The sequence below is a fragment of the Spiroplasma poulsonii genome, assembly GCF_009866525.1.
GTDB lineage: Bacteria > Bacillota_I > Bacilli_A > Mycoplasmatales > Mycoplasmataceae > Spiroplasma > Spiroplasma poulsonii.
The window spans coordinates 991453-1049123 of record NZ_CM020866.1 but is presented as its reverse complement, the minus strand read 5'-3'; the positions used below and the strand labels follow the sequence as shown (position 1 = coordinate 1049123).

Sequence of the window (57671 nt, the reverse complement as noted above, 5' to 3'; positions counted from 1 at the left end):
CACCAGAATTTGGTGATAATCGTAAAAACTTATTAGAAGACATTGCTATTTTAACTAAGGCAAAATTTGTTAATGATGAATTGGGAATGGATTTTAAAACATTAACTTTAGATGATTTGGGAACAGCAAAAAAAGTAATTGTTTCAAAAGATACAACAACAATTATTGAAGGCGGTTGCAAAAAAGCTGATTTAGAAGCACGAAAAGAGTTTATTCGTGGTCAAATTAAAAGTGCAACTTCATCATTTGAACAAGAAAAGTTACAAAAACGTTTAGCAAAATTAGCAGGCGGGGTTGGAATTATTAAAGTTGGGGCACCAACCGAAACGGAAATGAAAGAGAAAAAACTTCGAATTGAAGATGCATTAAATTCAACAAAAGCCGCAGTTGAAGAAGGAATTGTTGCTGGTGGGGGAACTGCTTTAGTTCAAGTTGGACATAAATTAACTAATTTGAAATTAAATGAAGAGGAAAAATTAGGATTAAATATTGTCTTACGAGCAATTGAAGAACCAGTTCGTCAAATTGCTGCTAATGCAGGGGTTGATGGTTCAATCATTATTAATAAATTAAAAGACCAACCTAATAATGTTGGTTATAATGCTGCAACAAATGTCTGAGAAGACATGATTACAGCTGGAATTGTTGATCCCGTTAAAGTAACAAGATATGCCTTACAACACGCTGGTAGTGTTAGTGCATTATTGTTAACAACAGAAGCAATTGTGGTAAATGACCCAGAAGAAAAACAACCAAAAATACCAAGTTATCCCGATTTAGGAATTTAATTAACAAGAATTTTATTTCAACAAAAGACAAGTTTTACTTGTTTTTTTTTTTTTTTTCATTAAAATAAAAAAGTATTTATTTTTATAATTTACAAAGGGAAGGTTTTATCTTATGAAAAAAATATTAAGTTTTTTTGCTATTACAACTGTTGTAGTTGGAAATAGCATGCCGTTATTAGCTTGTCGCCATAAAAATGACAGTAATAATGACAACAATGATATTTCTGAAAAACTTCGTAGTATGATTAATACAACAGGGTTGCTAACAAAAATTTCCTTATTAGCACGTCATGAAAATTTAAATTTTAACCCAAGTGAACTTGTGCGAAGTTTATATGCTCCAGCATCATATTGAAAATCAATTCCAAGTATTTATACTTACAATAATCAAAAAATTAATTTATCAAAATTAATTCAAGATTTTAACAACAATTACAATAAAATGATTGCCCACACAAAAAATGCTGATCCGAAGTCAACACGTGAACAATTATTACCACAATATTATATTGGAATGTATAATAATTATTATTATCGTGATTTTCTTGCGAATGGTTTTTTTGACCCTGCAAAACAAGAAATTGATCTTAATCGAAGTGAATTATTAGGTTATAACTATGACATGGGTGCATTGTCAACTTTAATGAACAATGTTGGTATTAAGTTTTGAATGCCAGCAACACGTGCTTTTTATGTTAGTTATCCTGCAGGAGGAATGGGACTGTCAACCAATCCTTTCTATAATTACCAACATGTTGGTGTTAAAGACAAAAATTTATTTATTGATACTGAACAAAGTACTGGTTTAAAACCACAATATGAATTTGGTGATAATGAATATACGATTGAAAAAACTTCAACTTTAACGGCCATCTATGGTAAAACAGCACAATTTTTATCAATGTTAAATCAAGTTGATGAAAATCCTTTAGGTGCTCAAATTAGTGCGTTGTTTTTAAATAATATTTTTAACTTTATTGGGAAAGATGCTCAAGTAGAAACAAATCCAATTTATGTTTTATTGCGAGTAATTATTAGTGAATTTTTAGAACAAATTAATTCTTTTGCAGGAATTAAGAGTAGTTGATTTTTTTCAAGTAATGAAGAAAGAATTAATGATGAATTAAAAGGATTAGTAGAACAAAGCACGGAAGCAAAAGAATTATTAACAAAGTTAAATGGCAAAGCAAGCAAGGGATATCATAATTTTGATTTAGTAGGGGCCATTATGAATAAAAAAATTCCTGATTTTAAAACTTATAATGATAATAATCTTGTTGGAAACTATCAAAATATTGGTCATGTTGGTGAATTATTACTAAATATTTGAAAAAAATTGTCATCAACAACCCAAAAAGAATTAAATCTTAAAATAACAAATAATATTATTGATAGTCTATCTGAAAAAATAAAAATTGCAATTTTGTTAACTTCAGAACAAGCACAAAAAACAAGTTTACAACAATTATTAGATATTCTCTTGGCTTTACAAGGTGATAAAGTTAATTTTAAATTTACTTTATCAAATATTTTCTTTGATTTAACAGATTTAATTAAAACTTTAACTAGTGATAATGATATTTTGACAACTTTAAGTGGTTATCAAAACTTAGCAAACTCTTTTGAAGAGTTAACAACAACAAATTTAAACAATGTTTTAAAAACAATGGGTTGAAATAATGGGACAAACAAATTTGAAGACAATTCATTATTACAACATTTATTAGTTGCTATTTCTGATACACATGCCATTGCGTATCAAGATTATAATTACTTATTCTTTAATAGTAATAGTCCTTTTTTTGCGGGTGTTAATAATGTGATGAAAACGCTTCATGAAAACGTATTACAATATGTTGTTGATGATAAATATTGAACAGTAAGTAATCCACAATATACGCAAAAAGTAGTTGGTGCGGAAGAACGCTTATCATATGATTTTGAATACAATGGTGTGGGTGATAGTTCAGTAACAAAGCTATATACTGAAAGTCGTACTAATCAAATTAATGTTAATGATCAATTTTATGATGATCATTACAATCCAAAACAGTTTTATAGTATTGATAATAAACAAGAAAACATCGCCTATAGCGGGTTAGGATTATCAGATAATTTAAAACCAGTTAGTCATAAATATCATATTGAATGAACTAATGTTGGTAATTTAGAACAACCAATGTGAATTATTACTAAAATTGATAGTTATGTTCGTTCAGGTGAAGTTACGAATGGAATCGGTTCGACGCAAAGTGGAGCTTGAAAACAAATTTATTTCTTATATTAATTGATCAAAAATATGAAAGGGTTTTATAAATGTTTAAAAAAATTTCAATGTCATTAATTTTAGTCTTAACGATTTTTACTGCTGTAGTGACAATTGTTTTATTTGCGAAAAAAGATAGTTTTATGCGAAGTGTATGATTGGATGGTTGTGAACCAACAACACAAATCCAAAGCAAAGATAAAACACCTTATGCTCATACCTTTTTTGGGAGCCAACATGATAATTATGCTTTGTACCAACCAAATGAGGTAAGCAATGATTTAAAAGATGCACAATTTTATGGTAATTTAGAAAACTATAATAATTGTATTAATCCGAATGTTAATTTACAATTATGAAAACAAGACTTTATTAATACACAATTAATTGTAAAAACAAATAACTATGATATTACTAATTTAACAGCAACTGTTACTAATGCTGCTGCATTAGAAAAAAATAATCTGACCGTCCAGATTGGTTTTAATCGTTTTATTTATGCATCATATTCGTTAACAAATCAAAAAATCCCAAATCCATACGGAATTAATGAAAAATTATTAGTTCCTGATGCAATTACTACAAATTCAGTTGAAAAAACTGCTTATAAAAATAAAGTCTATGTTTTATGAATTAAAATTATGAGTTTCAAAGATAAAATTGTGGCTAATCCAGGAAATTATCCGGTTAAGGTTCAGTTAACGGGGGATGTTCCCGGCACAAAACAAACTAATGTTATTTTAAATGAAAATGAAATTCAAGTTAAAGTTAATGATTTACTATTACCAGCAGAGCAAAAGAAATCTGATTTTAATATTTATTCCTTTTTTGGTTGAAGTGCTGCTTACTATAACAATTATCAAGTTCCAAATAGTATTAAAAACAAATATGATAATATTGAATACATTGATTATAATTGAGAACATTATTGAGAACCAGAGCACAAATATTTACATAATGTGTTGGGGATGGATTATTTTCAAAGTTCAATTTCACTAAATGAGCGAAAAAATACCGAATGACATAATAATTGATTAGATGGAAATAAAGTTCAGACCTTTTTGCCATTACGTTATAATCAGCAAAAGGGGTTGTACATCGCCGATGAAGATTGAAAAGCATGAGATCATTATATGAACAAAATGGCCGAAGTAGGTTATACAAAAGCACTTCTAAGTGGATGACAAGCAGCTTGAAATAAAACTTATAAAACTAATAATGTTTGAGATGAAGATAAACAAGACTATATGCAAATTAGTATGAACATGTATGTTGAAGATGGGGTTAGAAATAATGAATGGTTTTTACAACAATTGTTAAACCATATTAAAACAGGTAACCCGAAATGAACGCAAACTGTTACACCATATCTTTATATTGATGAATTACCTGGTTCAGCAATTGGAAAATATTTAGCATTAATTCAAAAATATGATCCTAACCGAAAATATATTAAGTTAGCGGCTTGTGATTGAGAACGTGACATTGATTATAAAGACCCAGCAACATATGAAGTTGATATTTTACATATTTATTTTTTAGATATTTATAATGAACAAAATAGTAAGTTTATTAACTTAGTAAAACAACGTAATGAAAAAGGATATATTACTGGCCAGTATTCATTAGATGTTGATAATACCTTTAATTTAATTCGTTCTGAACCAGGAGTAAGTTCTTACATTCAATTAGCTTTATTAAAAGAGAATGCCCCACATTATATGCGTTATCTTTTAAATGGATGAACAAAAACAGCATACTGATCAGCTGATTATGATGAACATACTGGTTTAATTTATATTGCTGGTGATACAATGTTTGCTTATCCTTCGATTGCTAATCCTGATCCAAACAATAATAATAAAGCTGCTTTTAATCCCTCAACACGATTAGATGCAATTGCTTATGGAATTAATATGAATAATAAAATTATGTACTTAAAAAAACTAAACTTATTATCAAATTATACAACAATGATGTCATATGTTAATAGTAATGTTAAATTAAGTAAACCAACGAGTCGTACTAAGTTTGATTTTAATTACAATGGGTTAACAGCAGAAAGTGATATTAAAATTTCAAATTCATTCTTATATCGTTTTTTAACACGGAATAATATTGATGAAGTAATGGTTGTTAAAACATTTGAAAACATTATTAATAAAGTTGTAACGACACATTTAGGAGGTTAAGATGGTTCCGTTTTATTTAGTTATTCTTGAAATTTTTATTTATTTATCGGTTGCAATTTGATTTATTGGAATGATATATTTAATTTATGGTTATTTTCAAAGTTTTCTTCGTAAAGAGCGAGTAATTTCATGAATCTTTTTTGGAGTTAATGTTGGAACAACATTAATATTATTGATTTTAGTAATTTTATCCCTCTTAGCAATTTTTCAGCCAATTATTTTTGGTAATGATGATATTTCTAATGAATCAACATTATTAAATATCGCTTATTTTGGAATAAGTACTTTGATTTTAGCAATATTATGAATTATTTATTTAAGTAGTTGTTCAATCTACTTTACAATCTTTTGAAAAAATGACCGTCTTTATTTTTTTGGTAGTTATTTTGATCAAACTAAAAATAAAAAAATTATTGTAAACAAACATGTTTTAATTTATCGGAATAAAATTTTTTTTACAATTATTTTTCGTTTTTCTAAAACTTATCAATATTTAACTACTAAGGAAAATTAAAAAGCATTATTATTTTTAACGAAAGAGGTCAGAAAAATGTGATTATTGTTAAAACAAGGAATTTTAAATACTTTTAAAAATAAGACACAAGTTTTTATTTTTGTGATTTTAATTGTTTTAACTGCACTTTTTTCCACTGTTTGTTGAACTTCTTTTGACCGCTTACAAAAAGCAAACAAAACAATGGGGTATGGAACATTAAATATTAATTATAATTATAATTATATTTCAACTAATTATGAAGCAAATAATCAACAAACAATTACGCCATGGTTTGCTTTTGATGTTGATTATGCTGGAATTGGAACTGGTTTTTTTGAAAAGAATTATGGAACCTTGACCATTGGTGGTTCAAATGATGTTTTAAAACCGTTTGATTTAGGAACTGGCTTAAAAGGAGAAAAATATCAGTTTAAAATTGAAGGAAACCGCTTACAAATTGCCAAGAGTGGGCGTTGAGTACCATTTGAAAATGTTTTATTAGATTATAATGCAATTAATATTACTGATAATAATGTTTTAACAGGAGAATTTTCACAGTTATATCGGTTTAATTTTAATGCCTATTCATTTCAAAAATCATTATTAGGGCAATTATATAATCGTTTTATTTTTAATAATGCTGTTGATCCAACTCTTAAAACACAGGCAATTAATTTAGTAAAACGTTATATCCATTTTATCTTAGAGTCGCGGTTAACTTATTTGGTATATAAAAACATTAAAATTTATGCCTTAAAAAATAACACAACAGATGTTAATCTGCTAAATCAATTTATTAATGGTGTGAACTTAGGTGAACATTGGCAAACAAAGAATTTAGGAATTGATAATCCTGGTAAAAATGTTGCTCGTGCCGATCGAATTTTTTTAACACCAACAGCAGCAACTGATAAATATTGGGGAATGCGGGGAACATTAGGTTTTCCAATTTATGATTCAAATAATACTTTGGGGTTAAAAGAACTTGATTGTCAAAATAGTACTGGTTGTACTGGTGTCGAAAATTATCGTTATTTTTTAACTGATGCTAAAAATGATAATATTATCCAACTTTTAAATGATAAAAATGATCATAGTAATGTTACTAAAAACTTTTTACTAAACGGTAGTTATAAAGTTCGTAATTTAAGTACATATGACTTTTTTGGCCAGTATGATTATAATAATAAATTTATTAATAATGATTTTTTAACAACTTATCAAGATATGTTGGGAATGGTTAGTAATTTTGAAATTGTTAATCGAAACCAGGCAATTGCTTGAACAACTGATGGTAAAAAGTATAAATTTATTGATTGAACACAACCCTATAATTTAGGGCAGTTAAAAATCTTACAGAAATCAAAATGATTTGATCGTGGTTTAAATGAAATGGTTGATACAGCAATTGTTTTACCACAGTATTTTAAAGCAAATCACTTACGTTTTGATGATACAATTTTAGTTAATCAATTAAAACTTTATATTGAAGCTGTTGGGGGTGATACTCAAAATATTTATCCAACAATTTATGATACTGATTTTTTACCTGATGCAAGTAATGAATCAATTATTTATGTCCACCCGCAAATGTTTAATCGTTTATTTGGTTACAATAACGAAGGATTTACTAGTCAACAGTATCAAGATGTCAGTACCGTTCAACTAACATATCATGGTGCTAATCAAAATAATATGGAACCTGATTTAAATTATTATCGGGTTTATTTAGCTGATAATATTAATCGTTTGGGAAAAACAGTTGGAGCAATCTTTCAAAATAAAACTGATGTTATTAATAATGTTAGTTTTAGTAAGTTTAATGCAAACCAATTAGTCAATAATCGTTATCAATTGTTAAATAATGCGATTAAAATTTATCATTTAGTCACAATTGGGATTGTAATCTTTTTTGCTGTTATTGTTATGATTATTTTGTTTATTCAATTAAAGAGTATGATTGAAAAACAACGTAGCCAAATTGGTATCTTAAAAGCAAATGGTTATAATAATTTTAAAATTGCATTGTCCTATTTGATGTATTTCTTAACTGCTTTAGCTATTGCAACACCAATTGGATGATTACTTGGTTTAGGACTCCAGGTGCCAATTATTAACTTATTTGGACAATATTTTGTGTTACCAAGTACTTTTATTGTTAATTGACAAATATTATTATTATTTTTCCTTTTGGCAGGAAGTATTATTTTTGTTCTTGTTGTTATTGAATGTAGTATTATATTGGGACGGGAGGTATTAGCACTAATAAATCCAAATCGTGATTTTAAACCAAACAAATTAATTAGTCGGTTATCATTATATTTTACTAATCGTTTATTTAAAACGCGCTTTCGGTTAGTGTTATTAGGGGCAAGTTGAAAAGCAGTTACTATGTTCCTAATAACAACTTTTATTGCTACTGGAACGATTACATTAGCAGCTTTGGTTCCAAATAGTATTAAAACCTTAAGTAAACAATATTATCAAAATTTAAATTATGCCAATGAATTGAACTATCAAAATGTTATTTATAATAATCCATTAAGTCGGTATGAACTTTATGATAGTCCTAGTGAAGATGTTCCTGATTATGGCGGGGTTAATGACCCAATTTATCAAAAGTTAGAAAATGTGCCAATTGCCCCATATGTTTATGCCCATGGTGCAGATAATACAACAAAATGAATTACTTTACAAGAATTAGCAACTAATCCTAATTACAGTACATCTTATCCTTCGTTTGTTGTTAATATGTTAGTACAAAACATGACGGTGTTTAAAGGAAGCAATATTTCAGTTGGGTTATTACGTTATTTATATGATTTACCAACTGATAGTAATATTAAGACGCGACTGGATAATCAATTATCATTAGTAACATGTACTTTTTTACCACAATTATTTGGTCAATCACCAGTTTCAAATTCAGAAGCAGCCGGGACAACATGACATAAATGATCATATTGTATTGAACAAGCAACTAATACGATTTTACCAACGGTTATTAAGGAAAAATGAGCAGCAAATGAAAAATATCAGTTACGTTTTAATTTTGGGTTCAACTCAATGGCTTATGATCAAAAAACAGATAGTTTATTCACTGGTTTTGATACAAAAATTGCTGCTGTTAACGGGATTATTCGTGATAGTGCAAAAAATCAAATTTCATCATATGGTCTTGATGTTAATGATAACCAAGTTGTTTTTACAAATAAATTAAAGACAAAACTACAAGAACCTCCTTCAAATCAAGGCAAAACAATTCCAATTGCAATTAATGATTCAGCAGCAACAAAATATAATTTAAGAACAAATGATATTATTAATTTTTATACGAATCAACCACGATTACAATATTTAGGCAAAGATCAACAATATTATGACATTAAACCAGAGTGGTGAACTTATCAAAATGGTAATGTTACAAATGACCATTGAACTTTGAATTTATCGCATTTAACAAACTCCTTATTAACAGGAACCAATAATGACCAGTGAGGAACAAATGTTAATCAACCATATGCTTCAATTAGTGGATTAAAATTAAATTTACCAGTTAATATGATTGATGCCCATGTTTGAAGTCAGGACAAAATTGATATTAATCCAGGAAGTGGTCCCACTAAAATTGATTTGTTGAATAATAAAGTTACTAAAATTAAACAAAATAACTATATTATTGGGGCATATGATTTAAACTTTGACCATCCTTTAAAATCATTAATTGATTTAGTAAATGGTGGCTTTGGTAAAAATTGGTATGGTCAATCCTTAAAATTAGGGTTATTGCGAGTAACTACATCTAACTTTAATGTTTTATCTGATTATCAATTTAAAGTTGTTGGAATTCAACATTCTTATGATCAAGCACGGATTTTTTTAGATCAAAAATGAGGAAATCAAGTCCTTGGTTATCAAAACAGTCCGCAATGATTTAATGGTAAATATACGAAAGCAATTCAACCAGCTGATCAATTTCAACGTTATGTCTTATCTTCTATTAGTGCCGATAACGCGTTGAGTGATGGTTTAACTTTTTTTAGTTCAGCCGTTGGGAAAGTTGATTATTTGCATAATAAAAAGCAAGTTGTTAATCAATTAAGCTATTTTACGACTGTATTAGCAGGAGCATTAGTATCAATTATTATTTTAACAGCAGTTATTATTATTTTCTTGGTGACAGATTTTTTTATGGAACGATATATTAAGTTTATTGCTTTAATGCGGGTTTTTGGTTACCGGCGCGGAGAAATTAATAGTATGACCTTGGCAATTTTTATTCCTTTTGCAATTTTAGGGTGATTATTAGGTTTTTTTCTCGTTTGAACAAGTGTTTATTTTGCGTTTAAAATCGGCTTACAAGCGATTAATTTACCATTAAGTTTACCAATGCCATGTCTATTATTTATTATTATTTTTGGAATAATTAGTTTTATTTTTACTTTAACTTTTGTTTTATCAACAAGAAAAATTAACCAGTTACCAATTCAAACAATCGTTACCTTAAGTGATGAATAGGAGATAGGATTAATGAAAAAAATATGAACAATTTTAACAGTTGGAACATTAATGTTGGGATTACCTTCAACATTAATAAGTTGTGCAACAAATGATAATTTATATCCGGTTCAAAAAGATACCTTAGCATTAGCGATTCAAAAGATTACAAATACAGTTGAGACATATCAAGAAATTGAAACTGATAATAACAAAGTAACCTTGTCGGAAGGTAAAACTTATGCTGTAAATACTATTTATCAAGCATTTGGTGGCGATAATAATATTTATGGTGTTACACCTAGTAATATTAAAATTACAAGTGTTTTAAATCGGGATGGACAAATTCTTGATGATCATAATTTTTCAGTTGGAATAATTTTTGAAGTAAAATATGATATTAATAATAGTTTTGAGTTTTTAACTAAGCAATCATTTTGACTATTTTTAAAACATTTAGCTCCTGATAAAATCATTAAACCTAATTTAGTTTTTACCACAAGTAGTGCTTTTCAAATTACTAATAATAGTGTATTAGGTCTTGGTAGTCAGGGGGCCGTTGCAATTGAAAAAACAACAACAGGTTATCAAACAACGGATCAGGAATTATTACAGTGAGATTGTGATACACTTAATCATCAAAACTTATTACAACTTGGTCGTATGATGTGACCAAAAAACATTAACAAAATTCCAAATGATACAATGCGAATTAATGTTGTGCAACATTTTCAAAATAAGAAGCAATTATATATGGCAATCCAAAATGTTAATAATGGTCAATTAACCTCACCAGAATATAAAGTAATTAAAGTGCAAGGGCATGATCAATGAAATTTATTAACCGTTGCGTTAATTCAAGTCATTGAAATTCGTAATAAACTATATGCTGATGTTATTAATCCAGCAACAGAAAATTTAGATCCAATTTTATTTCAGTTACAATATGATGGTTCTGATTGAATTTTAGATTTAACAACGCCAATTTTTCTTAATTTAAAACAAGGATTTAGTCCTGGCGAAGAATATTTAACAACAAATTCATTATTTACCGCAAAAGGTGTAACATATCTTATGACAACACTCGGGAATTTATACCAAATTGATTACTTAAACCAAACTTTTTTATTAAAAAAAATTATTAATGAAAAAGAAACAACAAATAATATTCGTAGTTATCTTATTGATGAACAAAATAATAAAATGCTTCGAATCAATCATGATCAGTTAGAAGAAGTTAATAATATTTATTAAAATTAGTTTAAAAATAAACTAATTTTTATTCTTTTCAATGATATTATTAATTGGAAGAGAATGGCTTGTGGAGAAGTTTTATGAGTAAAAATATTTATACGGTTAGTGAAGTTAATGCTTATTTAAAAACATCAATTGAACAAAATCCTAATTTTATTAATATTTCTTTACAAGGTGAAATTTCTAATATTGCAAACCATTCATCAGGACATATTTATTTTACGATTAAAGATGATAAAGCACAAATTCGAGCAATTATGTTTGCATTTAATGCTAAAAATTTACAGTTTAAATTAAAAGAAGGGTTAAAAATTGTTGCGACTGGTTCAATTAAAGTATATGAGCCACAGGGAACATATAGTTTACAAGTTGTTACTTTATCTTTGCATGGGGTATGGGACTTGTTCTTAAAATATGAAGCGTTAAAACAAGAATTAAGCAAAAAAGGATGATTTGATCAGTCATTAAAAAAACCAATTCCTCAGTTTCCAACTAATATTGGGGTTATTACCGCTCCAACTGGAGCTGCCATTCGTGATATTATTACTACGATTCATCGACGTTACCCTCAAGCTAACATTTATTTATTTCCAAGCTTAGTGCAAGGAGAAGATGCAAAACACGATATTCGCAAAAACATTAAAGCAGCTTTAGCTTTTAAACCTAAAATTGATACTTTGATTGTTGGCCGTGGTGGTGGTGGTATTGAAGATTTGTGAGCTTTTAATGAATTGGAAGTTGTTGAAGCAATTTTTCAAGCAACAATTCCTGTTATTTCAGCGGTTGGTCATGAAATTGACTTTACCTTAGCAGATTTTGTTAGTGATTTACGAGCACCAACACCAACCGCAGCGGCAGAACTAGCAACACCAGATCAAAAAGAATTAATGAATTTTTTAAAACAACAACAACGTATTCTAATAACAACGATTAAAACAAAAGTTGATAAATTAGCAGATAAAGTAGCAGAACTAAGGAATGGTTATGTTTTAACAAAACCGCAAGCATTGTATGCACAACAAGAACATTCTTATCAATTATTAGTAAAACAGTTTAATGTTTGTCAAGAAAATTTTTTCTTAGCAAACAAGAATGTTATTCAAACCTATTATCAAAGGTTAATTACATTAATGCAACAACAAATGGTAGCAATTGAATATAAAAAAAATAATTTATTAAGTAAATTAGATTTATTAAGTCCGTTAAAAACACTAACGCGAGGATATAGTATTACTTATAATAACAATAAAAATGTGTTAACATCAATTCAACAAGTAACGAATAATGATATAATTATGACACGTGTGCAAGATGGAATTATTCAGTCAGTTGTACAAACAATTAAGAAGGATAGTGAAGAAAATGGCAGATAATAAATCATTTGAACAAGTTTTAGAACAATTAAAACAAATTGTTAATGATTTAGAAAATAATCAGTTACCATTAGATCAAGCGATTGATGCTTTTGAAACAGGAATTAAATTAACTAAATTAGCAGAAACTAAATTACAAGATATTAAAGATAAAGTCACTAAAATTGTGAAAAATAATAATCCGACTGATTTTAAAGTTGATGAAGAATAATTTATTATGGCAGGACAAATTTTTGAACGAAGTGGCTGAGTTAAAAAAAATAATAATAAAATTAGAAAAAAATTATTTAAATTGAAATTAAGTTCAGTTGTTTTAAAAGACTTTAAAACATTTGATGAAAAAGATATTTTAATTAAGAATTTTGTTTATTTATTACGATTAAATAACTTTGATGAACAAGAATATTTTGATAGTATTATTTTAATTAGGTTAGTTTTAATTTATTATCATATGCAATATGTTCGACATCCGGGAGTAAAAGGAGAAGAAATTCAGATTTTAAAAGTTATTAAAGAATTGGAACAAAAAATTTTAGTTAATAAAATTGATACTAATCATGAAAAAGAAATTTTTGCGAATGTTAAAATTGATGATCCAAGTATTGCAAAATACTATCGTTTTGATTTGCTATATAATTTTATTGCCAATATTTTTTATCAACCTTTTATGAAAAAACGTAATGCTAAATTGTACTTTGATTATGGATATTATCTTGTTTTTTTAATTAATTTAACAGTAATGAAAAAACTATTTAAAGATAGTGCGAATGTTGAAATTTATAAAATTAAATTAGATGTAACAGCTAATTGTCATTATTTAATTGGTGAAATTACGCCATTATATTTCAACAATTTTGTACAGCAAATTAATTATTTTTTACAAAAATATTAAGTGAGGTTAGAAGATGAAGTTAAGAGATTATCAGAGTCATTATGATCTAAAGGATTTGAAAACAAAAGCATTAATTGAATTAGCTAATGATGTTCGCCAGCTGATTATTGAAACAGTAACTAAAAATGGGGGTCATTTAGCTAGTAATTTAGGAACAGTTGAATTAACAATTAGTTTATTAAAGACATTTGATATTGACAACAATGATATTATTATTTTTGATACTGGTCATCAAACTTATGCTTACAAAATTTTAACTGATCGAAAAACCCATTTTTCAACAATTCGGTTACCTGATGGTTTAGCAGCATTTCAGCACGTTAATGAAAGTAAATATGATTATATTTCAAATGGACATGCTGGAACGGGTTTATCAACGGCAATTGCTTATAGTTATAATCCAAAATATAATAATATTATTTGTATAATTGGTGATGCATCGTTTACAAATGGTTTAACGTTAGAAGCTTTGACTCATTTAGGATTAATTTCAAATAAAATTATTGTTGTTTTAAATGATAATGGAATGAGTATTTCAAAAAATGTTAATATTTTACATACAACAGTTAGTAAAGTTCGAACAGGATGGTTATATCGTAGTGCTAGTAAGATTTCAAAAGTATTACACTACATTCCACCATTAACATTACTATGGTTAGTGCATTTATTAGTGGAAAAAATTATTCGTAGTTTTGCAATCCCAGGATTATTTGCTGGATTTAACTTAGATTATATTGGCACTGTTGATGGCCATCACTTTCGGAAACTAAGAAAAAGTTTTCGCCAAGCAAAAAAAAGTTCAAGTAGTGTTATTGTTCATGTCAAAACGAAAAAAGGTTATGGTTATGGTTTAACCCAAGCAGAACAAGAAAAGTATCATTCATATAGTTTAAAAGATACCAAAAATAGTGAATGAAGTTATCATATTGCCCAAACAGTTGAAAAAGTTTTTCAAACTGTTCCGGAGAAATTTTATTTTATTTCAGCAGCAATGCAAGCTTCGATTTACTTAGAAGAGTTTATGATAAAAAATGCACCATATTGTATTGATGTTGGTTTAGCAGAAGAACATGCAATTACATTAGCATCTGGTTTTGCGTTAGATCATCACCAAGTTGTTGTTAGTATGTATGCTAGTTTTTTGCAGAGAACTTATGATCAAATTTTACATGATGTTGTTCGTAACCGGTTACCTGTTATTTTTTTAATTGATCGTGCTGGTTTATCCCCTGGTGATGGTGATAGTCATCATGGTATTTATGATGTTGGTTTTTTAAATAGTATGGGTGATATTCCAATTATTAGTCAACCAGCAACAACTGGTGAATTTGATCACTTGTTTAAATTAGCTCTTGCAAACAAACAAAACCCATTTTTTATTCGCTATCCAAAAAGTGGGATTGTTACACAACCTTTAATAAAAGAATTTAACCTTGGTGATTGAGAATATGTTATTAATAATAGCGATGCATCAATCTTATTAATAACTTATGGTAATAATGTCTTAAAAGCACAAAACATTATTACTAAATTAGCAACTAATAAAATTAACCTTGTTAATGCAAGATTTATTAATCCCGTCGATAAAACAATGTTAGGACAAATTAGTGCAGATAATTATCAACAAATTATTGTTTTTGAAGAAGTTATTAACCAGACAGGACTATATGCAAAAATTATTGATTTTTTACCACGGCATAAAACAACCATTACTCATTATGGTTATCAAAACGGCTTAGGTAAAAATAACAGTAATCTTCTGGAAGAAATTTTACAAAATTTAATTAATTAAATAAAAAAACCTTGTATTCTAGGACAATAAGGGTTAAATTTATATATATGAAAAAGGAGAGGGAATATGAAAGAATATGTTAAATTCAAATTAAATAAACAAGCACAACTAGAGCAATACTTAAAAAAACATCAAGTTGATGGGATCTTGTTTCATTCAACAGTTAATCGTTTTTGATTTTCTGAGTTTGAATCATCAGAAGGATATCTGTTATTTACAAAAAATGAATTAATTTTGTATTTAGATGGTAGATATATTACGGTCGGAAAAAAACAAGCCAAAAATGTAACTAATGTTCAGGAAATGACAACAAATAATGCTGGTGGTTTTTTTGGAATGTTACAAAATGATTTAACGAAAAACAAAGTCAAAGTATTAGCTTTTGAAAGCGATTATTTAACATATTTAACTTATCAAAATTTAGCAGTAAGTTTAGCAACGATTGAATTAAAACCAGTTGATTTTTCTGAGTTACGAACAATTAAATCAAACCAGGAAATTAATGTGTTAAAACAAGCCTGTGCAATCGGTGATATTGCTATTAATAATGTAATTAAAAATATTAAACCAGGAATGACGGAACGGCAAGTTGAACAAATTATTATTAATAGTTTTATTGAGGAAGGAGCCGATAAACCAAGTTTTGACACAATCGTTGCTTCGGGCTGACGGGGAGCATTACCACATGGTCGTGCAACAGATAAAGTGATTGAAAATAACGAATTAATTACAATTGATTTTGGTTGTATTTATAATGGTTATTGTTCTGATACTACTCGTACGATTGGGTTAGGAAAACCCTCACCACAAATGCTAGAAATCTTTGATGTTGTTTATCAAGCACAAAAACAAGGGATTGAAGCAATCAAACCAGGTGTTAGCACTGCAACAATTGATAAAATTTGTCGTGACTATATTACAAGTAAAGGCTATGGTCAATACTTTACCCATTCAACTGGGCATGGGGTTGGGATTGAAATTCATGAGTTTCCACGAGTATCACCATTTTGTAATGTTCCTTTAGAACCGGGGATGATCATTACTGTTGAACCCGGGATTTATATTCCTGATGTCGGTGGTGTTCGCATTGAAGATGATATTTTAGTAACAGAAAATGGTTATGAACTTTTAACAGAAGCAAAGCGTGATTTAATTTTAATTTAATGAAACTGACAAAAACACAAATTACTTTTCTTATCTTTTTTATTTTCATGCTTTTGTTTCTATTATTATCAATCATTTTAATTGTCATTGCTGGAAATCAAATCCATCGATTACTTGTTAATAACCAAACCCTTGTTTTATCAGGAACTAATGCCTATGGTAAAGCAACTATTGTTGTTGCAGATTTTCCATCAGCTTTTTGGTTAATCCAATATGGTATTAATTTTATTTTCTCAATGAAAATTATTAACCAAAATAATATGGAAATATTAACAACTAATTTTGTAACTTTATACCAAGTTGGTTATTCTTTCTTAATATTCCTTGTTCCTGTCTGTGGATTTAGTTTTTTAATTACAATTATAGTATGCTTATTAACTTGGCAAAAAGCAACAAAATCACTGCCATCAACACCGCCAATAGTTAAAAACGAAGATAATCAATTATTAAATGATTTAAAAACTAATATGAACCAAGTGCAAGATTATTTAATTAAATTAAATAATGATGTAAAGGCTTTAAAAAAATTTACGGGATTAATTACCCCAAAAGCAAAGGTTTCTTCAAACCAAGTTAGCGAAGAACAAATTGAACGGTTTGGTCATGATTTAAATGTAATTCAAGAAAAATTAGGACAGCAGCAGCAACACGTTGAAATGTTAAAAACAGTTGATCGTGATGAGTTTGAACGAACAAACAGTGGGATTGAACGACCAATTAGTTTGGTTAAACCAACCGAATATATTATGCCAAAACGTGATACAAATTTTGTTAATGATTTTCCAACGCAACAATTTCTATCAACAAAAATGTTAACAGAAACAAAAAGTGAGAAAAAACTCTCTTTAAGTTCAATTTTTGATCGAAAAAAAATTAAAGAAGAGTTAGAAGCAGAACCTGATTTAGAATTAGATGATAATCAAACCGAAAATGAAGAAGCTTTTAAAGCTTTTCCATTAGAATTTAATGACCCAACAGTTATTGAGGATAAAGCCTTTCGTGAAAAAGTTGGTTTTAATTTAAATGATTATGATTATACAACTGACAATGGGAAGAATCTGGTTGAGTTTCAAACGGTGTATCAAGTTGGTGATCGAATGATTGATAATGGTGTTGAATATGAGATTATGTTAGTTGTACCACGAAACGTTAATGATACGATAATGTATGAATTAACCTTAAAGTCAACTGTTGATGAAACAGTTAAATCAGTTATAAAAAAATAAGAAGGTTTTTTTCTTCTTATTTTTTTATTTTTTTGTAGTTTATTTAGAAAATAATAGATAGTTCCTATTCTTTATAAATAGTATTATCTTTATGTCAATATTTATATTTTTTAGATTTGTTAATGTTAGAAGTTCTAACTTTTGCTACAATTCATAAAACACCATCAATATTAATAAATAAAACTGTTCTTTTACCATTATTTCATTCAAACATGTTATATGTTTTATTTTGTTTGTTTCAAATGAATGATAAAATTTTATAAATGACATGATCAACGAGATAAGCTACCCCTTTAAAGCATATTAATAAAACAATTAAACTAAACATTAAATCTGTTAAATAATGTGTTCTTGAAATAATTTGCATAAATCCCATCATCGCAACATCGGCAATAAAGAAGCCAAATATTAATCATTTTCATCAAACAATATTTTGTTTACGTTTTTCATTCATGAAATATAGTAAGAATCCATAAACGGGCATTGATGATGAATTCATATGGCCAGATGGAAATGCCTTGTCACTTCAAAAATGATTTCCTTCGCCACTTTTACCCAATAAGAAATCTCAGTATTCAGCTTTAAATTCTTGAATTTGTCATCAATCTAAATATTGTGCATTAACTATATTAGTTGGTTTGTTTGTTCAATTGCTTGGTAAGTTATCAATAACATATTGATAATCAACATGAACTCAATAGGGTCTTCCAAAAAAAGTTTTTAAAATTGGGTCAAAAGTAACACCAAAAAGACCGAATACGACAAATATTTTTAGGGCATCAATTCAATAATTATTAGTTAACAAATCATATCTTTTTGAAAATTTAACTCTTAAGAATCAAGCAGTCCTACACATTAATATAACTTCAATACTAAGTTGAATCGTCATTACTATAATCGTATTTGTTCCATCAAGACCAAATCAATAGTCTCTTCCTTTACCACTAAAAGCATCAAAGGTTGCTTGTTGATAGATCATTCTACTAATAATTAATGTAAATAAAATTATAAATAGGGCATAAACTATTATGATAATAATATTTAAAAATTTAAATTTTGCTTTATATTTTATATTTAAACTTTCTAACAAGATTCCAGCTCCTGCAAACATAAATGGGGCTGTCATTGTATAAGCTAGTTTATCTCAAAATAAACTCAACCAACTGACAGGGCCATTATCATTTAAATCACCAATCGCTTTTGCAATTGGTCTATCGCAAATACTTCCTACGATAAAAAGGGTAATAACAACAGTTAATGCAATAATTTTTAATATTTTAAAAATAATTTTGTGTTTACTATTTTTATTAATAAATGCAGAACCGTTAGCATAAAACTCTTTCTTTGGTTTTCTCTTAAAATTTAATATATTCATAAAAGTATTATATCATAGTAAAAAAAGACCAATTTATGTTTCTTAATATTTTCGCTACTTTTTATAATAAATAAATCAAAAAAATGTGGAATATTAATGATATTTAATAGAGGCATATCTCCACCACGATGTGTTTGACAAAATGACATAGTATAAGGTTTTTAAACTTTTTTTAATTAGCTGATTAATTCAAGAGTTATTTGAAATAACTTTATAGTATTAACGAGGGTATTATGGGCAAGATTAACAATATATCAGCTGTTTGTAGTGGGTGCAAAGCAGGATTAGAGATATATCTTACAAAACTATTAGAAACATATGATATCAATAGTGAAGAAATTACCTTTTTTTCGTATCAACATCGACAACATAGGAAAATTCTTGAATTAAAACCAATTGATGTTTTTCGTTGTAATAATCAATTATTTGGTTTTAGTCTTGCTGGAAGATCAAATCCTAAATTTATTAATAATAAGAGAATTAGCTGAAAGGTATTTCAACTTCATCAAAAAACAATAACAAGAAATTAAAAACCACAAAATTTAACACCCGCAAAGATTAAAGAACAACCTGCTGGTGGCTATCATCGTCAAATTAATAAAAAATGAATTATTATTATTATTTTATTGTTAGTCATAGTTTTAGGAGCAATTATTAGTATGACAAGTTATTTAATTATTAATAGTTTTAAAAAGTTTTCACCAGATGTAATTCTGAATGCGGATGGACCAGCAAAACAAAATGCGCTGTTAGAAAATCGCCAATTTGCGCATTCTGAGCTTCTGTCCACAGGTTATTTTGCAAATGATTATGAACTTTTTACCATTACGTTAAAAAACGGATTTGATAATAAAAATGTTTATTTACAAGTTGGATAATACAACCGAAATTATTCCTAAAATTCAAGGGATGATTTATTTAACTAATTATAGTACAAATAAAGATGTTGAAGTTGAAAGCATTACTGGACCAGCAATTTATCAAGTTCCAACTTTTAAAATAGGGAAAACTGATCAAAAAACTTTTTTAAATAATGTTGCAACAACTAAAAGTCCTTTTGTTGAATTTATTAGTAACCATTTCTTTAACAATGCAAACATATCAAATTGTTAAAATATTTTTATGGGAAAACCAAAATAATGTTAATATTGAAAAAATTTTAGAAAATTAAGACAATATTTGAAAATATACAAGTGAAGCATATGGTTTGAATCCAAATTATTCAGGAATTGCAAAGAAGCATCAACAATATATTCATATTGTTAATCCAGATACGGGGGCAGGTTATGCTTCAGCAACCAATTATCATATTACCTTTCAAAATGATACAAGTGCCGGCGCTGATTTATTTACTAGTACAAGTAATAATCAATGAGGGTTATGACATGAAATTGGGCATACTTATCAAACTCCACAATACCAATGAAATGGTCTTACTGAAGTAACAGTTAATATTAGTGCGCTTTATGTTCAACAAAAATTATTCAATGCGAATCGGTTAGACACTCCTAGTCAAATTACTAAAATTAAAGATCATTTTGCGCAATCAGATCAGCAACGAAATTTTGATGATATTAGTGATTTATTTACTAAATTAGCGATGTTTTGACAATTACAAATGGCTTTTGGTAATAATTTTTATCCAACTTTATCACAATATTATCGTCTTTTACCATTTTCTGATAATCCTGGAACAAATGTTGAAAAACAACAATTATTTATTGAAATGACTTCGCAAGTAAGTAACTGCAATTTAGCGCCTTTTTTATAAAGTGAGGTTTAATACCAACCGAAGCAACTAATCAAAAAAATAAAACTTATCCAATGTTAACTAAAAACATTTGAGAAAATATTATTGATGGTACTCATCAATCAATCGTTGAAGACAATCTTGCAAAATATGAAATTACAACAACTGATGTTTCTTTAAAAAATAATGTTGAAATTAGTTTTGGAACAGATATTAATATGACAAATTATGGAAAATATTTTAATTATGATCATAATTTATCTATCTGAGAGGTAGGAATGCAAAATTATCAAATATATCAAAAGACTAGTGATAAGTATAAAGTGAATGTTTTTATTGGTTTTAAAACAACGGGAAAATTACCAAATAAATATGTTTTTGCAATATCAAGTAATTATAATAATACTATTAAGTTTTTAGGTCTTGCAAATAGTTATCATGGGATTTTAGGGTTGGATAAAAATAATAAAAAAATTAGATTGTATGGTGATGCTGAAATTATTCATAGTTATTTTGGTGATAAAGATCCGTCATATTATCGAATTATTATTAGTAATCAGAATGGAATCATACTTTATGATCTTAAAATCTTTGGTACAGATAATTTTCTTAATGTTATTCGAACTAATAATTTATGAAACGAAATTAGTTATGATGAAAACTATTTGATTACATTAGAATTACAAGAAGCAAGTCGTGTTTTAAAATTTAATTCCCTTTTAAATGACTGAACAGCAGTTTCGACAACTAATAAAGTTACAAAAAAATATCAAATTATTAATAATAAGTTAATAGAAGTTAATTAAAGTATTGTTATTTTTTTCTTAAAAGAAATTGAATTTTTTAAATAAAAAAGTAAATTTATTGTTAAATCTCTTGCTTTTTTTATAATATGTAAATTGTAATATGAAGTGCAACAAATCAACTCAGAAAGCTCTGGCACACTAGCTTTGTTATTTGATTTATTAATTTTATATTTGCTATTAACATTGTTAATAGTATTTTTCAGTGTGCCTTACTTATTTTTTATATATTTAACAATGTTATTAACAGTGTTTATTACAGTAAATGAGTATTTATAAAAAAAATAAATGTTGGTAATGATGAAATATTTTCTCAAGAAGAGCGTAAAAATATTTTAGAGAAAGTAAAAAATTTTTATAAAAATATAATAGACTTCTTGCGATACCCTTTTTTATTAAAATATTATTATAAAATATAATTTATGAGGACATAAAAATATGAACAATAATAAATTTAATACTCTTAATGATAGAGAACGGTTAAGGTTAACAGGAATAAAAAAATCCACTTTTAATAAAATGTTAGATATTTTAAAAGTTGCTGAAATAGAAAAATTTAAAAAAGGTGGTAAAACTAATAAATTATCATTAGAAAATAGATTATTGATGACTTTATTATATTGACGAGAATATCAGACTTATTTTCATCTTGGTAAAAGTTTTGATATTAGTGAGGCTAATTTTTATCGTAATATTAAGTGAATTGAAGATATTTTAATTAAAAACTCTGATTTTCAACAACTTGCTGGTAAAAAAGCAATAATAAATGATTATTTTAATGATAAAACTATTATTATTGATGCTACCGAAACTCCAATCCAACGCCCAAAAAAAGACAAAAACAATCTTATTCTGGTAAAAAGAAAAAACACACGATCAAAACACAAGTAATTATTGAACAAGAAACCAAAAAAATTATTGCAACAAGTTTTTCGCTCGGAAAAAAACATTATTATGTTTTATTTAAAGAATCAAAAATCCCAATTTTAAAAAATACCAAATTAATAGTTGATAGTGGTTATCAAGGAATACAAAAAAATCACAATAATGTTCTAATACCTACAAAGAAAACAAAGAAAAACCCTTTAAACAAAGAACAAAAGCAATATAATAGACTAGTTTCAAAAATGAGAATTATTATTGAAAATATTTTTGCTATTCTTAAAAAATTTAAAATTATTACAGAAAAATATCGTAATCGAAGAAAAAGATTTGGTTTAAGATTTAATTTAATTGCCTCAATTTATAATTTACAATTATTATATTTAACATAAAATATTTATTTAAAATTAAATAATTTAAATAATAAATTAATTTTTCGTTGTGGAAAAATATTAAATTTTTAAATAAAAAACATAATTAATTAAAATTATATTTTTCTATTAGTATCTTTTTTACAAATATTTGCAATTTTTTAACAAGTAATGCAAGAAGTCTATTCTTTATTATCTTCTTCTACTTCTGTACCGCTAGGAATAAACTTTCATTTACTTCCAACTGGCGGTTGTTGTGGTTTATTAGGTTCTGGTTTATTACCCCCCCGTTTTCATTGTTATTTGGTTTTTCACAACTAATTAATGTTGTTGTACTTGCTGTAGTTAATCCGATTGTTCCTAAAATACTTAGTCATTTTTTCATATTTTTATTCCTTTCTGTGAAATGCTATAATTTTTTTAATTATACTATACATTTTTTAAAGTAGGTGTAAATTTATGAAATATATTAATTAATAATTTTAATTTAACAACGAAAGGAAATAATAAAATGTTTAATTTTAATAAATTTAGCGTAAATATTTATGAAAATGCTTTAAATCAGTTAATAGAAAAAATAGAAAGAATTGATAATATAATTTTTAAAAAACGAGATAAAACAAAATATTTTGTAAAAGAAATAAAAACTAGAAAAATTAAAACAGAATTTGGAATATTGATTTATAAGCGAAGAATTTACAAATATTTTTATAAGGGTAAGTGAAAATATGTTCCTCTTGTTGATAAACAATTTGGAGTTAAAAAATGGCAAAGAATAATTAATAATTTAAAACTAAAAATAACTGTTGAAATAGTAAAAAATAAAAGATATAGTGATATATTAGATATTTTTAATTGCAAATTACATTGTTCGTCTGTTTCGCGTATTTTACGAAAAGCATTAATAAAAATAAAAGATAAAAAAATAGATTTGAAAAATTGTAAAAATTTATATATTAATTTAGATGATGCATATGTAACTTTAAAAAATAAAAATAATAAATCTTATTTGCAAACTGTTAGAATAATTTCATTTAATACTGGAAAAGAAAATAATAAATCTTTAAATAAAAAATATTGTTATTTTTTTCTTAATAAGAAAACTCGGGGTGCAGAATTTAATGCGTTCTTTATTAAAAAACAAATTCAGAAATTTTTTAAAAATTATGAAAATATTAAATTAATTATTGGTGGAGATAGTGCTAAATGAATTAAAAAAACTGCTAAAATTTTAGATGGTATGTTTATATTTGATAGATTTCATGCAATAAGAGAATTAAAGAATAATAGACTTCTTGCGATACCCTTTTTTATTAAAATATTATTATAAAATATAATTTATGAGGACATAAAAATATGAACAATAATAAATTTAATACTCTTAATGATAGAGAATGGTTAAGATTAACAGGAATAAAAAAATCCACTTTTAATAAAATGTTAGATATTTTAAAAGTTGCTGAAATAGAAAAATTTAAAAAAGGTGGTAAAACTAATAAATTATCATTAGAAAATAGATTATTGATGACTTTATTATATTGACGAGAATATCAGACTTATTTTCATCTTGGTAAAAGTTTTGATATTAGTGAGGCTAATTGTTATCGTAATATTAAGTGAATTGAAGATATTTTAATTAAAAACTCTGATTTTCAACAACTTGCTGGTAAAAAAGCACTAATAAATGATTATTTTAATGATAAAACTATTATTATTGATGCTACCGAAACTCCAATCCAACGCCCAAAAAAAGACAAAAACAATCTTATTCTGGTAAAAAGAAAAAACACACGATCAAAACACAAGTAATTATCGAACAAGAAACCAAAAAAATTATTGCAACAAGTTTTTCGCTCGGAAAAAAACATTATTATGTTTTATTTAAAGAATCAAAAATCCCAATTTTAAAAAATACCAAATTAATAGTTGATAGTGGTTATCAAGGAATACAAAAAAATCACAATAATGTTCTAATACCTACAAAGAAAACAAAGAAAAACCCTTTAAACAAAGAACAAAAGCAATATAATAGACTAGTTTCAAAAATGAGAATTATTATTGAAAATATTTTTGCTATTCTTAAAAAATTTAAAATTATTACAGAAAAATATCGTAATCGAAGAAAAAGATTTGGTTTAAGATTTAATTTAATTGCCTCAATTTATAATTTACAATTATTATATTTAACATAAAATATTTATTTAAAATTAAATAATTTAAATAATAAATTAATTTTTCGTTGTGGAAAAATATTAAATTTTTAAATAAAAAACATAATTAATTAAAATTATATTTTTCTATTAGTATCTTTTTTACAAATATTTGCAATTTTTTAACAAGTAATGCAAGAAGTCTAATATATATTGTGGTAATCGTAGTAAAGAATCCTTTAAAAATTATTTACACGCAAAAGAGTTATTTTTACAAGGAAAATACGACGAATTTATAACTTTTTTAAAATCATTACAGAATGAAAGAATTAAATTAAGGTATTTTATTAATTTAAAAAATGGTATTTTAAATCAAAATAAAGAGTGAAATATTGGCGTATCTGCTGAAAGCGATGTTTCAAGAGTTGTAAAATCTTGTTTAGGATATGGGAATAAAACATTTTCGTTTTCAACATTTAAAAAAATTTTAGATTTAAAAATTATGAAATTTAATTTTAGTTAATTTAAAATAATATAATCTTAGTTTTTAAAATATTTTTTAGTGTGTAAAAATATGAAATTATTATTTGTATTTTTATTTTTTTTGTGTTATTATTTTTTTATAAAAGAAAAAAGTTTCTTGTTTTTAAATAAATTAAATAATACCCGTTTATTTGCAACACTCCCAAAATTCTTAATATCTTCTTTTGTTTTTAACAATTTGTCATTTTTTGGATTAAATCAAATTTTATCTAAAATCTTATCTTCGGTTTCTTTTGTTAATTTATTTGTTTTGAATAAAAATGCTATATTTATCATTCTAATAAAACTTTGTACTATTAAGTATCCATTATTTATTAAATTATTTTTTAAAGTAATATAATAAAATTTTTTATCTTTTTTTAAAATTCAATCAACTAAAGTATCAAAAATTATAAGTATATTATTTCTAATATTAGAATACTCAGAACCAATAATTGTTAAAATTCAATTAAAATTATAACTTTGTTTTGATAACTTATTTTTCAAAAAAATAGATAGTTCTTCTTTTGTTTTTATTTTAGAATTTTTAGAAATTATGTTAATAAATAATGTTATAAAACAATCTTCTTTATAATTTTCAAAATTTTTTGTTGGTTGGTTTAATTTACAATGCAAGTAATAATAATCTTTGAAAAAATCTATTTCAGATTGAGTAATAAAATTAAAATTTCCCATTTCATCCTTAAAACTTATTTTTACTATAATATTCTATGTTTCTTTTAATAAAATTAATTTCAGTTCCTTCTTTATTTACATTATTTGGTACAATTATTTCTTTTTTCATAAAATAGTTCCTTTTTTAACATAGAGATATAATATCATAATTTACTAAATTATGTTAATTTTACAAAAAATATTTTTTATTTTATGTTATTATTTAATTAATAGATTTGTTGCACTTGCATTTACAATTTACAATAAAAAATATTAAATATAAAATAATATTTAATATTTTTAAAAAACAAGGAAAGGAAACAAACAATGAAACGATTATTAGTAATCTTAGGAGCTTTCGTGTTAACGGCGACTGGTGCAACATCAGTAGTTGCATGTAATAACAAAAATGTTGCAGATAATGATTTATTAAAAGTTAAAACAATTACTGCCCCATCAGTAGTAACTGCGGTTAAACCAGAAAGTGTAACAAAAGATGAAGTTAAAACAGCTTTAGCAGCAAATGTATTATTAGCAGTACAAGGAATTGCTAAATCAGCAAAAGCAGATGATTTTACATATTATGTTTTTAAAGATAACAAAGGGACTGCATATAGTAATGTTAATTTAAAAACAGGAACAGCAGATGTTTATGTTAAAATTACTGCCGCAAAAGGTAAAAAAGTTGTTGTTAATTCATCAGGATATATTAAAATAACTTTGCCAAAAGAAGGAACAGTAGATAAAAAGGATATTACAGGGACAACAGTGGTTGATCCACAATTAACAGCTAATACAAGTCAGAAATATTCTGATTTGTTAAAAGAACAAGGTTTAATTACGGCAGTTATTGCTGGGATTCAAGCAAAAACTACTCTTAGTACAGAAGCAACAACAGATTTTACTTTAACAAGTGATAAAACTGCTGATGCTAATCAAGCAGCTGGTGCTGTTAAAATTACTGTTACTGCAACAGGAGGATCAACCAAAATTTCAGGAACATTTGATTTTACAATTACTCTAAAATAATAATTAAATCAAACAGAAACACTATTAGAAAATAGTGTTTTTTATTTGCAAAATAAGAGATCCATTAAATTTTTGTTAGACTTTAAAAAGCAATTTAATCTAACATCTAATCCAAAATGCTTGGTTTTTTCGTTATTTTAGGATATACTTATTACGTTGTTAAACTTTAATTTATTCTGTTATCCAAAATAATGCCAATATGTGAATTCAACAGGCGTAATGTTAAAAAACAACTAAACTATTTTATACTAACTATTTAAAGGAGACTAAATGAATTTTAATACACTAAATTTATCCCCAGCTTTAGAACGAATGATTACTAAGATGGGATATACCAATTTAACGGAAATCCAAGAGAAAGCTATTCCAGTTGTATTAAATAATCAAGATATTATTGGGAAGAGTCATACCGGAACTGGTAAAACAGCAGCTTTTCTTTTACCAATTTTGCAAAGACTAGACCCACAATTAAAACGGCCACAAGCTATTATTTTATGTCCAACAAGAGAATTGGCAATGCAAGTAATTGATCAGGTTCGAAAATTTGCAACTTATTTAGAAGGGGTTAATGCAACATTATTATGTGGTGGTTCTCATTTACAACGTCAAATTTATTCATTACGAAAAAGTAACATTGTTGTTGGAACACCAGGACGAATTGCTGATCATATTAACCGTAATACATTACGATTGAACACAATTAAAACAATTGTTTTAGATGAAGCAGATGAAATGCTAAAAATGGGTTTTAAAACCGAACTTGATAAGGTATTTGAGAATGCTCCTAAAAAATATCAAACATTATTATTTTCAGCAACAATGCCAAAACAAGTGCTAGAAATTGCTAATAAATATCAAAATAATCCTGTTGAAATTGTTGTAACAAAAAATGCTACCGAACAAAATAATATTACCCAGTATTATGTTGATGCAATTTCTTATCGTAAAGAAGATGTGATAATTGCTTTATATAAGAATTTACAACCAAAACGAAGCATTATTTTTTCTAATACAAAAGCTTTTACTGATAAAATTGCTAAAATGCTTGCAACAATTGGAATTACTAGTTGCGTTATTAACGGTGATAAGCGCCAACGTGAACGATTGCAAGCAATGCGATCATTTCGAGAAGGAAAAGCAACGGTATTAGTTGCAACTGATGTTGCTGCCCGGGGAATTGATATTGATCAAATTGATTATGTTTTTAATTATGATATTCCAACAGAACGAGAAAGTTATATTCACCGCATTGGTCGCACAGCCCGCGCAGGTGCGACAGGTGTGGCAGTAACGATTGTTTCTAATCGCAATGATTTAAATGAAATTAAACATTTAGCACAATATCAAAAGAAAAAAATTGAACTATTTGATATTACTGGCTATGATTTAAAAGAAAAAACAAAAGAATCAAAAAATTTTGGTGGGAATTACAAACAGGCAGATTCTAAACAAAAAAATAATAATAGTAAATATCATAATTCTTATAAAACTGATCGTGGTAACTTTAATAAGAGTAATGCCCCACAATTTGGAAAAAATAACAAAAGAAAAAATAAGAAATTTTCAAAAAACAAATCAAAATTTAACTAAATTTTAATGAAAACAAAGAGGATCCTCCTCTTTTTTATATATAGTGGATTGATTTTTAATTTGTAAAAAATAATAAATTATTATTTTAAGCAGCACAACAACTATTACATTATATGGTTGTAAAAATACTGGTGATTATCAAAATGAAATAATTTTTCTTAATAAAATTATCAAAAACCAAGATTTAGGAATTTTGGCAAATAGCAATTCCACAACAATTTTTGCTAGTTTAAAAAAAGCAAATCCGAATCTTATTTTAGAATAGATTGAAATCAAATTAGGGTCGGTGACTAATAAATCGTTTATTATTCAAGCTATTAAGAACTCAACAATGTATCAAGGGGAAGTTAAAGTTAATTTTCGGATTAATAACGAAGGTACTGAACAAAATGATAATTTACTAATTGGTTATTGATACGAATGAGGTGGCACAAATCAACAAAAGCCAGAATTATGAGAAATTGATGCAAGGTATAATGTAATTATTGTATCCTTTCTTTATACTGATCAACCATATCAAATGCCAACTTTTGTTGCTCAAAATCCAGTTAATTTAAAGAAGGGGATTAAAGTACAACATGAAAAAGGCCATAAAGTTTTGATTTCAATGGGTGGTCAAACTGAGAATAGTATGCGTTTTCGTCAAAACCAAAAAGATGATTTAAAAAAAGCATTTAAAAGTGTTGTTAATGAATATGAATTTGATGGGGTTGATATTGATTGAGAAGGAGAATGTTTACAAGATAACGAATCAAAACAAACAACAGCTATTGCTTTAAAAGAAATTAAACAAGAATGACAAGCAACAAAAAAGAAATAATTTTATATTACAATGGCCCCAGAATTTCCTAATCTATGTAAAACATCAGCAATGTCTTATGAGATATTTCTGACCGTCTTAGCAGGATTCTATAATTGAATTCATCCGCAATTTTATAATGGTTGAGCTGATGGCGTTTTTGTTGATTCACAAGATGCGAAAGAATTGTGTCTAACTCCGGGGATGGTTATTAGTAATGATAATAATGAACTTCGTGGTGAATTTTATTATCTATTAATAAAATATATTACAACAGGTCAAAGCCAGTATAATAATTTTTTACAAATTGATGCTGATAAATTAGTAATTGGTGCATCAACAAGTGAACCAGCTGGTCGTGGCGCCGCGACAAAAGCAGCAATTAATCAAGCTTTTGTTTTATTAACAAAAAATAATATTATGATTCGTGGTCTGATGACTTGAGCAATTAACTTTGATTATCCATTAAATTGAACTTTTGCTAATTGATGAAGTTTAACATGAGGGAAAAACTAGTTTTATTTTTAAGTTAAGGGCTTTTTTTGCTAAAACTAATTAAGATCTTGGAAGGATATGTTAATTAGTTTTTATTTTTTTCTAAACAATTGATGATTTAGAAACGAGCAAATAATATGATAATTTATTTAAATATTTTGCAACTATTTTGATAAAAATAAAAATAATAGAATAAAACAAGTATTAATTTAAAATAGTGCTACAATAGGGTTGAGGTTTAGCAACTTTGTAGAAACCACACACATTTTGTACTTTTGTGGTATTTACATTTTTATAAAATAAATTTTATTAATATTTTAAATAAGGAGTTGAAATTATGGAAACAAAGCAGTATTTAATTTTGCGGTCGTTAGTGAAAAAGTATGGTAAAGATATTGTTATTAATACTGTTAATAAGATTGCAAATGATATTGAAATTAAAAAGTAAAGAATAAATTATTCCGCGTAATTTATTAGCGGATAATTTATTCAATAATGTTTTTTAAGTGGAGCAAAGCGACAACGAGCGGAGCGAGTTTGCAAATTTCAATTTTTTAATTTATTGAAAGGAGATATATTATGCCAGGTTGATTAACGATAATTTTTAGTGTTGTTATTATATTAGGTATTTTTGCGTGAATTGGTTTATCAATTTATCAAAAAATTAGACAAATTAAAGGTAAGAAAAAAGATAAGAAAGAAATTGAAAATAAGGAGGATAAAAAATAATGCTAGGTATGTATTTAACAACAGCGGTTAATTTTTTAGCAGTTGGTGATAAACCTACTATTTCAGATGGAATGGGTTCTATTTGAAGTGGTTTAGGACAAGCCATGATGAAATTTAAAGAAGCAATTTATGCTGTATTACCACAATTAATGACTTTTTTAGGTGATGCATGAATTATTTTAATTCCATTTGGTATTTTTGTAATTATTAAGATTTTAAACTTTTTCCGTGTTATGGTTAAAGGATTTTAATATTTATTATAATTGATCATATATCTTAGCTGTGGCACACTAGTTTTTATATGTGATTTTATTAAATAATTTTATTGTTTATTTTTACACTATACACTGTTTACAAATTTATTTTTTAATAAATTTTATTATTATTGTTAATGTTGGAATTATAAAAATTACTATTATACATATAATTTTAACTATATTTTCTATGGTGGATAAATTTATATTGTTTATTATTCATAATATTGAGTCTATTATGAAAAATATTTTTTTAGTGGAATGGCAAGGGTTTTTTGGACAAATTTTATGTAGAGTAAAGATTTTTATATTCAATTGGTGTTAAATAATTTAATTTGCTGTGAATTCGTACATTATTGTATCAATTAACATAGTCAAATAATTCTAATTTAAATTGTTCAATATTTTTAAATTTTCTGTTTTTAATTAATTCTGTTTTTAAAATTTTATAGGTTGATTCAGAAACAGCATTATCATAAGGACAGCCTGGTTTACTATAAGATTTTGCAACATTGTTTTTAGCTAAAAGATTGTAAATGATATTGTTATTAAATTCGCTGCCTTGATCAGTATGAAATATTTTAATATTATCTAAAGAAAAACTAAGCTTTTTAAAAGTATTTTCAACTAATTTGGCATCTTTATGAGAACTAACATCATAACCAATAACTTCACGATTAAATAAATCAATTAGAAAGCACACATAATATCATTTGCTATTGATAGCAACTTGTGTTAAATCACTGACAACAACTTCATGTAGTTTATAATTATTAAATTCTTGATTTAACAAATTATGATATTTGTATATAGCGTTTTTGTTACTTTGATGTTTATATTTAAGTTTTGTATAATTGGAAATTAAGTTATATCTTTGCATTATTTTACTAATTTTTATTCGTGATAATAAAATATTTTGTTGTGCTAACATAACTTTAATTTTTCTTGTGCCATAATTTTTACGACTTTTTAAGAAAATACTGATAACAGCATTATCAATAGTATGGTTTGATTTAGGATTATTTGATTTCAATTGATAATAAAACGTTGATCTAGGAACTTTTAGTGTTTTGCATAAATTAGTAATTGCATATTTTTCTTTGTTGTTTTTAATAATTACTATTTTTTGCCTATTATCAGTGTGGCTTGCTTTAAAATATCATTTTCCATTCGTAATTGTTTAATTTCTTTTCTTTAGATGAATTAGTTCATTTTCTTCTGGGCTTCGATTATCTTTTGCTTTAAATGAACCAGAATTATTGAATTCATAAATTCATTTTCAAACTGTTGATTTACCGACCTGATAGTCACTGGACAATTGTTTTGCTGTTTTACCTGTTTTATAAAGACTAACAATTTGTTGTTTAAATTCATCGGTATAATGATTCTTTGCCATAATTACACCTCCATTTATTAATTTAATTATAATCCTTACTCCACATTATTGTTGTCCAATTTATCTTAACCCATCCAGCAACAATTTTAGATGAAAACGAATACATGTATCGATTATTCAATATGATAATTCAAATTTCACGTGGGAAAAATATTGCAACTACAAGAGAAGTAGTTCCACAATTATGTTATTCAGATGATGATGTAACAATGGAATTACGAAAAGAACAGATTATTATTTTTGGCTTTAACAATCATAATGCTGATCATATTATTTATGAAACATTCGTCCAATCTATTTTTCCATTAACAGAGTAAGTCCAAAAAGAACTAGATGATAATGATATATCATATTTTAATGATCAAACTTTTATGAATGATATTGGTGTGACAGTTGTCAGAGGTACTACAAAAGTAAATAACAAAAATCTTAATCAAAGAGTATTTGATTTAGGAAATTGATTAAATGAAAATAAACCAGAAGTATATGATTCACTATTTCGTGGGGGAGAGCGTCAATTTAATCCGGAACGTTATAGTTACAAAAAAGACTTAATTACTGGTGCCAAATTTTTTAATCCAAAAGAATTTTATTGAAAAGACATGAACAAATATTGATTTACTAAAATTAAAATTGGTGCAGATTATGCTGATAGTATAAAAGGGCAAGATGATGCCACTCAAATTTTAATAGGATTTGAATTTGATAAGGAAGAATTTATTGAAGGAATTTATATTCTTGAAGAACAATCAATATCAAGTACAGAATTTAAGGATATGACTGAAAAAGTTGATAGTATGGTTAATAAAATTAATAGTTGATCACAAATTTATCATAACTTAAAGGAAGACTTTAGTTATCGTATTGGGCATGATGCTCGTACAGTTGGCCATTTTGTTAGAAAAACACTACTTGAAAATAATGATTGAAAAAATATGTATTTAGATATTACAAGATTTTCTACTATTTTAGTTACTGGAACAAAAGGATGAAGTGTACAAGACCGACATTATAAATGAAAAAGATTATTAGCCGAAGGAAAAATTTATTTTAGTGATAATTTAGATGTTTTTAAAACATTTAATGACAAAGAAGTATTAGTAAAAAAGAATGGTTATTTATATCAAGAATTATTTAACTGTATTAATAATGAGAAAACTAATATTCGCGATGAAAAACCTGGTGTAAATAAATTGGATATGATAAATGCAGCTGAATGTTGTTTTAGCTATTTTAGGTTTAAATTATTTAAAAATTAAAAAAATAAGTTATAATTAATATGTAATAGGAGTTGATGTGAAATGAGTAAAAGTGAAAATAAGAATTATATTGACGAAAATTTTAAATGATTTAATGATAATAAAAATGAATTAATTAAAAAATATAATTTAAAAAATGAGGATATTGTTATAATTTCGGATAAAAAATTTGTAGCAAAATTTTCTAATTATGATGAAGCTAATATTTATTCATTAGAAAATTTAAGTGATAAAAAATTCATCGTTCAAAAAATTAGTGATTTAGATCCAAAAATGAATAATTTTGGATCTGTGGGATTAAGTTTTTATGCCTAAAATTTGAACGCCACTTAAAAATAGAAGATTCGAAGTTGATTTAGTTGTTACTTCCGTTTCCAACAAAGAAATTAATTTAAAGTATGGTTTTTCTTGTAAAGCTTTAATAGACTTCTTGCGATACCCTTTTTTATTAAAATATTATTATAAAATATAATTTATGAGGACATAAAAATATGAACAATAATAAATTTAATACTCTTAATGATAGAGAATGGTTAAGATTAACAGGAATAAAAAAATCCACTTTTAATAAAATGTTAGATATTTTAAAAGTTGCTGAAATAGAAAAATTTAAAAAAGGTGGTAAAACTAATAAATTATCATTAGAAAATAGATTATTGATGACTTTATTATATTGACGAGAATATCAGACTTATTTTCATCTTGGTAAAAGTTTTGATATTAGTGAGGCTAATTGTTATCGTAATATTAAGTGAATTGAAGATATTTTAATTAAAAACTCTGATTTTCAACAACTTGCTGGTAAAAAAGCACTAATAAATGATTATTTTAATGATAAAACTATTATTATTGATGCTACCGAAACTCCAATCCAACGCCCAAAAAAAGACAAAAACAATCTTATTCTGGTAAAAAGAAAAAACACACGATCAAAACACAAGTAATTACCGAACAAGAAACCAAAAAAATTATTGCAACAAGTTTTTCGCTCGGAAAAAAACATGATTATGCTTTATTTAAAGAATCAAAAATCCCAATTTTAAAAAATACCAAATTAATAGTTGATAGTGGTTATCAAGGAATACAAAAAAATCACAATAATGTTCTAATACCTACAAAGAAAACAAAGAAAAACCCTTTAAACAAAGAACAAAAGCAATATAATAGACTAGTTTCAAAAATGAGAATTATTATTGAAAATATTTTTGCTATTCTTAAAAAATTTAAAATTATTACAGAAAAATATCGTAATCGAAGAAAAAGATTTGGTTTAAGATTTAATTTAATTGCCTCAATTTATAATTTACAATTATTATATTTAACATAAAATATTTATTTAAAATTAAATAATTTAAATAATAAATTAATTTTTCGTTGTGGAAAAATATTAAATTTTTAAATAAAAAACATAATTAATTAAAATTATATTTTTCTATTAGTATCTTTTTTACAAATATTTGCAATTTTTTAACAAGTAATGCAAGAAGTCTATTAAATCTTAAACCAAATCTTTTTCTTCGATTACGATATTTTTCTGTAATAATTTTAAATTTTTTAAGAATAGCAAAAATATTTTCAATAATAATTCTCATTTTTGAAACTAGTCTATTATATTGCTTTTGTTCTTTGTTTAAAGGGTTTTTCTTTGTTTTCTTTGTAGGTATTAGAACATTATTGTGATTTTTTTGTATTCCTTGATAACCACTATCAACTATTAATTTGGTATTTTTTAAAATTGGGATTTTTGATTCTTTAAATAAAGCATAATCATGTTTTTTTCCGAGCGAAAAACTTGTTGCAATAATTTTTTTGGTTTTTTGTTCGATAATTACTTGTGTTTTGATCGTGTGTTTTTTCTTTTTACCAGAATAAGATTGTTTTTGTCTTTTTTTGGGCGTTGGATTGGAGTTTCGGTAGCATCAATAATAATAGTTTTATCATTAAAATAATCATTTATTAGTGCTTTTTTACCAGCAAGTTGTTGAAAATCAGAGTTTTTAATTAAAATATCTTCAATTCACTTAATATTACGATAACAATTAGCCTCACTAATATCAAAACTTTTACCAAGATTAAAATAAGTCTGATATTCTCGTCAATATAATAAAGTCATCAATAATCTATTTTCTAATGATAATTTATTAGTTTTACCACCTTTTTTAAATTTTTCTATTTCAGCAACTTTTAAAATATCTAACATTTTATTAAAAGTGGATTTTTTTATTCCTGTTAATCTTAACCATTCTCTATCATTAAGAGTATTAAATTTATTATTGTTCATATTTTTATGTCCTCATAAATTATATTTTATAATAATATTTTAATAAAAAAGGGTATCGCAAGAAGTCTAATATTATTTATTTTTTGGTCATTATGGTATTTTTCGCTGCAGTAAAAAAGCAGTATCAAAAATTATGAAAATGTTATATAATGTATATGTATAACAAATTAATTAAAAGATTTGAGGGGTTGTAGGTGGCGAATAGAGTATTAAGATCAGGTAAATCAAATTCATGGTGGTCGTTGATTTTTTTTTCAATTTTTAAAATACGCCGTTCAATGGCGGTTTGAATTCTTTTTATTTTATCAGTTGTCTTATTTGGGGCAGTTGCTATTACTTTATTTTCTTCTTCAAAAAATGTTTATGAGTTTTTTAAGAATTTTCAGTATGGCGTTTTTATCTTTAATAATATTTTGTTATTGTTATTTATTTTATTAGTAATTATTAAAATTTTTGGTCGTGAATTTGAAGATGGAACATATTTGTTATTAATTTCAAAGCCATATTCACGATTTGTCCTGTTCTTATTAAAAATAATTGCCCTTTGAATTTTAATTCTTCTTTTTTTAGGAACAATTATTCTTTTTGCTTTTGGGATTGGTTATTTAGGTAATATTTTTAATAAGGATCCCCAATATTTACAAGTTTATCAAAATTTATTATTAAAATTATTTCTTTATTCAATGGCATTATCATTTTTTGCTTCAAGTGGGATTTTATTTGCGGTAACATTTTTAAACTCACAAGTTGTTTTACTAATTGTTGTTATTTTCTGTAGTTTGTTTCTAGTTGGTGGGATGCCATATTCATTAATTATGAGTTTAGCAAAAACCGTTGAATTAACATTTGCTAATGATAGTATTACTCAAAACTATCCAGTTCCAATTATTAAAAGTACAATTAATTTTAAAAAGAATCTTAAAAAAGATTTAATTAAATATCCTCATTTAACTAATGCGATTTGAAACTTTTATGATGAATGAAGTTATAGTGATTTAAATTTAGTCTTTAAAAATGATGACTACAAAGATATTACTAGTGACCCAGCATTACGTGTTCGTCGCTTAGATTTTTATAAAAATTTAGGATTAACTGTTCCTAAAACAGAAGAATTTGAAATCAAAAAACTTAAAACATGAGATTCATCAACAAGATATCTTTATGATAATAAACTTGAAGATCTTAAAACAATTATTAATAATGTTGGAGCAGCGAGCGGAAATGATGTTTCAATGAAAGTTAATTTTGCAACAGATTATTTTTTCAAATCAGAACAAGAATTAGATCAAAATGACCCCGTTCAAAAAGAACTTGCTGATTACATGGCAGTTGTCTCAAAGGCAGCGGGTTCATGAACAAATTATATTACAATGAATCTTTTTAGTGGGACATCGTTATTTTACTTTAATCCCACTGCTTCCTATTATAGTTTATCAACGACAAATGATAGCAAATTAGTAACAGTTAATCGGACATTATTGGAAGGAAATTCATTTAACCAAACGGATGTTTTTCGTCAAGAATGAGATAATGAATACAAAGGAACATTGTCCGATTATAATAATGGTAGTGATTTTAGAGATTGGGTCTTAGATTATTTTGATTCACCAACCCTGTTTGTTCTTCGTGAAATTGAAATTGATATTTTAAAGAAAATAATGGATTATAAATTACTTGAAGAACAACCAATTAAAATTAACAATGAGTGAATTAAATATGATAACCTAATGAATACTTATGGTTTAATTTCGAAGTTTAATATTATTGAACATTGAAACCAAATTTGAACCGCTTCGTTAAACTTCACGCCATATTGATTTGAGCCATTACAGCGGAGTAACATTGACTTTGAGGTTCAAAATAACTATTTAATGAGTTATCAAGATTTCCGTCTAGCCTTAGGGGTTGATAAGAAAATTGATGTTGACCCAGCACCATTTTTGAACATTAGTTTAATTCAATATATCTATCTCGGTTTATCGTGTCTTTTCTTAATATTTGCTTATTTAATCTTACGCCATAAAAATATTACTTAAAAGTTGAAAGGGGATGCTAAGAAATGAATAATAATGCATTAGTAGTCAGTGAAGTTGCAATCTCATCACGAAATTTTACTAAAAAATTTAAAAATAGTGTTGTTGGTCCTTTTAACTTTAATGTTGGACGAGGAAAATTACATGCAATTTTAGGAGCTTCTGGTAGTGGAAAAACCGTTTTCATTAAGTCTTTAATTGGTGGGTTAAAAGGTTTTAAAGGTGATATCTCTATTTTTGGTAAAAAAGCAACCAAAGTTGGAATGAAAAAAATGATTGGTTATGTACCAGAATTTATTACTTTTCCAGAAAACATTAGTTCTTATAACTTCTTAAAATACATGGGAAAAACAAATGGTTTGCGTGGAAGATATTTACGGGAACGAATTGAATGCTTAATGAAGTCATTAGAAATTTGAGAACACCGTGATAAAGATGTTAATTCTTTTTCATCGGGGATGAAAAAAAGGGTAATGATTATTCAAGGAATTATTCATGATCCAGAAATTTTAATTTTGGATGAACCAGAAGCAGGATTAGATATTAATAATCGTAAAAAAATTATTTTTTATTTAAAACAATTAACCCTACGTGGAAAAACAGTCTTTTTTTCATCACATTTACTAGATGAAATTAAAGAATATATTGATGAATTTACAATGGTTATGAATGGAACCCAAATTTATAGTGGTCAATTAGCGGCTTTTAATATTAAAAACAGTTATTATCTTGTTACTAATAATCCACAGGCTATGATGCGTTATTTTAACTCTAATCGGGTACCAAATTGATATGATAAGACCAATAATTATTTAAATTTTGTTTTAAATTCGCCGTTACATTTATATTATGTTACTCAGTATGCGTTAAAGAAACGGATTAAGATTGTAAAAATTAGTGAAGTTGAATTTTCATTTGATTTCTTACTACAAAAATTAAATATTACTTTACCACCTAATATGACAACAAATCGAAAATTACGAAAAAAATCAAATCAAAAAAGTCAAAAATTTTTTACCAGGTCCTGGGGTAGGTCCTGGACCGGGGGATATGGTCGTTAGGGAATGATAAAGTGTCATAAATTACAGTAAATTATGGTAAAGTACAACTCAGGAATTGCAAGTTATGTCAAAGCTGTAAATCCCAATTGTAAATTAATCGGTGTACAAAGTCAAAATGTTCCAAGTTATTATGAAGCAAGGAAAAGCAATAAATCGTTTTCAGTTCACGGTAAATTATCAATTGCCGATGGAATTGCGGTTAAACAAACTGGTTATATTACCTTTAGTATTTTAAATAAATATGTTGATGATGTTATCCTTGTATCAGAAGCAGAAATTGCTGAAACAATTTTATTTTTATTTGAAAATTGTAAAATTGTCGCAGAAGGCGCAGGGGCAGTAACCACGGCCGCAATGCTATTTAATAAACTAAATGTTAAAAACAAAAAAATTGTTTGTGTTTTATCAGGGGGAAATATTGAGGTGACAACTTTCTTAAATATTACAAACCGAGCTTTAATCAATCAGCGGCGTAGGGTTGTTTTAAAAATTGATGCACCACTAGGGAAAGGACATTAGACTTCTTGCGATACCCTTTTTTATTAAAATATTATTATAAAATATAATTTATGAGGACATAAAAATATGAACAATAATAAATTTAATACTCTTAATGATAGAGAATGGTTAAGATTAACAGGAATAAAAAAATCCACTTTTAATAAAATGTTAGATATTTTAAAAGTTGCTGAAATAGAAAAATTTAAAAAAGGTGGTAAAACTAATAAATTATCATTAGAAAATAGATTATTGATGACTTTATTATATTGACGAGAATATCAGACTTATTTTCATCTTGGTAAAAGTTTTGATATTAGTGAGGCTAATTGTTATCGTAATATTAAGTGAATTGAAGATATTTTAATTAAAAACTCTGATTTTCAACAACTTGCTGGTAAAAAAGCACTAATAAATGATTATTTTAATGATAAAACTATTATTATTGATGCTACCGAAACTCCAATCCAACGCCCAAAAAAAGACAAAAACAATCTTATTCTGGTAAAAAGAAAAAACACACGATCAAAACACAAGTAATTATCGAACAAGAAACCAAAAAAATTATTGCAACAAGTTTTTCGCTCGGAAAAAAACATGATTATGCTTTATTTAAAGAATCAAAAATCCCAATTTTAAAAAATACCAAATTAATAGTTGATAGTGGTTATCAAGGAATACAAAAAAATCACAATAATGTTCTAATACCTACAAAGAAAACAAAGAAAAACCCTTTAAACAAAGAACAAAAGCAATATAATAGACTAGTTTCAAAAATGAGAATTATTATTGAAAATATTTTTGCTATTCTTAAAAAATTTAAAATTATTACAGAAAAATATCGTAATCGAAGAAAAAGATTTGGTTTAAGATTTAATTTAATTGCCTCAATTTATAATTTACAATTATTATATTTAACATAAAATATTTATTTAAAATTAAATAATTTAAATAATAAATTAATTTTTCGTTGTGGAAAAATATTAAATTTTTAAATAAAAAACATAATTAATTAAAATTATATTTTTCTATTAGTATCTTTTTTACAAATATTTGCAATTTTTTAACAAGTAATGCAAGAAGTCTATTTAACAAAGATTACGAATGTTGTTGATTCTCATGGTGTTCAAATTCATAAAATTTCTGATTTACAATTAGAAAATAGTTTAGAAATTAATCGAGAAATTATTCGATTAGTAGTTGATATTAATACAAAAGCTGAATTAGGAGACATTGTTATTGACTTAGAGAAGTTGGGATATACTGTGATGGAAAAAGAATTTATTGATTCAATTATAAAATAATGGAGGTCGTATAAAAAATATTGGGGTTTTGGAAAAAAACTCGGAAATTGAATAAGAATAATAAATTAAACCATTTACTAAAATGGTTTTTTTATTTGTAAAACCAAAATTATTAATTGATTCAGAGAAAGGACAGCATCTTAAATTCTTAAAATAGAAACTTTTTACACAACTTTCTGATACCCTCTTTAAGTTGTTTACACATTTATAAATATCTTAGAAATTTTTACAAAGTGTACCTGTTTTTTCTCCTAATTTAAGGTGTTGTCTTTTCTTTGTTTCAGTTAATTAGTTTGTTAATAAATAAAAAAACTTAATAAAAGAAGGAGTAAGTAATGGAAATTAATAAACAACAAAAAATATGTGATGTTATTGATTGCTATAAATCAATATCATTCATTACCGAAGAATTTGTATCAAATAAAGTTTTATGAACTTGTGAAAAACATAAAAATTTATTAAATCATACAAAAGATAAAAACCAAGAGTGGTTTTATAAACGTTTAGAAAATTCAAAAATTATCTTTGATTATAAAACTGGTTTTTTAAAACTTTGATTTTATAAAACAACTTAATGCAGAGTGGAACGGTTATTTTAAATAACTAAGTGTTTTTATTCCACAGGAGGCGGTCTAGCACAGCGGTAATCAGTCCGGAAATAATAGACGCTTTAACAAGCGATAGTGGTGATAAGTGCGCGGTCAACATCTAACCACAATAAACAAAAGAGATGGTCACTTTATAAATAAATTTGCGATAGATATTACTTCTTAGAAGTGACAGCGGTTTAAAAACCACAAAGTCAGCATTAGGCTCTTCAAGGTGCAAGTAGATTTATTTTAAAAACTGAACGCTTTGACCTGAAATGGTGCGGGTGAAGAGAGAGAAAACTCTCTGGCTACAAAAACAAAAAACAACTGTCGATTATTTAACTAACAACATACCGCCACCGCTCACCCACAGCGAAGCGGATGGCGTAGTAAATAAAATAGATAAATACAATACTTATATAACTAATTCTCGCTTTGGCACTTTCACTTGGTAGTGAGTGCCAGCGAGTTAAAAAATAGGAAAAATAATTTAGGAGGTAAATATGAAAAAGTTAAATAAAATTTGTCTTAAACAAAAATATTGAGGATATTGCTCAAAATGCAATCAAGAAAACAAATTACAAGAATTAATGTTTAAAAGTTATTCAGTATCATTTTAAGATATGACTGATGAACATTGAGCATTAGGGAAACAAAATTAGGAGGAATTAAATTATGAATAAAAGATACGTATTAATAATGAAATATAATAATTTGTTTGATAAAACAACTATTTTTAAAACAGATTTTTTTTATACATTAGAAGAAGCGAGGATTACTGCTAATGTTGAAAATGAAAATCATTGATTAACAACTATTATTGATTTAGAAGATAGCAATATTAAATGACAAGGAGATAAATAATTATGTGAAAAGATGAAAATGGTTATGTTTATACAGAAGAAGATTTATTTAATTTAGCATTAGATGAATGTTATTCAGAAGAAAGTGCTTATGAATATATTGATAATTTAATTAATGAAATGGAATTAGAGGAAATTTAATTATGGAAGATTTAAAATTAAATAATGAAGTTAAAAATATTACTTATCCGTTTTATTTAAAAGGAAATAATTTTAAAGAATTAAGCTTAAAAGCATTAAAAATTAAAAAGTGAATTGATGAAAATGGACAAGAATTAGCAGAATTTATATATCGACAACAAGCTTGATTAATAAATGGAGAATATAAATCACAATCACTAAAAGATTTAAAATTAGTAGTTTCAAAAATTGATTATATTTTTAGAGAACCATTAGAAATAATAAAATCTTTTAAAGATGAATTAAATTTTATTAGAAAAGATATTTTAAATTTAGAAAATAATATTAAGAATAATCATGATTCTTTAAAAAATAGTGTCATTAATATTCAATTTCAAAAACAAAATAAAATTATTGAAACTCATAAAAAAGAGCAATTTTTAGAAATTAAAAGTATAGCAAAACAAGAACAAGAATTAAAAATTATTACTAGTAATTTTCGGAAAGAAAAATTATTAATTAAAGATATTGAGGTTATTGGTATTAATGATGATTTTTTACAAAATGCTGATAAATTAGAACTTATTAATCTTATTAAAAATTATTTAACTGTTGATGAACAAATTGTTAAAAATGAAATTAAAGATCAATGAGATAGTAATAAAGATATTAATTTAATTGGGGTTAAAGGTATTAATTTTAAAATAAATAAAGGAGAAAAATAACATGACAAATATTGTAGAATTTTTAAGAACAGATAAGGTAACTGATTGAATAAAAAGTAAATTTTCTAATGAAAATGAAATTGCAAGATTTAAAAGTAATATAATTGCAATATCAAATAGTAATGAATTATTACAAAAAGCAGATCCAAAAACAATTATGACTGCTTGTTATCAAGGTGTTTTATTAAATTTACCAATGGAAAAACAATTCGGTTATGCTTATGTAGTACCATATAATACAAAAATAACAAGAATTATTAATGGTCGTGAAATCCAAGAATGAATTAATCAAGCCCAATTTCAAATGGGTTATAAAGGTTATATTCAATTAGCCCAAAGAAGTGGCAAATATTTAGATATGTCAGTATCAGATGTTAGAGCAAATGAATTAATAAATTATGATCGTTTAAAAGGTACTGCTTTTAATTGAAATCAAAATGAAGATGAACGAGAAAAATTATCAATTATAGGTTATGTAGCATATTTTAAAATGGTTAATGGTTTTGAAAAAACTTTATATATGACAAAAGAGCAAATGGAAAATCATTTTATGAAATATTCTAAAACTTATGCTAAAAATAAATCATTTTATATTGCTAGTTTTGATGAAATGGCCCTTAAAACAGTATTAACATCATTATTAAGAAAATGAGGTATTATGTCAGTTGAATTACAACAAGCATATAAATCAGATCAAGCAGTTATTACAACTAATGATGAAAAGATTTATATTGATAATGATGCTACTTTCATCCAAAATAATGGGCATATTAACGATGAAACTTTATCAAATAATATAAATTTAAATTATAATACCCCACCTAATGATGAAATAGTGGACATAAACGATAATGTAGTTAAAGAAGAAGATATATCAAATGTAGTACCAGTAGTTAATAATAACAATGATGAAGAATGAGCCAATTGATAAAAATAGGTATTGACCCATCAGGAACTGGTACTACGGCTATTGTTGTTTATAAAAATAATAAATTAATAGATAAACAAGAATTTACAAATAAAGGCTGAAAAGAACATTATGAATTTATTATAAATTATTTGAAAAATGAAAAACTATTTGGGAAAATATTATCAAATAATCATAAACTAGAATATTTAATTTTTATAGAAAATTGTTTATATACAAATGCCAATGGCTCAAAAGATAGAGATGATTTATTGAAATTATTAGGTTCATTAGAAACGCAAGGATATATTGCTACTATTTCACCAAAACATACAAAATCAGTTGTTAAAAATATGGAAAATTTAAGTAAATATAATGATGGTTATATATGAAAATATGAAAAAGATGTTAATTTAACTTATCAATATGGTAAAAGTTGAAAATATAATAATGAAAAAATAAGTAATCATTTACGAGATGCAATTATTATTGCTAATTATGAAAGTTAATTTATGAAACATTCATATAATCAAAAAACAGGAAAATATTATTCTTGTAAAATTCGGAATATAAATGTTTACTTAAATGAAAATGAAGAACAAGTTTGAAATGAATTAAATTTTAATACTTATTCGCAACGAATTGAATATCTTATAAACTTTTATATAACACACAATAAAGAAAAATAAAAAATAACCAATTAAGGTTATTTTTTTAAATATTATTTGTTAATTGTCTAATGGCATCTTTTTGTGCTTGTTTTTTATCATTAACTTTAACTTGTTTTTTAACATTTTTAATTTGACCTGTTTTTAATGCTAATTCTGTTGCATAATCAGGTCCTCGTAAATGTTTTTCGTGGGCAATAACAGCAGTTCTTAATTCTCTGATTTCTGCTTTATATTTTTTAATTTTTTTAGCAGATAATCCTAGAATACCAAGACTACCCATTCCACCCGCACCCGCTAACACAAGTAAAGCAATCATTAATGTTTCATTCATTTTATTTAATTCCTTTCTTATTCTTACTCAAACAGTGGCCATCTATCCTTTCAGAACAAAATAATTTATAAATTAAACTATATAACCACCCAAAAATATCAACCGCCCCTATATATAGTCTATTTTAAATTTAATTCTTTGTTATTTTCTTCTTGTTTTTGTTTTTTAATATTTTCATTTTGTATATTTTTAAATATTTCTTCTGTTATGCCATCTAAATTATTTCATTGTTTTGCTAATCTTGGTTGAATAACACGCGGATTAATCCGACAATCTAAACAATGTCTTAAATGGTCTTTTTTTCATTTTGATTTATCAATTCAAATGATAATTAAAGAAATTATTAAAGTAATTAAAGGTAATATTGTAAATACTAATCCCATTTTAGATATTTTTAATCTTGGTATATCAATTTTCATATCTACTTTTGGTTTACTACTAGCAACAAATATGCCCTGAATTACATGCGTAAATAAAGGTGTTAATAAAATAGCAATGCCATTACCTCATTATTGACCATAATTATATCAATTAATATCATCTTTAATTGCATTAATCATTCCATATTCTAACCAACAATTTAATGCTAAAAATATCAATGTATAAAAACTAACTACTCAACTACGAATTTTATATTTTCTTTCTCATTCTCTAATATCTTTATGAGTTCAATTATAAGTTGGAATAGGGTCTTTTTTAAATCAATTTCAAGGTAACGCCCCCTTTAATCAAGTTGTTTTATCTTGCTTCATAATTAACTCACCAATTTTCTTTCAATTTTTAAATTACCTATATTTACATTATCATAAGAACTAATAAGACCATTTGTGTCAATATACCAACCTGAAACACCTTTACTATATGATACAACAATTCCACAACCAATATCAAAATCTTTAAAAGTTTCTACAAACATATATGGTAAAATTGAAAATTGACATCTGGAATGGCAAGGGTTTTTTGGACAAATTTTATGTAGAGTAAAGATTTTTATATTCAATTGGTGTTAAATAATTTAATTTGCTGTGAATTCGTACATTATTGTATCAATTAACATAGTCAAATAATTCTAATTTAAATTGTTCAATATTTTTAAATTTTCTGTTTTTAATTAATTCTGTTTTTAAAATTTTATAGGTTGATTCAGAAACAGCATTATCATAAGGACAGCCTGGTTTACTATAAGATTTTGCAACATTGTTTTTAGCTAAAAGATTGTAAATGATATTGTTATTAAATTCGCTTCCTTGATCAGTATGAAATATTTTAATATTATCTAAAGAAAAACTAAGCTTTTTAAAAGTATTTTCAACTAATTTGGCATCTTTATGAGAACTAACATCATAACCAATAACTTCACGATTAAATAAATCAATTAGAAAGCACACATAATATCATTTGCTATTGATAGCAACTTGTGTTAAATCACTGACAACAACTTCATGTAGTTTATAATTATTAAATTCTTGATTTAACAAATTATGATATTTGTATATAGCGTTTTTGTTACTTTGATGTTTATATTTAAGTTTTGTATAATTGGAAATTAAGTTATATCTTTGCATTATTTTACTAATTTTTATTCGTGATAATAAAATATTTTGTTGTGCTAACATAACTTTAATTTTTCTTGTGCCATAATTTTTACGACTTTTTAAGAAAATACTGATAACAGCATTATCAATAGTATGGTTTGATTTAGGATTATTTGATTTCAATTGATAATAAAACGTTGATCTAGGAACTTTTAGTGTTTTGCATAAATTAGTAATTGCATATTTTTCTTTGTTGTTTTTAATAATTACTATTTTTTGCCTATTATCAGTGTGGCTTGCTTTAAAATATCATTTTCCATTCGTAATTGTTTAATTTCTTTTCTTAGATGAATTAGTTCATTTTCTTCTGGGCTTCGATTATCTTTTGCTTTAAATGAACCAGAATTATTGAATTCATAAATTCATTTTCAAACTGTTGATTTACCGACCTGATAGTCACTGGACAATTGTTTTGCTGTTTTACCTGTTTTATAAAGACTAACAATTTGTTGTTTAAATTCATCGGTATAATGATTCTTTGCCATAATTACACCTCCATTTATTAATTTAATTATAATCCTTACTCCACATTATTGTTGTCCAATTTATCTTAACCCATCCAATAAAGATATTTTAGATACTATGGAGCATGTAAAAATTAGTTTAATGACAGTATCTAATATTATGAAAAATGCAAAAACTGACGAAGAATATTACTTTAATAAAAGTAATAAAAAAATAGATATTCCACACACTTTATATATTCAAATGGATGGGACTTATTTGAAAATGTTAGATTCAACAAAGCAAGGAAGAAAAAAGATGGTCGTATAAATTATTTTGGGGTCTTAAATTAATATCTTAGAAATTGTGGAATAATATACCACTTACTTATTTAGATTGTATTACTTTTAATTTTATTGTCAATATATTTTTCTATTTTTTTAAATTTTTCCACAAAAAAAATGGTCGTATAAAAAATATTGGGGTTTTGGAAAAAAACTCGGAAATTGAATAAGAATAATAAATTAAACCATTTACTAAAATGGTTTTTTTATTTGTAAAACCAAAATTATTAATTGATTCAGAGAAAGGACAGCATCTTAAATTCTTAAAATAGAAACTTTTTACACAACTTTCTGATACCCTCTTTAAGTTGTTTACACATTTATAAATATCTTAGAAATTTTTACAAAGTGTACCTGTTTTTTCTCCTAATTTAAGGTGTTGTCTTTTCTTTGTTTCAGTTAATTAGTTTGTTAATAAATAAAAAAACTTAATAAAAGAAGGAGTAAGTAATGGAAATTAATAAACAACAAAAAATATGTGATGTTATTGATTGCTATAAATCAATATCATTCATTACCAAAGAATTTTTATCAAATAAAGTTTTATGAACTTGTGAAAAACATAAAAATTTATTAAATCATACAAAAGATAAAAACCAAGAGTGGTTTTATAAACGTTTAGAAAATTCAAAAATTATCTTTGATTATAAAACTGGTTTTTTAAAACTTTGATTTTATAAAACAACTTAATGCAGAGTGGAACGGTTATTTTAAATAACTAAGTGTTTTTATTCCACAGGAGGCGGTCTAGCACAGCGGTAATCAGTCCGGAAATAATAGACGCTTTAACAAGCGATAGTGGTGATAAGTGCGCGGTCAACATCGAACCACAATAAACAAAAGAGATGGTCACTTTATAAATAAATTTGCGATAGATATTACTTCTTAGAAGTGACAGCGGTTTAAAAACCACAAAGTCAGCATTAGGCTCTTCAAGGTGCAAGTAGATTTATTTTAAAAACTGAACGCTTTGACCTGAAATGGTGCGGGTGAAGAGAGAGAAAACTCTCTGGCTACAAAAACAAAAAACAACTGTCGATTATTTAACTAACAACATACCGCCACCGCTCACCCACAGCGAAGCGGATGGCGTAGTAAATAAAATAGATAAATACAATACTTATATAACTAATTCTCGCTTTGGCACTTTCACTTGGTAGTGAGTGCCAGCGAGTTAAAAAATAGGAAAAATAATTTAGGAGGTAAATATGAAAAATTTAAATAAAATTTGTCTTAAACAAAAATATTGAGGATATTGCTCAAAATGCAATCAAGAAAACAAATTACAAGAATTAATGTTTAAAAGTTATTCAGTATCATTTTAAGATATGACTGATGAACATTGAGCATTGGGGAAACAAAATTAGGAGGAATTAAATTATGAATAAAAGATACGTATTAATAATGAAATATAATAATTTGTTTGATAAAACAACTATTTTTAAAACAGATTTTTTTTATACATTAGAAGAAGCGAGGATTACTGCTAATGTTGAAAATGAAAATCATTGATTAACAACTATTATTGATTTAGAAGATAGCAATATTAAATGACAAGGAGATAAATAATTATGTGAAAAGATGAAAATGGTTATGTTTATACAGAAGAAGATTTATTTAATTTAGCATTAGATGAATGTTATTCAGAAGAAAGTGCTTATGAATATATTGATAATTTAATTAATGAAATGGAATTAGAGGAAATTTAATTATGGAAGATTTAAAATTAAATAATGAAGTTAAAAATATTACTTATCCGTTTTATTTAAAAGGAAATAATTTTAAAGAATTAAGCTTAAAAGCATTAACAATTAAAAAGTGAATTGATGAAAATGGACAAGAATTAGCAGAATTTATATATCGACAACAAGCTTGATTAATAAATGGAGAATATAAATCACAATCACTAAAAGATTTAAAATTAGTAGTTTCAAAAATTGATTATATTTTTAGAGAACCATTAGAAATAATAAAATCTTTTAAAGATGAATTAAATTTTATTAGAAAAGATATTTTAAATTTAGAAAATAATATTAAGAATAATCATGATTCTTTAAAAAATAGTGTCATTAATATTCAATTTCAAAAACAAAATAAAATTATTGAAACTCATAAAAAAGAGCAATTTTTAGAAATTAAAAGTATAGCAAAACAAGAACAAGAATTAAAAATTATTACTAGTAATTTTCGGAAAGAAAAATTATTAATTAAAGATATTGAGGTTATTGGTATTAATGATGATTTTTTACAAAATGCTGATAAATTAGAACTTATTAATCTTATTAAAAATTATTTAACTGTTGATGAACAAATTGTTAAAAATGAAATTAAAGATCAATGAGATAGTAATAAAGATATTAATTTAATTGGGGTTAAAGGTATTAATTTTAAAATAAATAAAGGAGAAAAATAACATGACAAATATTGTAGAATTTTTAAGAACAGATAAGGTAACTGATTGAATAAAAAGTAAATTTTCTAATGAAAATGAAATTGCAAGATTTAAAAGTAATATAATTGCAATATCAAATAGTAATGAATTATTACAAAAAGCAGATCCAAAAACAATTATGACTGCTTGTTATCAAGGTGTTTTATTAAATTTACCAATGGAAAAACAATTCGGTTATGCTTATGTAGTACCATATAATACAAAAATAACAAGAATTATTAATGGTCGTGAAATCCAAGAATGAATTAATCAAGCCCAATTTCAAATGGGTTATAAAGGTTATATTCAATTAGCCCAAAGAAGTGGCCAATATTTAGATATGTCAGTATCAGATGTTAGAGCAAATGAATTAATAAATTATGATCGTTTAAAAGGTACTGCTTTTAATTGAAATCAAAATGAAGATGAACGAGAAAAATTATCAATTATAGGTTATGTAGCATATTTTAAAATGGTTAATGGTTTTGAAAAAACTTTATATATGACAAAAGAGCAAATGGAAAATCATTTTATGAAATATTCTAAAACTTATGCTAAAAATAAATCATTTTATATTGCTAGTTTTGATGAAATGGCCCTTAAAACAGTATTAACATCATTATTAAGAAAATGAGGTATTATGTCAGTTGAATTACAACAAGCATATAAATCAGATCAAGCAGTTATTACAACTAATGATGAAAAGATTTATATTGATAATGATGCTACTTTCATCCAAAATAATGGGCATATTAACGATGAAACTTTATCAAATAATATAAATTTAAATTATAATACCCCACCTAATGATGAAATAGTGTACATAAACGATAATGTAGTTAAAGAAGAAGATATATCAAATGTAGTACCAGTAGTTAATAATAACAATGATGAAGAATGAGCCAATTGATAAAAATAGGTATTGACCCATCAGGAACTGGTACTACGGCTATTGTTGTTTATAAAAATAATAAATTAATAGATAAACAAGAATTTACAAATAAAGGCTGAAAAGAACATTATGAATTTATTATAAATTATTTGAAAAATGAAAAACTATTTGGGAAAATATTATCAAATAATCATAAACTAGAATATTTAATTTTTATAGAAAATTGTTTATATACAAATGCCAATGGCTCAAAAGATAGAGATGATTTATTGAAATTATTAGGTTCATTAGAAACGCAAGGATATATTGCTACTATTTCACCAAAACATACAAAATCAGTTGTTAAAAATATGGAAAATTTAAGTAAATATAATGATGGTTATATATGAAAATATGAAAAAGATGTTAATTTAACTTATCAATATGGTAAAAGTTGAAAATATAATAATGAAAAAATAAGTAATCATTTACGAGATGCAATTATTATTGCTAATTATGAAAGTTAATTTATGAAACATTCATATAATCAAAAAACAGGAAAATATTATTCTTGTAAAATTCGGAATATAAATGTTTACTTAAATGAAAATGAAGAACAAGTTTGAAATGAATTAAATTTTAATACTTATTCGCAACGAATTGAATATCTTATAAACTTTTATATAACACACAATAAAGAAAAATAAAAAATAACCAATTAAGGTTATTTTTTTAAATATTATTTGTTAATTGTCTAATGGCATCTTTTTGTGCTTGTTTTTTATCATTAACTTTAACTTGTTTTTTAACATTTTTAATTTGACCTGTTTTTAATGCTAATTCTGTTGCATAATCAGGTCCTCGTAAATGTTTTTCGTGGGCAATAACAGCAGTTCTTAATTCTCTGATTTCTGCTTTATATTTTTTAATTTTTTTAGCAGATAATCCTAGAATACCAAGACTACCCATTCCACCCGCACCCGCTAACACAAGTAAAGCAATCATTAATGTTTCATTCATTTTATTTAATTCCTTTCTTATTCTTACTCAAACAGTGGCCATCTATCCTTTCAGAACAAAATAATTTATAAATTAAACTATATAACCACCCAAAAATATCAACCGCCCCTATATATAGTCTATTTTAAATTTAATTCTTTGTTATTTTCTTCTTGTTTTTGTTTTTTAATATTTTCATTTTGTATATTTTTAAATATTTCTTCTGTTATGCCATCTAAATTATTTCATTGTTTTGCTAATCTTGGTTGAATAACACGCGGATTAATCCGACAATCTAAACAATGTCTTAAATGGTCTTTTTTTCATTTTGATTTATCAATTCAAATGATAATTAAAGAAATTATTAAAGTAATTAAAGGTAATATTGTAAATACTAATCCCATTTTAGATATTTTTAATCTTGGTATATCAATTTTCATATCTACTTTTGGTTTACTACTAGCAACAAATATGCCCTGAATTCCATACGTAAATAAAGGTGTTAATAAAATAGCAATGCCATTACCTCAATATTGACCATAATTATATCAATTAATATCATCTTTAATTGCATTAATCATTCCATATTCTAACCAACAATTTAATGCTAAAAATATCAATGTATAAAAACTAACTACTCAACTACGAATTTTATATTTTCTTTCTCATTCTCTAATATCTTTATGAGTTCAATTATAAGTTGGAATAGGGTCTTTTTTAAATCAATTTCAAGGTAACGCCCCCTTTAATCAAGTTGTTTTATCTTGCTTCATAATTAACTCACCAATTTTCTTTCAATTTTTAAATTAACTATATTTACATTATCATAAGAACTAATAAGACCATTTGTGTCAATATACCAAACAATTCCACAACCAATATCAAAATCTTTAAAAGTTTCTACAAACATATATGGTAAAATTGAAAATTGACATCATATTTTATATTTAAATTTAGAACTATCAAAATCTTTAATTTGATATTCAGTTGCTGGTTTAAAATCACTAGTATCTACAAATTCTCAATCATTACCAACACTAATAGAAATATCACCATTACCTAATAATGAATTACCATTAATAGTTTTAATATTTTCCCCACTTACTAATTTATCTTGTTTAAGAATAATATCTTGTGATGTTTTTACAATATATTTATCATCTTGCTTATCAATATAAGCTTTATTTAAATCACTATCTTTAATACCATATGATGGAATATCACCACTTTGTTTTGCTTTTCAGACATTATCTTCATAATAAATCGTGTTATTATCAAATGGAACTATTAATTTAATATATTCATTATAATCAATTTTAGAAAAATCATTAATAATTGGATAAGTAATATTTATTGAACCATCTGTTTGCAATCGCTCTTTTAATCAAAATAATAATGTTGGATAAAATGTTTTTTTAGTAATATATTTATATTCTTCTTCTCATGGATGAGAATAGTTTCCTAAATGATAATTATACGGTCTAGATACCGTTTTACTAGATATAATATCAATTATTTCACCTGCTAATTTTAAAGCATTTTTAACATCACGAGTAATATTTTCATTTGCTTCTGGGTCATTAGTTTGTGAATATGCTACACCACCTTGTGAAAATGAAGCACTACCAGTTAAATCATTAACTCCTTTTGGTAAATATCAATTTATAACTGCTAATAAACAAGCCGATTGAATATAACTTAATCATTTATCATATTCAATTAAACCAGTATTATCTTTTTTTACTCAAGGAAACAAATCTTTTTTATTAATTTTATCTGAAATTGTCCCACCTGATAATCTATCCATTCATAAACTAGTTTTTAAAATAGCATTATAAATTAAGTTATCATTACAAGCAGATTGCTTTCTATCATTAATAGGTTGTCAAAGTTTACTTTCTTTCACATCTTCAACTGTTATAAATAACAAATTACTTAAATTATTTTCCATATAAAACACCTCTTAATTGATTACGATATTTATTTTTTAAATTACTTGGCTTATAACTATTAACTCTTGTTTTTGTTTTCTTAATTGTTTTGATAGTTTGATTAGTTTTGTAAAACATATTTTTAACTGGTGATTTATATAAATTCTTAATATTTTTAACATCACTTTTTCGTTCTCGATACCATTTTTTATTATTAATTTCACCAGCAAAATTAAAATTAAAATGGCCAATCTTTAAATTATTAATAAACTTTTTAATTTGTTGTAATTTTTGAACTGTTGGTAATGTTAATTTAGTAGTTCCTTTGGGATATTTTTCTTTTAATCCTCTTGGCAGTCTTTTTTTAATATAATTTCTTAAATGACTAGGTAATCATTTTCTTAATCAATAACGTCAAAATAAAGTACCCGCATTAGAAACGGCATTACTTAATAATTTTCAAATTTCAACTGGAACACTAGGATAAACATAGGGACCATAAAACTTCGGGTGTTTTGCTGTTTTTGTATATATTAAAATAGTTAAATTACCTGTTAAAGTTAATTTATTTGTAATATTAAACATACCACTATCAAGTCAACTACTATTTAAAGGTTGTCAATTAGTATTTAGATAATTTTCTTTTTTAAATTGTTCTCTATTTTTAATATTATTATCTTTTTCTAATTGACTTAATATTTGTTGAATTTCTCTTTTATGACCCTTTTTAATTAAATCTAAATAAGTAAATGGATTTAACCACTGATAAATATCTTCAATCTTATTTGTAATTTTTTGTAGCGGATTAGAATAATATGAAGCAAATTTGTTAACCTTATTAATTAAATTAACAAATTTATTTATTATTGATTTATTACCTAAATTCTCTGCTAATAAAGTTAAAATTCGTAATATTAATAAGTTCATTGTTTATTAAGTATTTTTAATTACGACATCAATTGGATTTGTTTGACCAGTAGCGTTGTTTTTACCCTCAATCTGAACTGAAATTGCTTTATCATTTGTAATATCAATTGGTCAATCTTCACCCTTACTTTCAATAAAGTAATCATAATCATTTTCAGTTAAAGAACTATCTACCGCTTTTACTGCTTTTAAAACGACAGCTTTAAATTGTGGTTTTAATTGTTCGATTGTTGCTTTTGTTGGGTCTGTGACATGAATAGTTGGTTTATCTAATTTATTAATTTTACTAATATCAATTTTATTTGTTGTTGGTTCATTAATTACATAATCAACTGGTACTCTAAATGTTTTATTTAAATTATTGTAAGCTGCTGTTCTTTCTTCAATTGTTGGTTCTTTTTCTAAAATAATTTTACATGTTTTTGGATATAAAATTGTTGGTGTTGCATATTGTACTTTACCAATTCATTTAGGGTTAGCAGTATCATTATCTAAAACTTGTTGAATAGTATCCATATTAATTGGATATGCTCATACTTGTTTATTAATAATTAAACCACTTACATTAGTAAAATTATAACCTTTATCACGGTTAACTTGTCCTTTTGTATATGTTTTTTCTAAATGAAAACTTTTTGATACAGGAATTCCCATTGCGGTATTTTCATATAATTCACCATTAACCATTGCTTTTAATTGAGCTTGTGAACCAATTACTTTTAAATAAGCCGGTGTTAATCCTAAATATGCTCTTCGTCCTAAAACCATAAACATTTTATCGGTTGGCAATCCAAAATATAAATTACTAATTTGATTAGTTAATTCAATCAAAGTTTCATTTAATGTAAAGAATGCCTTATTTGCATCATCAGCATTTTCTGCTGTATAACTACGAAATGGAATTACTTCATATTGACCATCTGCTAAACAATAATCATAAATAGCCTGAATTAATTCACATTCTAAATTAACAAATTTATTCTGTACAACACTAGAAATAGCATCAGCAATAACACCATTTTTAATATTTTGTTCTATTAATGCTAAATCAAAAGCCTCATTCATTAATTTTAAATTAAATCTTTTATCAATAGGTACTGGAATTCTTGTTAATCCCATTGTTTGAGTTGCTCCACCATTTGGTAATGAATAATCATTTTGTCATACCACACGATGAGTTAAATTATATAATGCTTGTCCTGCATTAGGTAATCAAGCAACTTGTTCGGCAGTTGCTGTTGCATACTGCATAATACTTGCATATTCATTATATAAAGGTCCACGCAATAAAGCATTAACCATATCAACATAGGCTTTTTGACCTGTTGTATTACCTTGTAATGTAAAAGGTACTTGTGGCAAATTAATTGTTGCCATAATTTTCACTCCTTATTATCTAAGGTTTTTAAGTGTGAAATCTGATATCTTTTTAATCTCTTCCGGAGTATATGCTCCTTTTTCTTTAATAATTTCAATTTCATCATTTTTATTTTCAACTGAATTTTCAATCATATCTTTAATAAAATTAGTTGGTGAAACTGATGGTTGTTCTTCAACAAACAAATCAGGTTTTAATTCTTTTAAAGTTTGCATTTTTTCAGTTAAAGAATTACCACTAACTTTATCTAAGTTAGTTTTAATATCTTCAATTTTAGTAGTTGGAACATATTTAAAGGCTTTTAATTCATCTAATTCATTAGATAATTTAATAAAGTCTTCTTTTGATATAACATCTTCGCGTTTTTGCACACTTTCTCTAATTTGTTTGGCTTCATTATTAAACTGATTTAAGATATTTTCTGCAATTTCTTCACTTAAACCTTGTTCTATTAATTGTTCTTTTGTAAGCGCCATTTTATAAACTCCTCTTTTTTTATCCTTGTTCGATTAACAAGTCAGCATAAACCCTTTTTTATGGAAAAAGATTAAACTCATAATTTAATTATACACCCATAGTTTATAAATACAATACTTTTTATAAACAAATACTAAACTTAATGTATTTTGTTGCTAATTTAAACCTTAAAACGTGTAATAAGAACTATTTTTCAAGATAAAATTTTTAAAATAATTCATAATTTTGCTTGTATATATATATATATATATATATAATGCCAATAGAAATTGATAAGAAGGAGAAATACAAGTATGAAAAAATTACTAAGTTTATTAAGCTTATTAACAATTAGTGGAAGTGCTGTACCAACAACAATTGCCGCTAGTCCTTATCAAAAAGAACAAACTATAAGAGTAAAAAGACAAACACAAAGTCCTATTTTTAAAACTAATGGAGCTGACATTCCAACAGAACAACAAATCAAAGATAAATTAATTAATAAATATCCACACATAGCGGCTGAACAAATTAAAGTCAAAAATATTACTAGTAATTATGTAAATATTACTATAGATGGATTTTCTGGAGAAACAACACTTACTTTTATAGTTGATAAATCTATACCTTTAAACAATGTTATTGCAAACCATAATTTAGGAGAAATAGATTTTTCAAAATTAGTTAATAGTTATGAAGAACAAATTAAGTTTAGATTATTAGAATTAAACCCACAATTAGACACAACAAAAATTAATGTTACAAGTATTACAACAAGTAATGCTAAAGTTAGTTCAAATGATATAAATATTTATAATGGTGAATTAAATATTAAATATAGTAGACCAGTAAAATCAATTATTAGAAACATTGAATTAGGTTCAATTAGAAC

At 25.5% G+C, this 57671-nt stretch carries 68 protein-coding genes and 2 pseudogenes (1 of these 70 running past the window's edge); 51 read left to right on the top strand and 19 right to left on the bottom strand.

All coding sequences use genetic code 4. The annotated features are described in order from the left end of the window. From groL to MSROBK_RS05810, 12 genes are all read left to right on the top strand, one after another. A protein-coding gene (gene groL, locus MSROBK_RS05865; RefSeq protein WP_040093620.1) for a chaperonin GroEL crosses the window boundary here: on the top strand, nucleotides 1-788 show its 3' end. It extends 826 nt beyond the left edge of the window; the window shows 788 of its 1614 coding nt (coding positions 827-1614); the start codon falls outside the window, past its left edge; the stop codon is at nucleotides 786-788. Between the two features lie 112 nt (nucleotides 789-900). Continuing rightward, nucleotides 901-3075 (top strand): restriction endonuclease subunit S domain-containing protein, encoded by a 2175-nt coding sequence (locus tag MSROBK_RS05860; protein ID WP_040093619.1) that lies wholly within the window; start codon nucleotides 901-903, stop codon nucleotides 3073-3075. Between the two features lie 29 nt (nucleotides 3076-3104). Then, entirely contained in the window at nucleotides 3105-5246 is a 2142-nt protein-coding gene (locus MSROBK_RS05855; protein ID WP_040093618.1) for a glycoside hydrolase domain-containing protein, read from the top strand. 1 nt (nucleotide 5247) lies between these two features. Beyond that, nucleotides 5248-5760 carry a hypothetical protein gene (locus tag MSROBK_RS05850; RefSeq protein ID WP_040093617.1) on the top strand — a complete coding sequence of 171 codons (513 nt, stop codon included), beginning with the start codon at nucleotides 5248-5250 and terminating at the stop codon, nucleotides 5758-5760. A gap of 36 nt (nucleotides 5761-5796) precedes the next feature. Next, complete coding sequence (locus MSROBK_RS05845; protein WP_040093616.1) at nucleotides 5797-10260, top strand: ABC transporter permease; 4464 nt, start codon at nucleotides 5797-5799, stop codon at nucleotides 10258-10260. Nucleotides 10261-10272: 12 nt separating this feature from the next. Beyond that, nucleotides 10273-11493, top strand: a complete 1221-nt coding sequence (locus MSROBK_RS05840) for a hypothetical protein (protein WP_040093615.1) — start codon at nucleotides 10273-10275, stop codon at nucleotides 11491-11493. Between the two features lie 80 nt (nucleotides 11494-11573). After that, nucleotides 11574-12866: an exodeoxyribonuclease VII large subunit gene (gene xseA / locus MSROBK_RS05835; protein WP_040093614.1), complete on the top strand. Its 1293-nt coding sequence runs from the start codon at nucleotides 11574-11576 to the stop codon at nucleotides 12864-12866. Next, nucleotides 12856-13077: an exodeoxyribonuclease VII small subunit gene (gene xseB / locus MSROBK_RS05830; RefSeq protein WP_040093613.1), complete on the top strand. Its 222-nt coding sequence runs from the start codon at nucleotides 12856-12858 to the stop codon at nucleotides 13075-13077. The genes xseA and xseB overlap by 11 nt, the downstream gene beginning before the upstream one ends. A gap of 6 nt (nucleotides 13078-13083) precedes the next feature. Beyond that, on the top strand, nucleotides 13084-13758 hold the full coding sequence (locus tag MSROBK_RS05825) for a hypothetical protein (protein ID WP_040093612.1): 675 nt from the start codon (nucleotides 13084-13086) through the stop codon (nucleotides 13756-13758). A 13-nt stretch (nucleotides 13759-13771) separates the two neighbouring features. Further along, nucleotides 13772-15550, top strand: a complete 1779-nt coding sequence (locus tag MSROBK_RS05820; RefSeq protein ID WP_040093611.1) for a 1-deoxy-D-xylulose-5-phosphate synthase — start codon at nucleotides 13772-13774, stop codon at nucleotides 15548-15550. Between the two features lie 66 nt (nucleotides 15551-15616). After that, a complete protein-coding gene (locus MSROBK_RS05815; RefSeq protein ID WP_040093610.1) occupies nucleotides 15617-16714 on the top strand; it encodes an aminopeptidase P family protein in 1098 nt (365 codons plus the stop codon). After that, complete coding sequence (locus tag MSROBK_RS05810) at nucleotides 16714-17940, top strand: hypothetical protein (protein ID WP_040093609.1); 1227 nt, start codon at nucleotides 16714-16716, stop codon at nucleotides 17938-17940. Before MSROBK_RS05815 ends, MSROBK_RS05810 begins: the two co-directional genes overlap by 1 nt. Before the next feature lie 64 nt (nucleotides 17941-18004). Here the strand turns inward: MSROBK_RS05810 and MSROBK_RS05805 are convergent, their stop codons facing one another. After that, nucleotides 18005-19315 (bottom strand): phosphatase PAP2 family protein, encoded by a 1311-nt coding sequence (locus MSROBK_RS05805; protein ID WP_040093608.1) that lies wholly within the window; start codon nucleotides 19313-19315, stop codon nucleotides 18005-18007. Nucleotides 19316-19974: 659 nt separating this feature from the next. Here MSROBK_RS05805 and MSROBK_RS05800 point away from each other — a divergent pair. The 5 genes and pseudogenes from MSROBK_RS05800 to MSROBK_RS05780 all read left to right on the top strand — a co-directional run bounded on the left by MSROBK_RS05800 (nucleotide 19975) and on the right by MSROBK_RS05780 (nucleotide 23142). Beyond that, a complete protein-coding gene (locus MSROBK_RS05800; protein ID WP_040093606.1) occupies nucleotides 19975-20193 on the top strand; it encodes a hypothetical protein in 219 nt (72 codons plus the stop codon). Next, nucleotides 20171-20428: a hypothetical protein gene (locus tag MSROBK_RS05795; protein ID WP_040093605.1), complete on the top strand. Its 258-nt coding sequence runs from the start codon at nucleotides 20171-20173 to the stop codon at nucleotides 20426-20428. Before MSROBK_RS05800 ends, MSROBK_RS05795 begins: the two co-directional genes overlap by 23 nt. Nucleotides 20429-20522: 94 nt before the next feature. Beyond that, complete coding sequence (locus MSROBK_RS05790) at nucleotides 20523-21086, top strand: M60 family metallopeptidase (protein WP_040093604.1); 564 nt, start codon at nucleotides 20523-20525, stop codon at nucleotides 21084-21086. A gap of 53 nt (nucleotides 21087-21139) precedes the next feature. Next, nucleotides 21140-21871: a putative mucin/carbohydrate-binding domain-containing protein gene (locus tag MSROBK_RS05785; protein WP_040093603.1), complete on the top strand. Its 732-nt coding sequence runs from the start codon at nucleotides 21140-21142 to the stop codon at nucleotides 21869-21871. Nucleotides 21872-22306: 435 nt separating this feature from the next. Continuing rightward, nucleotides 22307-23142, top strand: a pseudogene (locus MSROBK_RS05780) (IS5 family transposase). A gap of 181 nt (nucleotides 23143-23323) precedes the next feature. On the opposite strand, the gene MSROBK_RS05775 reads toward MSROBK_RS05780, so the two are convergent. Then, nucleotides 23324-23506, bottom strand: a complete 183-nt coding sequence (locus MSROBK_RS05775) for a lipoprotein (RefSeq protein ID WP_040093601.1) — start codon at nucleotides 23504-23506, stop codon at nucleotides 23324-23326. Between the two features lie 126 nt (nucleotides 23507-23632). Between MSROBK_RS05775 and MSROBK_RS05770 the strand changes: the two genes are divergently transcribed. Genes MSROBK_RS05770 through MSROBK_RS13555 form a run of 3 tightly spaced genes read left to right on the top strand, consistent with a single transcriptional unit; the run spans nucleotide 23633 to nucleotide 25313 of the window. Further along, nucleotides 23633-24451 (top strand): Mbov_0401 family ICE element transposase-like protein, encoded by an 819-nt coding sequence (locus MSROBK_RS05770; RefSeq protein ID WP_040093600.1) that lies wholly within the window; start codon nucleotides 23633-23635, stop codon nucleotides 24449-24451. Between the two features lie 26 nt (nucleotides 24452-24477). Further along, nucleotides 24478-24930 carry an IS5 family transposase gene (locus MSROBK_RS13560; RefSeq protein ID WP_040092446.1) on the top strand — a complete coding sequence of 151 codons (453 nt, stop codon included), beginning with the start codon at nucleotides 24478-24480 and terminating at the stop codon, nucleotides 24928-24930. Further along, nucleotides 24915-25313: a transposase family protein gene (locus MSROBK_RS13555; RefSeq protein WP_416375461.1), complete on the top strand. Its 399-nt coding sequence runs from the start codon at nucleotides 24915-24917 to the stop codon at nucleotides 25311-25313. Before MSROBK_RS13560 ends, MSROBK_RS13555 begins: the two co-directional genes overlap by 16 nt. A 570-nt stretch (nucleotides 25314-25883) precedes the next feature. Here MSROBK_RS13555 and MSROBK_RS05760 read toward each other — a convergent pair. Next, nucleotides 25884-26300 (bottom strand): hypothetical protein, encoded by a 417-nt coding sequence (locus MSROBK_RS05760; RefSeq protein ID WP_133165058.1) that lies wholly within the window; start codon nucleotides 26298-26300, stop codon nucleotides 25884-25886. A gap of 495 nt (nucleotides 26301-26795) precedes the next feature. On the opposite strand from MSROBK_RS05760, the gene MSROBK_RS05755 reads away from it, so the two are divergent. From MSROBK_RS05755 to MSROBK_RS05730, 6 genes are all read left to right on the top strand, one after another. Further along, nucleotides 26796-27497, top strand: coding sequence for a spiralin lipoprotein (locus tag MSROBK_RS05755; protein WP_040093598.1), 702 nt, complete (start codon nucleotides 26796-26798; stop codon nucleotides 27495-27497). A gap of 270 nt (nucleotides 27498-27767) precedes the next feature. Beyond that, nucleotides 27768-29087, top strand: coding sequence for a DEAD/DEAH box helicase (locus MSROBK_RS05750; RefSeq protein WP_040093597.1), 1320 nt, complete (start codon nucleotides 27768-27770; stop codon nucleotides 29085-29087). A gap of 331 nt (nucleotides 29088-29418) precedes the next feature. Further along, nucleotides 29419-29907, top strand: coding sequence for a glycosyl hydrolase family 18 protein (locus MSROBK_RS05745; protein ID WP_040093596.1), 489 nt, complete (start codon nucleotides 29419-29421; stop codon nucleotides 29905-29907). 12 nt (nucleotides 29908-29919) lie between these two features. Continuing rightward, nucleotides 29920-30402 carry a glycoside hydrolase family 18 protein gene (locus tag MSROBK_RS05740; RefSeq protein ID WP_040093595.1) on the top strand — a complete coding sequence of 161 codons (483 nt, stop codon included), beginning with the start codon at nucleotides 29920-29922 and terminating at the stop codon, nucleotides 30400-30402. Between the two features lie 558 nt (nucleotides 30403-30960). Beyond that, complete coding sequence (locus MSROBK_RS05735) at nucleotides 30961-31110, top strand: hypothetical protein (protein WP_084218012.1); 150 nt, start codon at nucleotides 30961-30963, stop codon at nucleotides 31108-31110. Continuing rightward, a complete protein-coding gene (locus MSROBK_RS05730) occupies nucleotides 31110-31361 on the top strand; it encodes a hypothetical protein (protein ID WP_040093594.1) in 252 nt (83 codons plus the stop codon). Before MSROBK_RS05735 ends, MSROBK_RS05730 begins: the two co-directional genes overlap by 1 nt. A gap of 289 nt (nucleotides 31362-31650) precedes the next feature. Here MSROBK_RS05730 and MSROBK_RS05725 read toward each other — a convergent pair whose 3' ends face one another. Both MSROBK_RS05725 and MSROBK_RS05720 read right to left on the bottom strand, forming a co-directional pair. Next, entirely contained in the window at nucleotides 31651-32541 is an 891-nt protein-coding gene (locus tag MSROBK_RS05725) for an IS3 family transposase (RefSeq protein WP_206780832.1), read from the bottom strand. A gap of 3 nt (nucleotides 32542-32544) precedes the next feature. Then, nucleotides 32545-32760, bottom strand: a complete 216-nt coding sequence (locus MSROBK_RS05720) for an IS3 family transposase (RefSeq protein ID WP_084218010.1) — start codon at nucleotides 32758-32760, stop codon at nucleotides 32545-32547. Between the two features lie 104 nt (nucleotides 32761-32864). Here MSROBK_RS05720 and MSROBK_RS05715 point away from each other — a divergent pair, with 104 nt between their 5' ends. From MSROBK_RS05715 to MSROBK_RS13545, 5 genes are all read left to right on the top strand, one after another. Further along, complete coding sequence (locus tag MSROBK_RS05715; protein ID WP_040093593.1) at nucleotides 32865-33077, top strand: hypothetical protein; 213 nt, start codon at nucleotides 32865-32867, stop codon at nucleotides 33075-33077. Between the two features lie 54 nt (nucleotides 33078-33131). Further along, nucleotides 33132-34019, top strand: coding sequence for a hypothetical protein (locus MSROBK_RS05710; RefSeq protein WP_040093592.1), 888 nt, complete (start codon nucleotides 33132-33134; stop codon nucleotides 34017-34019). A 42-nt stretch (nucleotides 34020-34061) separates the two neighbouring features. Next, a complete protein-coding gene (locus tag MSROBK_RS05705) occupies nucleotides 34062-34334 on the top strand; it encodes a hypothetical protein (RefSeq protein WP_040093591.1) in 273 nt (90 codons plus the stop codon). 176 nt (nucleotides 34335-34510) lie between these two features. Further along, nucleotides 34511-34963 (top strand): IS5 family transposase, encoded by a 453-nt coding sequence (locus MSROBK_RS13550; RefSeq protein WP_040092446.1) that lies wholly within the window; start codon nucleotides 34511-34513, stop codon nucleotides 34961-34963. After that, nucleotides 34948-35346 carry a transposase gene (locus tag MSROBK_RS13545; protein WP_416375041.1) on the top strand — a complete coding sequence of 133 codons (399 nt, stop codon included), beginning with the start codon at nucleotides 34948-34950 and terminating at the stop codon, nucleotides 35344-35346. The genes MSROBK_RS13550 and MSROBK_RS13545 overlap by 16 nt, the downstream gene beginning before the upstream one ends. An 85-nt stretch (nucleotides 35347-35431) precedes the next feature. Here MSROBK_RS13545 and MSROBK_RS13540 read toward each other — a convergent pair whose 3' ends face one another. Continuing rightward, nucleotides 35432-35863 (bottom strand): transposase, encoded by a 432-nt coding sequence (locus MSROBK_RS13540; protein ID WP_416375040.1) that lies wholly within the window; start codon nucleotides 35861-35863, stop codon nucleotides 35432-35434. Beyond that, complete coding sequence (locus tag MSROBK_RS13535) at nucleotides 35848-36300, bottom strand: IS5 family transposase (RefSeq protein WP_040093590.1); 453 nt, start codon at nucleotides 36298-36300, stop codon at nucleotides 35848-35850. The genes MSROBK_RS13540 and MSROBK_RS13535 overlap by 16 nt, the downstream gene beginning before the upstream one ends. A 278-nt stretch (nucleotides 36301-36578) precedes the next feature. Between MSROBK_RS13535 and MSROBK_RS05690 the strand changes: the two genes are divergently transcribed. The 12 genes from MSROBK_RS05690 (at nucleotide 36579) to MSROBK_RS05640 (ending at nucleotide 44910) form a co-directional block, all read left to right on the top strand. Then, nucleotides 36579-38336 carry an ABC transporter permease gene (locus tag MSROBK_RS05690; protein WP_227991111.1) on the top strand — a complete coding sequence of 586 codons (1758 nt, stop codon included), beginning with the start codon at nucleotides 36579-36581 and terminating at the stop codon, nucleotides 38334-38336. Nucleotides 38337-38359: 23 nt separating this feature from the next. After that, on the top strand, nucleotides 38360-39394 hold the full coding sequence (locus MSROBK_RS05685) for an ABC transporter ATP-binding protein (protein WP_052443501.1): 1035 nt from the start codon (nucleotides 38360-38362) through the stop codon (nucleotides 39392-39394). A gap of 33 nt (nucleotides 39395-39427) precedes the next feature. Then, a complete protein-coding gene (locus MSROBK_RS05680; protein ID WP_052443500.1) occupies nucleotides 39428-39913 on the top strand; it encodes a pyridoxal-phosphate dependent enzyme in 486 nt (161 codons plus the stop codon). Between the two features lie 66 nt (nucleotides 39914-39979). After that, nucleotides 39980-40432, top strand: a complete 453-nt coding sequence (locus tag MSROBK_RS13530) for an IS5 family transposase (protein WP_040092446.1) — start codon at nucleotides 39980-39982, stop codon at nucleotides 40430-40432. Further along, nucleotides 40417-40815, top strand: a complete 399-nt coding sequence (locus tag MSROBK_RS13525; RefSeq protein WP_242441474.1) for a transposase family protein — start codon at nucleotides 40417-40419, stop codon at nucleotides 40813-40815. Before MSROBK_RS13530 ends, MSROBK_RS13525 begins: the two co-directional genes overlap by 16 nt. A 150-nt stretch (nucleotides 40816-40965) precedes the next feature. Further along, nucleotides 40966-41196, top strand: coding sequence for a hypothetical protein (locus MSROBK_RS05670; protein WP_040093588.1), 231 nt, complete (start codon nucleotides 40966-40968; stop codon nucleotides 41194-41196). Between the two features lie 335 nt (nucleotides 41197-41531). Beyond that, nucleotides 41532-41771, top strand: coding sequence for a hypothetical protein (locus MSROBK_RS05665; RefSeq protein WP_040093587.1), 240 nt, complete (start codon nucleotides 41532-41534; stop codon nucleotides 41769-41771). 690 nt (nucleotides 41772-42461) lie between these two features. Next, entirely contained in the window at nucleotides 42462-42650 is a 189-nt protein-coding gene (locus tag MSROBK_RS05660) for a hypothetical protein (protein ID WP_133165036.1), read from the top strand. Nucleotides 42651-42652: 2 nt separating this feature from the next. Then, nucleotides 42653-42790 carry a hypothetical protein gene (locus MSROBK_RS05655; RefSeq protein WP_157944213.1) on the top strand — a complete coding sequence of 46 codons (138 nt, stop codon included), beginning with the start codon at nucleotides 42653-42655 and terminating at the stop codon, nucleotides 42788-42790. A gap of 2 nt (nucleotides 42791-42792) precedes the next feature. After that, nucleotides 42793-43494, top strand: a complete 702-nt coding sequence (locus MSROBK_RS05650; RefSeq protein ID WP_040093586.1) for a hypothetical protein — start codon at nucleotides 42793-42795, stop codon at nucleotides 43492-43494. A gap of 1 nt (nucleotide 43495) precedes the next feature. Next, complete coding sequence (locus MSROBK_RS05645; RefSeq protein ID WP_052443499.1) at nucleotides 43496-44425, top strand: recombinase RecT; 930 nt, start codon at nucleotides 43496-43498, stop codon at nucleotides 44423-44425. After that, nucleotides 44410-44910: a hypothetical protein gene (locus tag MSROBK_RS05640; protein ID WP_133165035.1), complete on the top strand. Its 501-nt coding sequence runs from the start codon at nucleotides 44410-44412 to the stop codon at nucleotides 44908-44910. The genes MSROBK_RS05645 and MSROBK_RS05640 overlap by 16 nt, the downstream gene beginning before the upstream one ends. A gap of 205 nt (nucleotides 44911-45115) precedes the next feature. Here the strand turns inward: MSROBK_RS05640 and MSROBK_RS05635 are convergent, their stop codons facing one another. The 6 genes from MSROBK_RS05635 to MSROBK_RS05610 all read right to left on the bottom strand — a co-directional run bounded on the left by MSROBK_RS05635 (nucleotide 45116) and on the right by MSROBK_RS05610 (nucleotide 47483). Continuing rightward, nucleotides 45116-45445 carry a hypothetical protein gene (locus tag MSROBK_RS05635; RefSeq protein WP_133165051.1) on the bottom strand — a complete coding sequence of 110 codons (330 nt, stop codon included), beginning with the start codon at nucleotides 45443-45445 and terminating at the stop codon, nucleotides 45116-45118. 77 nt (nucleotides 45446-45522) lie between these two features. Then, the gene (locus tag MSROBK_RS05630; protein WP_040093585.1) at nucleotides 45523-45822 is read right to left on the bottom strand and encodes a hypothetical protein; all 300 of its coding nucleotides are present in this window, start codon (nucleotides 45820-45822) and stop codon (nucleotides 45523-45525) included. Nucleotides 45823-45912: 90 nt separating this feature from the next. Continuing rightward, a complete protein-coding gene (locus MSROBK_RS05625) occupies nucleotides 45913-46155 on the bottom strand; it encodes a hypothetical protein (protein ID WP_040093584.1) in 243 nt (80 codons plus the stop codon). Nucleotides 46156-46157: 2 nt separating this feature from the next. Beyond that, nucleotides 46158-46319: a hypothetical protein gene (locus MSROBK_RS05620; RefSeq protein WP_157944236.1), complete on the bottom strand. Its 162-nt coding sequence runs from the start codon at nucleotides 46317-46319 to the stop codon at nucleotides 46158-46160. 55 nt (nucleotides 46320-46374) lie between these two features. Next, on the bottom strand, nucleotides 46375-47175 hold the full coding sequence (locus MSROBK_RS05615; protein ID WP_242441467.1) for an IS3 family transposase: 801 nt from the start codon (nucleotides 47173-47175) through the stop codon (nucleotides 46375-46377). 32 nt (nucleotides 47176-47207) lie between these two features. Continuing rightward, entirely contained in the window at nucleotides 47208-47483 is a 276-nt protein-coding gene (locus MSROBK_RS05610; RefSeq protein WP_040092565.1) for an IS3 family transposase, read from the bottom strand. A gap of 97 nt (nucleotides 47484-47580) precedes the next feature. Between MSROBK_RS05610 and MSROBK_RS05605 the strand changes: the two genes are divergently transcribed. The 7 genes from MSROBK_RS05605 to MSROBK_RS05575 all read left to right on the top strand — a co-directional run bounded on the left by MSROBK_RS05605 (nucleotide 47581) and on the right by MSROBK_RS05575 (nucleotide 51615). Continuing rightward, nucleotides 47581-47772 (top strand): hypothetical protein, encoded by a 192-nt coding sequence (locus MSROBK_RS05605; protein WP_133165057.1) that lies wholly within the window; start codon nucleotides 47581-47583, stop codon nucleotides 47770-47772. A gap of 464 nt (nucleotides 47773-48236) precedes the next feature. Next, entirely contained in the window at nucleotides 48237-48476 is a 240-nt protein-coding gene (locus MSROBK_RS05600; protein WP_040092486.1) for a hypothetical protein, read from the top strand. 690 nt (nucleotides 48477-49166) lie between these two features. Then, the gene (locus MSROBK_RS05595) at nucleotides 49167-49355 is read left to right on the top strand and encodes a hypothetical protein (RefSeq protein ID WP_133165036.1); all 189 of its coding nucleotides are present in this window, start codon (nucleotides 49167-49169) and stop codon (nucleotides 49353-49355) included. A gap of 2 nt (nucleotides 49356-49357) precedes the next feature. Further along, entirely contained in the window at nucleotides 49358-49495 is a 138-nt protein-coding gene (locus MSROBK_RS05590; RefSeq protein ID WP_157944213.1) for a hypothetical protein, read from the top strand. A 2-nt stretch (nucleotides 49496-49497) separates the two neighbouring features. After that, entirely contained in the window at nucleotides 49498-50199 is a 702-nt protein-coding gene (locus MSROBK_RS05585) for a hypothetical protein (protein ID WP_040092600.1), read from the top strand. A gap of 1 nt (nucleotide 50200) precedes the next feature. After that, nucleotides 50201-51130: a recombinase RecT gene (locus MSROBK_RS05580; RefSeq protein ID WP_052443498.1), complete on the top strand. Its 930-nt coding sequence runs from the start codon at nucleotides 50201-50203 to the stop codon at nucleotides 51128-51130. Continuing rightward, complete coding sequence (locus MSROBK_RS05575) at nucleotides 51115-51615, top strand: hypothetical protein (RefSeq protein ID WP_133165035.1); 501 nt, start codon at nucleotides 51115-51117, stop codon at nucleotides 51613-51615. The genes MSROBK_RS05580 and MSROBK_RS05575 overlap by 16 nt, the downstream gene beginning before the upstream one ends. Before the next feature lie 205 nt (nucleotides 51616-51820). Here the strand turns inward: MSROBK_RS05575 and MSROBK_RS05570 are convergent, their stop codons facing one another. The 6 genes from MSROBK_RS05570 to MSROBK_RS05545 form a co-directional block, all read right to left on the bottom strand. Next, nucleotides 51821-52150 carry a hypothetical protein gene (locus tag MSROBK_RS05570; RefSeq protein WP_133165051.1) on the bottom strand — a complete coding sequence of 110 codons (330 nt, stop codon included), beginning with the start codon at nucleotides 52148-52150 and terminating at the stop codon, nucleotides 51821-51823. A gap of 77 nt (nucleotides 52151-52227) precedes the next feature. Further along, the gene (locus MSROBK_RS05565) at nucleotides 52228-52860 is read right to left on the bottom strand and encodes a hypothetical protein (RefSeq protein WP_040093812.1); all 633 of its coding nucleotides are present in this window, start codon (nucleotides 52858-52860) and stop codon (nucleotides 52228-52230) included. Between the two features lie 2 nt (nucleotides 52861-52862). Further along, complete coding sequence (locus MSROBK_RS05560) at nucleotides 52863-54038, bottom strand: hypothetical protein (protein ID WP_105628885.1); 1176 nt, start codon at nucleotides 54036-54038, stop codon at nucleotides 52863-52865. Continuing rightward, entirely contained in the window at nucleotides 54028-54945 is a 918-nt protein-coding gene (locus tag MSROBK_RS05555) for a hypothetical protein (RefSeq protein ID WP_040093811.1), read from the bottom strand. Before MSROBK_RS05555 ends, MSROBK_RS05560 begins: the two co-directional genes overlap by 11 nt. 6 nt (nucleotides 54946-54951) lie before the next feature. Further along, complete coding sequence (locus MSROBK_RS05550; protein ID WP_040092584.1) at nucleotides 54952-56322, bottom strand: hypothetical protein; 1371 nt, start codon at nucleotides 56320-56322, stop codon at nucleotides 54952-54954. 15 nt (nucleotides 56323-56337) lie between these two features. Further along, on the bottom strand, nucleotides 56338-56799 hold the full coding sequence (locus tag MSROBK_RS05545; protein WP_040092582.1) for a hypothetical protein: 462 nt from the start codon (nucleotides 56797-56799) through the stop codon (nucleotides 56338-56340). Between the two features lie 294 nt (nucleotides 56800-57093). Here MSROBK_RS05545 and MSROBK_RS05540 point away from each other — a divergent pair. Continuing rightward, nucleotides 57094-57671: pseudogene (locus MSROBK_RS05540) on the top strand (hypothetical protein); the annotation flags it as partial.